The sequence below is a fragment of the Sphingomonas sp. JUb134 genome (assembly GCF_004341505.2).
GTDB lineage: Bacteria > Pseudomonadota > Alphaproteobacteria > Sphingomonadales > Sphingomonadaceae > Sphingomonas.
The window spans coordinates 2,677,590-2,734,377 of the sequence record NZ_SLYP02000001.1; the positions used below are offsets into that span (position 1 = coordinate 2,677,590).

The window sequence follows — 56,788 nt, forward strand, 5'->3', positions numbered from 1 at the left end:
GTGCAGGCACCAGATGCCGGCTCATGGACTACTTCCTCGCGCGGCAAGTGGTCCGGCAGGCTGCGGACCGGTGCCGGTCGCGGCGCTACTTCGGGTGCCGCAGTCTCGACTGCGGAAACATCGCGCTCGGTTTCCAGCTCTTCCAGTGCCAGTTCGAGCTGCTCGACCTCGCGGCCCAGCTTCTCGGATGAGGCGCCGAACTGCATCCGCCGCAGCCAGGCAATCTGCCCGCGCAGGGTGTCGATGAGCAGGTCGCGGGCGACGAGCGCGGCATTGGCCCGGGCGAGCGAAGCCTCCAGCGCGGCGATCCGCGCGATGACATCAGCTGAGGAAACGGGCGCTTCCGACACCAGGATTGCATAGCAGATCGCATGCCGACGGGCGAGCAAAAGCCACGCGAAACCGCCGTTTTCAGCCCGCCAGTGTCGGCACGAACGTGCGCTCGGGCCGGCGCCAGTCGATGCCCTCCAGCAGCATCGACAGCTGCGCCGGCGTCAGCGTCACCGCGCCGGTCGCGGTCACCGGCCAGACGAAGCGGCCCCGGTCCAGCCGCTTCGAGAACAGGCACAGCCCCTGGCCATCGAACCACAGCAGCTTGACCAGATGACCGCGTTTGCCCCGGAACGCGAACAGCGCGCCGGAATGCGGATCCTCGCGCAGCACCTGCTGGACCAGCACCGCCAGCCCATCGAAGCCCTTGCGCATGTCGGTCACGCCGCAGGCCAGGAACACTCGCGTCGGCAACGGCGTCGGACTCACCTCAGCACCGACAGCACCCGCGCCAGCGCGCCGGCGTCCACCGAGCCGTCCACGCTCACCCGCACGCCACCCGCCAATTCGATGCAGATGAGGCCGGGCGTGGATGTCGCCGGCTGTGGTGCAGGAACCTCAGCCACACACACCTCGGCGAATGTTGGCAGCGCGGGCGCTATGCCGCCCAGCTTGCCCAGCCGCGCCTGCTTGCGCCACGTATACACCAGCCCGCTCGATATCTCGCGCCGCTCAAGAACATCGCGAACCCGGACGCCAGGCCGGAACGCCTCGGCCAGGATCTCCAGCTTCTCCTCGTCCGACCAACTCCGCCGGCCCGACACCCGGCCGACCACCTCCACGGACCCGAAAACTTCCCGCACCGCTATCGCCCTCGTCAAAGGCGACAAACATCCCAGCTACGGCAAAACGGGCAAGGCGGCCCGCAGGCCACGCTTACAAGAGACTGGCTAGTATGACCGATGAGCCAAGCACCAGGCTCCTTTCGTCTCCCCGCCACCAACCGTCGCCATCCCAAATGAAGAACTGACCCCCTAAACCGTAGAGCGCTGCCACCACCCAGGCGCTCCCTACAATCCACCATGCCTGCGCCTCTGCGTCTTCCCACGTCTGCTCGGCGATCTGATCAAGCCTAGCTTCGCTCGCCCTCTCGATTTGTGCAATCTCTTCCTGCTTGGCGCGGAGCATACCTTCAGAGATCGCCTTGTCGGCCGCAAGCTGCACGGAGCGCTGCCGCGCCGCTTCCGCTTCGCTTGCAAAGTCGCTTGCCGCTCGGCGAGCAACGTCTATTTCTGCATCAGCCAGGTGCCGCTCTTCCAGTCGGCCGAGTTCCTGCGCGCTCGATGTTACAGCGCGAAGGAGCTCTTCGCTGTTTGCAGCATCAAGCACGTCGGGGCTTCCGCCGGTCGCCACCACCAAGTCGAAGACAGCCTGCTGGGAAGAGAAGATCGCTTCCGATATTTCCTTACCCTGCTGTTCGGCGATACGTCGCTCTGCTTTTTTAAGCAGAAATCCATTGGACGCGAGAATGCGATCACAAGCTGATATCAAATGTGTCTCGGGTGCATTCCTATCAACTGTATCTCCGAATCGCATCCAAGTAATCGCTGCCAGCGTTTTAGTCTCCATCGCTGGACCAAATGCGTAAGATGGCGGTCCTAAGTTAGTTCTTACAAAGAGGTCTGCGTACCGTGTGAATGTAGAGTTTCGCGTTATAAGAGTGAACGGCGCATCAAACGCGTCTGAGCTGTACCTACCCTGCCGACGTCGCATTACAAAGGCAACAGACAAAGCATCTCGGTATTGTTGTTCGACTTTGTCCGGTCCGTGCCAAGTTGATGATAAGCGAAACCTGTCGATCAGTTCGTCAGCAAAAAAGTTTGCGTGAAGCGGACTTTTTCGATCCATAACTAAAACCTCGACATTGAGGCGCTTCGCCTCCTTGTCTGGGCTGCGAGCAATGAACCTTGCCCTATGTGCGAGCGGAGGGTTGGCCCGAAGGGCATCCCCGGTTAAGCCAAATCGCTGATTTACCGGCCGTTTGAGGACAGTATCGATGATCTCGGCAACTTCCTCCAAGCAATGCGTTAAAGTGGCCACTCGTGTCCCATGGCCCCGTAGTGCTCGCAAGCAATTCTCAATGCTGCGTTGCCTCGACGGGCCGCTCAAACCCATCAAGTCAAGTAGAACAGGGGCGTCAAGGACAAGGACGTTCGATAGCTTAGCGTCTTCGATTTGTGTCGGTTGGCGCAACTCCTGAAGAAATTCGAGCGCTAGGCCCATCTCAGTCAGCGCGGCTAAATCTCTCAGCTCTTCATAACCATGACGCCCAAGCCACTTAGCGAAACCGGCAAACTCGACACTTAACGAGCTGTTTGTACCACTGAACTGTTTCGTCTCGTCAAAAATAGCAGCCTTGATCGATGGTCGACCACCCGCCAGAAGACGCCCCGCCTCAGCGCTCAATGCATCTTTGTCGGTACCGTCCAGTGATGTTGACCACCGAAATATCTCCCATTTGAATTCTGCCTCAGACACGGTCAACTTGAGCAATGGCGCATAGCGTTCCAGAAACTCACTGAACCTGCTGTGCAATCGCGATAGCTTCGCCTCGCTGGCCTCCAACGCCTGCGTGTCATTCAGTTCGGGAAGCGTCATCGGCACGCGATGTGAAGGGCGGTGACAAACCAGGCCACAGGACCGCCGGCGCAGTGCCGTCGGGGGCGGAGTAAAATCCGGCCAGTTGGTAAGCTGCTCCCTTTGCGGAGCGGCGGGGATGTTTGTCGTGGAGAGCTACGCAGCGGTCAGACGGTTTGTATTTGTCGAGGGGCATAGTCGCCGGGAAGCGGCGGAGGTGTTCGGGCTGAACCGGGATACGGTACGCAAGATGTGCCTGTATTCGGCGCCTCCTGGATACCGCCGGACGAAACCTCCGACCAAGCCGAAGCTCGGGACGCTGCTACCGGTTATCGACGCAATCCTGGCAGCCGACCGCGAGGCGCCGGGCAAGCAGCAGCACACGGCCAAGCGGATCTTTGAGCGGCTGCGCGACGAGCATGGCTATACGGGCGGCTACACGATGGTGAAGGACCATGTGCGGCTGTGCAGGGCCCGCGGGCGCGAGACCTTCGTGCCGCTGGCGCACCCGCCGGGGCATGCACAGGTCGACTTTGGCGAGGCGGTCGCGGTCGTCGGCGGGGAGCGGATGAAGATCCACTATTTCTGCATGTCGCTGCCGCAGTCGGATGCCTGCTTCTTCAAGGCGTATCCGCGCGAGACGACCGAGGCGTTTCTTGACGGGCACGTGTCGGCATTCGCGTTCTTCGGGGGCGTGCCGCTGTCCATCCTCTACGACAACACAACCATCGCCGTGGCAAAGATCTGCGGCGATGGAACGCGCGAGCGCACACGCGCCTTCACCGAGTTGGTCAGCCACTACCTGTTTCAGGACCGTTTTGCGCGTCCAGCGCGAGGCAACGACAAAGGCAAGGTCGAGGGGCTGGTGAAGTTTGCGCGCAACAACTTCATGGTGCCCGTGCCGGTCGCTGCCAATTTCGATGTCCTGAACGCCAGGTTCGAGGAGTCCTGCCGTACGCGCCAGGGCGAGCATGCCGGTCAGCACGCGCAGACCATTGCCGAGCGGCTGGCGGCAGACGTATCGGCATTGCGCACGCTGCCGTCCGTACCACTGGAGCCATGCGAGAAACGCGCGGCGCGCGTGTCGTCGACCGCGATGGTGCGCTACCGGACCAACGACTATTCGGTGCCGACCGCGTACGGCTACCGCGACGTGATGGTGAAGGGGTTCGTCGACGAGGTCGTCATCATATGCGCGGGCGAAGAGATTGCCCGGCACGCGCGTTGCTACGACGAAGGCGTATTCGTCTCCAACCCACTGCACTATCTCGCGCTCATCGAGACCAAGCCCGGTGCGCTCGACCAGGCGGCAGCCCTTCAGGACTGGAACCTGCCGGACATCTTCCAGCATCTGCGCCACCTGCTCGAGGCCCGGATGGGCAACAAGGGTAAACGCGAGTTCATCCAGGTGCTGCGGCTGCTCGAGGCGATGCCGCTTCCCATCGTCACGGATGCCGTGACCGAGGCAGTCCAGTTGGGCGCACCTGGTTTTGACGCGGTAAAACTCATCGCGCTGGCGCGTATCGAGCGCCGTCCGCCGCGCCTGGATTTAGCGGCGTATCCGCACGTGCCCAAGATGGACGTCAAAACGACGTGCGCGGCCGACTATGCGGTGCTGGCAGCATGACGGACAAGGACGCCATGCCGGTGGGCACGACCGCAGGTACGCCACAGGTGCTGCTCGCCCATCATCTCAAACAACTCAAACTGCCAACCGTTCTGCGCGAGTACGAAAAGGTCGCGCGCGAATGCGCGCAAGGCGGGGTCGACCACACGCGCTACCTGTTGCGGCTTATCGAGTTGGAGCTCATCGACCGCGAGCGCCGGACCATCGAGCGACGGATCCGCGCAGCCCGTTTCCCGGCTGTGAAGAGCTTCGACACCTTCGAGTTCACCGCCATCCCCAGCCTGAACAAGATGATGGTGGTCGAGCTCGCACGGTGCGAATATATCCTGCGCCGCGAGAACGTCATTGCGCTCGGCAACAGCGGGACAGGCAAGACGCATGTAGCCCTCGCGCTCGGCCTGGCGGCTTGCCAGAAGGGCTTCACAGTCGCCTTCACTACCGCGGCCTCGCTGGTGAACCAGTTGATGGAGGCGCGAGACGAGCGACGGCTGCTCAAGCTCCAACGCGAGATGGCGGCCGTGAAGCTGCTCGTCGTCGATGAACTCGGCTACGTCCCGTTGTCCCCGACCGGCGCCGAACTGCTCTTCGAGGTGCTGTCGCAGCGCTACGAGCGCGGCTCGACCATCATCACCTCCAACCTGCCGTTCGAGGACTGGACGCAGGTGCTCGCCTCCGAGCGGCTGACCGGCGCACTGCTCGACCGGCTCACCCACCATGCCACCATCCTGACCATGAACGGCGACAGCTATCGCCTCAAGCAGTCCACCGGACGCAAACGTCGCGGGGCGGAGCAAAACCAGGCCAGTGCCCTGTCCGACCCGGACACCGGTGAGATATTATCTTCCTGACCATCAGGCCGAGGACGGCAACGATATGAAAAGGGCCCCGATCGGGGCCCTTTTCATATCGTCAGCGCGCGCCTCAAGTGGCCTGCTTTTACTCCGCCCCGCTGGCCTGGTTTTGCTCCGCCGTTGACACTGCGGAGGAGCGGAAGCTTGATCGAACGGTGCCGACCGTCGCGCAACTGGCGGAGCGGTACCTCGATTACGTCCGATCGTACAAGCGAAGCGCTGACATCGACGCACGGTATCTCAGGCTGCACCTGCTGCCGAAGTTTGGGAAACGGCGGATCAACCAGCTGGAGCAAACCGAGATCATGGATTGGCTGAACGGCAAGGTTCGCGAAGGCTACGCCCAGGCTACGGTGAACCGATGGCAGGTGATCCTCGGGCACATGCTCCGCATGGGGAAAGTTTGGGGCCTGGCGGGATCGGAGGTGAACCCGCTGGAGGGAGTGAAACAGAAGGACCCGAACAACAAGGTCGAGCGGTTCCTTACCCCAGCTGAGACGAAGCGGCTGCGGCAGGCAGTCGAGGACAGCCCTAACCCGATGCTTGCCCCGATTGTCGCCCTGCTACTTCTGACCGGTTGCCGGAAGCGCGAATTGCTGGATGCGACGTGGGACGAGTTTCGGCTGGATCAGGGGTTCTGGCGCATCCCGACCGAGAAGTCGAAAACAGGCAAGTCTCGACAGGTCCCGCTCAGTGAGAGCGCGATCGCTGTGCTGAAGGCGATTCCCCGGTTGGGTGATTGTCCATACGTTGTGCCCAATCCAGCGACGCTGAAACCGTTCGGGTCGGTTTACAATTCATGGAACAGCGCGCGGAACGCGGCCGGGTTGCCGGACGTCCGGATGCACGACCTGCGCCACTCTATGGCCTCCAACATGGCGAACTCGGGACAATCCTTGCTAGTGATCGGCCAGGTGCTTGGACACAGCCAGCCGCGGACGACGCTCAGGTATGCTCACCTCTCGGAGGGCACGCTTCAGAAGGCCGCTAACGCTGCCTCGGCGGCTAGCGGCTGGAGCGCGGACGCCGCCTAACCTACTCGCCAGCCCTTCGGGTGACACATCGTCGCTCGGAGGGCTGGCACCCTTTTATTTTTGCGGCAACGCCCACGTTGACACCGACGGTGGTGGAGGATCAGGGAGGCATATGGGAGGCCACATTCCACGATCCGATCCAGCCAAAGCACGTTCGGTAGGCAACGTCGCTGCTACAATCTCGCGCCGAACTAGGACGCCGTTGGGAGTGGGAGAAGTGCACCAGTTTTCTAGGCATAAGCGCCTGCAAGGAATAAGCTTTTTCGGATCGTCCCAGAATCTGTTCATGCTGGTATCGGCGCTGATGGGGCTAGGCCGGATGCAGGCGGCCTATGCGCACGCGATCGCCAGCGGCTATCGCTTCTACAGCTATGGCGACGCCTCGCTGCTGCTGCCCGAACGGCCCGCATGAGCGACCTTCGCCCCCGCCGCAGCGCGTTGTTCCTGCCGGCGTCCAACGCACGGGCGATCGAGAAGGCGCGCACCCTTCCCTGTGACGTCGTGATCCTCGACCTCGAGGATGCGGTCGCGCCCGAGCAGAAGCAGGCGGCGCGGGAGGCGGCAGTGGCGGCGGCGCGAGAAGGCGGGTTCGGCGCGCGTGAGCTGGTGCTGCGGGTCAATGGCCTCGATAGTCCCTGGGCAGCCGGCGACCTCGCCGCCGCCGACAGCGCCCCCTTCGACGCCGTGCTGGTCCCCAAGGTGAACGCCGCGGCCGACGTCGACGCGGCCGAGGCGCAGGTGCAGCGCGCTCCGATCTGGGCGATGATCGAGACCTGCCGCGCCATCCCGTCCCTCGGTGCAATCGCCGCGGCAGCCGAGCGCACGCGGCTCCAGGCGTTCGTGATCGGCACCAACGATCTCGCCAAGGAGATGCGCTGCCGCCTCTCCGCCGATCGCGCGGAACTGCTGCCGCTGCTGACCCTCGCGCTCGCCGCCGGGCGCGGCTGGGGGCTCACGGTGCTGGACGGCGTCCACAATGCGATCGACGATGATGCCGGGTTCGAGGCGGTGTGCCGGCAGGGTGCCGCCCTGGGCTTCGACGGCAAGACGCTGATCCACCCGCGCCAGATCGCGGCCTGCAACGCCGCCTTCTCGCCAAGCCCCGAGGATGTGGCGCGGGCCGAGGCGATCGTGGCCGCTTTTGCGACGCCGGACGCGGACGGCCGGGGCGCGATCCGCCTGGACGGCGCGATGGTGGAGCGCCTCCACCTGGAACAGGCGCAACGCGTGCTGGCACTCGCAGCCCAAAGTCGTTCGGCCGCCTGAACCCGGTTGCGCCTGCCGCAGGTTGGACAGGCGCCCCGGCAGGCGATAGCCTCCATCCCGACAAAGCGTACGGCACGGCGATGCCGATCGCGAACGGGGGATGCGATGCGGCCGCACGAACAGCCACGCGACGACGGGCAGCTTCCTGCCCATGTGGATACGGGGCGCATGTCCCCCGCGATCGTGCTCAGTGCGCTGGGCGCGGCATTGGGCGGCCTGTTGTTCGGGTTCGACACGGCAGTCATCTCCGGCGCGACGCAGGCATTGCAGGCGCATTTCGCCCTGTCCGATCCCGCACTCGGGTTCACGGTCGCCTCTGCGCTGATCGGGACGGTGATCGGCTCGCTCGTGGCCGGTGCCCCCGCTGACCGGTTCGGCCGCAGGCGCATGCTGCTGGCGATCGCCATTGCCTATCTGGTCTCGTCGCTCGGCTCCGGGCTGGCGAACAGCTGGCCGGTGCTGCTGCTGTTCCGCACGCTCGGCGGCCTTGCGATCGGCGCGGCCTCGGTGGTCACGCCGGTCTACATCGCGGAGGTTGCGCCGACGCGCTTCCGCGGCCGGCTGGTCGCGCTCAACCAGCTCAACATCGTGCTCGGCATCCTCCTCGCCTTTCTCTCCAACTATCTGATCGCGGGCGGCATGGACGTCGACGTCGCGTGGCGCTGGATGCTCGGGATCGTAGCCGCGCCCTCCGCCCTGTTCCTGCTGGTCACCCTGCTGCTCCCGGAAAGCCCGCGCTGGCTCGTGGTGAAGGGGCGATCCGCGGACGCGCTGGACGTGCTGCAACGGCTGGGCTTCGCCGACCCGGAGCGCGAGATCGCCGCGATGCAGGGCGCGCAGGTGCGCGAGCGCCAGCCCCAGCTGTTCCAGCGCCGCTATGCCGTGCCGGTCGGCTGCGCGATCGCGATCGCGATGTTCAACCAGCTCTCGGGCATCAATGCGCTGCTCTATTATGCACCGCGCATCTTCGCGCTGGGCGGCGCCGGCACCGACAGCGCCATGCTCCAGTCGGTGGCGGTGGGCGGCATCAACCTGGCCTTCACCGTGCTCGCGCTGTTCCTGATCGACCGCTTCGGGCGCAAGCCGCTGCTCTACGTCGGCTCCCTCGTCTGCGCGCTCGCGCTGTTCCTGGTCGGTTTCCAGCTGGAGCAGGCGGTGGCGGACGGAACGCTGATCCTGGTCGGCATGCTCGGCTTCATCGCCGCCTTTGCCGTCAGCCAGGGCGCGGTGATCTGGGTCTTCCTCTCCGAGGTGTTCCCCAGCGAAGTGCGCGGCAAGGGCCAGGCGCTGGGCTCCACCACCCACTGGGTGATGGCCGCGGCGATCACCTGGACCTTTCCGATCGTGGCGGGCCGCGTCGGCGGCTGGGTATTCCTGTTCTTCGGCGCGATGATGCTGCTGCAGCTGGTATGGGTGTGGCGGTTCATGCCGGAGACCAACGGCGTCCCGCTGGAGGAGATGCGGCTGTAGCTCGGCGCCTGCGCTGCGTGGTGTGCCGCCTAAAGCGCTTCAGACGGGTACTAGGAGATGGGACAAGCCCTTCGAAATGCCAGAGCAACCCACAGGATCCGACGGGAGGCAGTGCGGCGAAGAAGTAGATCAAACTGGGCTCGGCCTAGGGGCGCGAACCGGTTCGATCGCTCTAGCTGCCAGCAAGCGGAGTGAGATGATGCAGGCGTTGCCATCGGCTCGTTAGCTTAGGCTACCGAACCTATTCCGCGGATGATCGCTCCCCTCGTCTCCGCTTCTTCCACATTGCCCAGCAGTGGCACTTGAGGCACATGATCGCCACACACGGGGGGAAAGTATGACCACACGGGGGTATCGGCCCGACATCGACGGTTTACGGACCCTTGCGGTTCTTCCCGTCGTTCTGTTTCACGCGGGCTTTTCAAGCTTCAGCGGCGGCTACATCGGTGTCGACGTCTTCTTCGTCATATCCGGTTACCTTATCACCGGCATCCTGGTAGCCGACGCTGAGCGCGGCACAGCCAGCATACTGGGGTTCTACGATCGGCGCATTCGCCGTATCTTTCCGGCGCTCATCACGGTCATCGTAGCCACGCTAATCGGCTGCCTCTTCATCATGCTTCCGAGCGAGCTAATGAAGGCGGCCCAGTCGGCGGTCGGCGCCGTACTATTCTATTCAAACATCTATTTCTGGAGCACCACCGATTACTTCAGTGGAGCTCCTTACGAAAATCCACTTCTGCATACCTGGTCATTAGCGGTCGAAGAACAGTTCTACATCTTTTGGCCGCTTGTAGTTTTCTTTTTAGCAAAAGGACCCAGGCGTAAGCTTCTGCTCCCCTTGACGCTCCTCGCGGCCGTTATTTCGTTCAGCATGGCTGAGTACCTGGTTGAGCGTTCGGCGAAGACGGCCTTCTACATGTTCCCGCCACGCGCTTGGGAGCTTTTCGCGGGTGCGATCCTCGCTTTGCTTCCCCATAAGGAAATTGGCTCGCGCGGCGTCCGTCAGGTGACGAGCTTCATCGGCGCAATGCTGTTGGTCGTCCCAATCTTCGTTTATGAAGAGGGTTCACGCTTCCCTGCTGCGGCCGCTGTTCCGCCGGTTCTCGGCACCGCCCTCCTGATCCTCGCGAATGTTCGGCAAGACACGTGGATGGCACGATTGCTCAGCAACCGAGTAATGGTGGGCATCGGCCTGATCTCCTACTCGCTTTACCTCTGGCATTGGCCTTTAATCTCGCTGTTCCGCCTCGCTGTGGGCCGACCGAGCACTACCATCGAAGCGGCCGCGATCGTCTTGCTGTCAATGGCCCTTGCCTGGATCAGTTGGAAGTACGTTGAGGCTCCCTTCCGTCGTGCGAAGGCGGCACGAACGCGCGGTATCAAAGATCAGAAGCGCGTGCTCGCGTGGGGGCTTGCCTCAATTGCAACAGTGGTAGCGCTGAGCGGCGCGATCTTGATCGCTCGGGGATTTCCCCAGAGGCTTCCAGCGGATGCGGCCTTCGTGGACACGTACGCGACAGAGCCCTTCAAAGTTACCGTCGGATGTTCGCTTGGGGGTCGCATCCGCCCCGGTGCAATAGAGGACTGCATGACGAGCAGTCCTGCCGAACGTGCCGCCAAGATGCTTATCTGGGGAGATTCCCACGCCCGAGCTTATGCCCCCGGGCTGACGGAGCTGGCGCGACAGAATGGCTCCGAGCTTCTAGTCCTGGTTAGATCCTCCTGCGCTCCCCTCCCGGGTGTGACGCCGGTGGCATTTTCAGCGGACAACTCCACGAGGTGTGCTGCGTTCAACGATGCTGTTTTGAAGGCCGCCTTAGACAGCCCGACCGTAGCGACGGTGGTCATCGGAGCCTATTGGAGCAAGTTTACTCAGGCCGATCCCGCACCCGGGGAGGAGCCAAATGTGGCCCGCCTTCTGACCGATGACCGGACGACGATACCTAGCCTCTCCGACAACATGCGAGTTATCGGGGAAAGTTTGAATCGCACCGCCACCGCGCTTGAGGCTCGTGGCAAGCGACTCGTGATAATGAAGCAGCCGCCTAATTTCGCCACGTCGGCGCGAAAGTGCCTCGCGAGAGCGCGCTGGGCAAGGAAGGATGAGCACCAGTGCGATGTGCAGCTAACCAAGCTGTTGAGCGAGCGCAGAACAATGTCCTCAGTGCTGCAAGCTATCGCGACAAACCACCGCAACGTGCGTTTGGTCGATCCAGTCTCTACCCTTTGTCACGAAGGGAAGTGCGCGGTCGCGGAAGGTCGCTTCCCGCTTTACCGGGACGCCCATCACCTTTCAGATGTCGGAAGCAGATTGGCAGCCAAAGCTTTTCCGCGTGAGCTGTTCAACTAGCTGGAATCAAAAAGGCGGTCTCGAACATGACACTTTCCGCTCTGGTTGCAATCCTCGCGTCTATGATCCCGGATTCGAACATGGAGCCCCGTCAGACTGCCCAGGAGCACTACCTGCTGCCTGAGCCCACCCGCGCCAACGTCCAGTACAAGGAAGGCAACAACAGGCGAACCGTCCTCGACTTTTACCAAGCAGCTAAGGCTGGCGCGCGCCCTACCGTCATATTCCTCCATGGAGGAGGCTGGCGCGGCTCGAAAGCCGGTCGAGACAAGATGCTGATGCCATTTCTCGCTCATGGCTGGAACGTGGTTAATGTAGAATATCGGGTTCCGCCACGTGATCGGGCGCCAGCCTCCCTCGTTGACGCTCGCTGCGCGATTCATTGGGTGCGAACGCACGCGAAGGAATTGCGGGTCGATCCTTCGAAGGTGATTGTCAGTGGGTCGTCGGCCGGCGGCCAACTTGCCCTCATGGCCTCACTTCCCAATCTGCCGGCGGCATTCCGTTGCGAGCGCAACGATCACTCGACCCAATCACCTGTTGCGGGCGTCATTGCATGGTGGGGCGTCGTGGACCTGAAGGCCGTAATCACCAAGACACCGCCCCTCAGGTCTGCTCGCACTTGGATCGGGAACCGTCCGGACTTCGATCAGATGGTGACGAGTCTCTCGCCAACAGAGAACATCACAAGAGGCATGCCTCCGGTCGTCCTCGTACAAGGAGAGCGAGATCCGGTCGCGCCATTGAGCCACACAATCGAGTTCGATCGAAAACTAAACGCAACGTCGGTGCCAAGTAAGCTCATCATTGTTCCACGCGGACGACATGGAAGGTTTTCGGTTGAGCGAATGCAGGCCATATTCAAAGATGTCTTCGACTTCTTCAAAGCCCGCGGCATTGGCTGAACGCAACACTCTGCAGGGCATGCGCCGAACGGCTCTCCGACTCACAGCGGGAACGATGCGTCGAGTTCGCGCGACCGAGGATTTCGTGCAGACGTCAAGGACGGAGGTTCGCGGCGGATGTGGCGGGCTTCATTTAGGTAATCGATCTCGGCGCGGCATGCGATCGCAGGCCTGACCAGCGGACCGCAAACGCGCCTAGGCACCGCACTCAGGTTTAAGGAAGTGGAGCGGGTGAAGGGAATCGAACCCTCGTCGTAAGCTTGGGAAGCTGGTGACGTAAGCCGGCCGTCGTCTGCTATCATGCGATAACGTCCTATTTTCAGAAGCTTGCTGGGATTCCCCTCGTGTCACCGTTGTTCATGGTGCGCAATTGTTCTACATGCCGTGCTTAGCGGGTGCTTATCCGGAGGCATGGTGAAGGCGAAGCTGACCAAGCAGTTTGTGGATGCGCTGGAGCCGGACGCGGATCCTCGCAAGCGGCTCACCGTGTGGGATACTGAGCTACCCGGGTTTGGGCTAACTGTCACGCCGCCGGGAGTTCGTGGCGGATGCGTGAAGTCATACATCGTCCAGTATCGCCCAGGCGGGCGCGGGACACCGACGCGTCGCATCACGATCGGTCGCCACGGGGCAGAATGGCAACCAGCGACAGCTCGTGCGGAGGCCGCGGAGTTGATGCGTCAGCGGCGTACGGGTGTTGATCCGTTCGAGGAGCGCAAGCGCCGACGGCAGGCCGAGATCGACGCCCGAGAGCAGACCGAACAGGCGGAGAAGGTGGCGCGGCGCTTCGAGTATGTGGCGTTCCGGGCGGAGTTCGTGGACCGATACGCCAAGCCCAACCAGGCGCGGAGTTGGAAGCAAACAGAGGCAGCGCTTCGGGATCTGGACGGCAAGTTTGCTGGGCAGCGCGTGGACCTGCTGGCCCGGGACGACATCAGTTCGGGGCTGAGCGAGTTGAAGAGGCGGAGCCCGTCGGCCGCAATCGCGGCACACAAGGCGCTTCGGAAGCTTTATAATTGGGCCAACAGCGAGACGCTGTTCAGTTGGCATCCCATGCGCGAGATGAGCGCTCCAGCGAAGACGAAAGTGCGCGCCCGGGTGCTCTCCGGTGCCGAACTAAAGGTCATCTGGGAGGCGGCCGGAGACCTCGGGTACCCATTCGGCCTGATGTATCAGGTGATCCTATGCACCGGGCTGCGGCTTACCGACGTGTCGGAGGCGACTTGGGGCGAATACCACTCCGAGCACGAGGCTCTGATCATCCGGGCGGAGCGAATGAAAAGGCACCCTCACGACGTGCGGGGCGACTTCTTGGTGCCGCTGAACCTATCGGCGGTCGCGATTATCGAGGCAATCCGAGAGGCGCCGGTCCGCTATTCGCCAGCGCTTGCGAAGGGCAACCGTCCGATCTTCACGACCTCGGGCAAAGCGCCCGTGAAGGGGTTCAGCTATTCGAAGGCCGCTCTGGACGCCAAGATCAAGGAGAAGTTGGGAGCTCCGTTGCCGCATTGGACGACCCACGACCTGCGCCGTACGATGGCAACGGCGATGCAGCCGCTCGGAGTGCCTCCCTCGATCATTGATCGTCTACAGGATCACCGGGATAAGGAGCAGTCAAAGACCGCTCTTCACTACCAGCATTGGGACTATGTCGAGGAAAAGCGCGACGCAGCCAAGCTGTACGGGCAGTATCTTGCCGGGGTGATTTTCGGGGCGAAAGAATACGAGCCACTGGTGCGGAAGGTCTCCTTCCGCCTTGAGCGGGAAGATGAATGACGCACGCGTCTTTCCCAGCCCGTCCCTCCGACCAAGCGTGCCGGGATCGCGTCGAGCCGTGAACCTGTGCACGGATGCCCCACGATAGCTATCCACTGCCAAAGATGGCCGCACCTCAAGACGGAGTGCGGCATGAAGGACGAAAGCAAGCTTGCAGAACCCGCGTATTTTTCGGTTCAGGACGTGGCGGAATATACCGGCCTATCCGCCGACTTTTGGAACCGGCTTCGGAGCGCCGGCGGCGGCCCCCAGTACGTAAAGTTGTCTCCGAAGGCTGTGCGTTATCGCCGTGCGGACATCGACGCGTGGATGGCGGATCGACTTTGCCGCAGCACCTTCGATGATGGAAAGGTAGCCGCATGATCGGGCGGCGTGGTGGCGCCCCGGCAACGCCTAGGACGGCCGGGGCGGACCTAGCTGGCGGGCGGGGTCGGCCGGGTTCTATTGGCGTCCACTGCGCTCAGACGCTTCGTGCACAGCCCAACGGAGGCTCGCATGAGTAGCAGTTGTTCTGACAATGTAGTGACCCTAACTACGGGCGCCCCTTTCTTGCGGACCGGGCACGCCTTCGCACGGGTTGAGGTTCTCGACGATGTCGAGCCAAGCCGCTTCTTGGTAGCGGTTCGATTCGCCGACGGAGGCTATCTCTTCACTCCGTGCTCTTACACCTATGCTCAAGCGTTACTGGAAGCGCGCCAGCGTGCTGATGCACTTGGCGTTATCGCTGTCGATGCAACGTCTGCGGACCTAGCAGGCGGTTTCAGGAATGGCTGAGTTTCCCGCTCTTCCGCTGTGGACCGACTCGTATTTGGCCGACACGAGGCATCTTTCGACGCTGGAGCACGGCGCCTACGTGCTGCTGCTCATGGAGGCGTGGCGCCGGCCAACGTGCTCGCTGCCGGACAACGAGGCAGTGCTGGCTCGCCTCGCCGGGCTTAGCGAGGCCGAATGGGAGGGGATCCGTGGCAATGTCATGGCCTTTTGGACGCGCGATGGCCGAAGCAGAACGTGGACCCAGAAGCGACTGACGAAACAGCGGGAATTTACGGCGAAACATAGCAAGTCGCAAAGCGAGAAAGCTGCAAAGCGCTGGGATAAAACAAGAAAAGGCAATGCCGCGGCACTGCCGGACGGATGCCGGGGCGATGCCTCCATATCCATATCCAGTTCCGTATCTAAAGATACGGGCGCCGGGGCGCCGGTTGAGGATCCTGTGAAGGCTCTCATCGACACCGGGATTGCTCTTCTCGGGGCGGCGGGCATCCCTGCCAACAGGGCGCGCAGCATCATCGGGAAGTGGCGCAAGGACCATGGTGACGCGCCGACGCTCGCCGCGATCGTCGCAGCTCGTGACCATGGCGTCACCCAGCCGGTCGAATGGATCAGCGGTCGGTTCCGCTCGGCCACGGCCGAAGAGGACGAAGCCGCGGCGATCCGGCGGGCGACCGTAGAGCGGTACAAGCGCCTGGTGGGGCCTCCCATGCTCGCTGTGAAAGGACGGATGTCATGACGTTGGATACATCCTCGCCCAACGGGGGCACGCCTCGCGCCTGTTCCACTGTCAGAGGCTTGCCTCACACCTCGCGGGAAGCAGGGGCAACTCCTCGGTGCTATGGCAATCCGCGCCAACTGGCGGAAGAGGCCGGCACTCGTATCAGCGTCTGCAAGCTGCTGTTTGCGATCGCTGGATACGACCTGGAAAAGGTGGTGCTAATCCGCAGCTCAACGACGGAGCCAGACGTCATCCGCCTCCGCCGTGCGGTCGTGTGGGCGTCTAAGTTCCACACCAATGCTTCATTTCCAGAGATCGGCCGAGCTCTAAACTGCAGCGCTGCTGCCGTCATTGACGGCCTTGAGGAAACGAAGCGGCTCTGGTTGGTAGACCCCACGTTTCGGTCCCTCTGCGAAACCTCGCCTAGGCCTGCCAAGTGAGCCGCGCCGGGACCAATACGCGCGCGAGGGCGGTGCAGCGGCCCGGCGCCCAACCGCAGGCGGACACGCAGCGCCTTATCTGCGAGCGGTTGATCGAAGGTGAGAGCCTACGCGCGATCTGCCGTGACGCCAGCATGCCGAGCAAGTCCACGGTGGCGCGGTGGTTAGCTGCGGATGAGGCATTTCAGGAGCTATACGCACGTGCTCGCGAGTTGCAGGCGGAAGCTCTCGCTGATGAGATTCTGGAGATTGCGGATAAGGCACATGACCGTGACAGCGCTGCCGCCGCTCGTGTGAAGGTCGATGTTCGGAAGTGGCTCGCATCGAAACTCGCCCCCAAGAAGTACGGTGATGCAACCCTGTTGAAGCACGCCGATGCGGACGGGGCGCCCATGTCAGCCCTCGACAGCCTGGAGCGAGTGGGTCTGCTGGCAGCCGCGCTCCACGCAATCGGAGATAAAGCACCGAAAGGAACGAAGCGATGATTTCAGAACGCGATCTGCTCCAGTCCATCGCCAATTCGACGCCTGACGAATGCCGGCAGATCGGCCAACTGTTTTTGTCCTTCGTTGACGCGCCCCGTGACGCTGTATGGGAGGCCAACTTTCGCCGTCGTCTTGCCGCGCTCCCGGTCCAGGCCAGTGACCTGGCGACGCTCATCGCCGAGCGTCGGCGGTATGTCGCGGAGTATGGTGGGGCCTTAGAAGCGTGGCGGCATGGTTGGCATCCGATCCAGATGCGCCGGCAGCTGGAAGCGATGGGCTATAAGGGCGCACCAGGGGGTGAGCCAGATGCGGCCGACCGCGCAGCGATGGCGAGTTACCGGCTGTAGGCCGGCAGGCCCTGTGCACGGTGGCGCTGATGCGGTGTGCGGCCTCTAAGTCGATGGCTCCACCTTGGCGGGCAGGAGCCACCAGATGAATTTCGAAGCAAAGCGTCTCGAATTAGAAACCGCTCTCAAGCTGGCGCGCGAGGAGCGGGACGTAGCGGCTGCGGCCGTTCTGGAGCCGAAAGCCGAGTAAGCGTGGCCGGTAGGCCGCCTTGTTATTGCGGCCGGCTCTTCTGGTAGGCGAGCTTGCCAGCATGGCGGCGGATGGCGATGGCGGCGACGGCGCGCCGGGTGAAGCGTTCGTCGATGTCGTCAGGGTTGTAAGGGCCGCCATACCAGTTGCGCAGTCGGTCGTGTTCCTCGTGAGTGGGGTCGCCCATGGCGTCGAGGAACATCTCGTATCCGGGCAAGCCACCGACATCCTCGGGTGGACAGCGCCGTTCGCCGGCGACGAAGCGCGGGTATTTGACGTCAGGCTCGCCGGGGCCGACCGTTTCCACGGTGATGGTGTGCCGCCAGTCGTCGCCCATGTCGTAGGTGTAGACGAGTTCTTTCATGCCCCGGTCGAGGAGGGCGGCGAGCTTCACGTTCTTGGCGGCCGCCATGCCGCTTTCCGACCACATCGGGTCCGGCACGCCGTAGCGGTGGTCGCCGGCCTCGAAGTGCCAGAGATGACAGTTCTCCCAGCCCATCGCAGCCTGGACGACATCGTGGAGCATCTTGAGGCTGGCGGTGACCGGCACGTCGACCCGGCGCCAGATGGCGGGTTCGATGTTGTCCAGGACGAGGTGCAGGCGGGCAACGGTTTCGGCGCTCATGCCGCCAGCCTGGCAGGTTCGCGAGCCCAGTTCCACGGCATGAGCTCGTCCCAGCGGCTGGCGGGCCAGTCGTCGGCGACCCTGGCGATGACGTCGGCGATGTACGCCTGCGGGTCAACGCTGTTGGCCTTGCAGGTCTGGATGACGGTGTAGATCGCGGCGGCACGCTCGCCGCCCGCCCTGGAGCCGGCGAACAGCCAGTTGCGGCGACCAACGGCGACGCCGCGCAGGGCACGCTCGGCGATGTTGTTGTCGATCTCCAGGCGGCCGTCGTCGAGGAAGCGGCACAGTGCCGGCCAGCGTTTGGTGCCATAGGCGATGGCCTTGGCCATATCGGACTTGGGCGACAGGCGACGAAGGGCAGCGTCGAGCACCTCGCGCAAGGCGCCGACCAACGGCTTGGTTCGGTCCTGTCGCACTCGGTGCCGGACATCCGGTGGCTGGTCGCGCACCTCGGCTTCGACGGCATAGAGCGCGCCGAAGCGCTGGAGGATGTCGGTGGTCAGCGGCGTGGGGATGCGCTCGTGCAGGTCGAACACCTTGCGCCGGTAATGCGCCCAGCACGCTACCTCGGTGACACCGCTGCGGTACAGCCCGTCATAACCGGCATAGGCATCGGCCTGGAGGAAGCCGCGGAAGCCGGCGAGATGCGTCTGCGGGTGCGCGGCGGTCCGGTCGGGTGTGAAGCGATACCAGGTCGCGGGCGGCGCCGTGCTGCCGGACGCGCGGTCATCGGCCGCGTATACCCACAGCCGCCCGGTCGCGGTCTTGCCTCGGCCCGGGTCGAGCACCGGCACCGGCGTGTCGTCCGCATGGATCTTGTCTGCGGTCAAGACAGCATCACGGATACGGCTGACGACCGGGTCGAGCAGGACTGCGGCCTGCCCGGTCCAGCCGGCAAGGGTGGAGCGGTCGATGTCGAGGCCCTGCGCCGCCATCATCTCGGCCTGACGATAGAGCGGCAGATGGTGGTCGAACTTGGAAACGACGACATGCGCCAGCGTGGCGAAGGTCGCCTTGCCCCGCGCCACGGCGCTGACCGGCGCGGGTGCCTGCACGATTTTCTCGCAAGCCCGGCAGCTATATTTGGGGCGAACGTTGCGCACGACCCGCCAGTGGACCGGCATGACGTCGAGCATCTCGTGCGTATCCACGCCCAAGCGACGCAACATGCCGCCACAGTCCGGGCAGGTGCAGGCACCAGATGCCGGCTCATGGACTACTTCCTCGCGCGGCAAGTGGTCCGGCAGGCTGCGGACCGGTGCCGGTCGCGGCGCTACTTCGGGTGCCGCAGTCTCGACTGCGGAAACATCGCGCTCGGTTTCCAGCTCTTCCAGTGCCAGTTCGAGCTGCTCGACCTCGCGGCCCAGCTTCTCGGATGAGGCGCCGAACTGCATCCGCCGCAGCCAGGCAATCTGCCCGCGCAGGGTGTCGATGAGCAGGTCGCGGGCGACGAGCGCGGCATTGGCCCGGGCGAGCGAAGCCTCCAGCGCGGCGATCCGCGCGATGACATCAGCTGAGGAAACGGGCGCTTCCGACACCAGGATTGCATAGCAGATCGCATGCCGACGGGCGAGCAAAAGCCACGCGAAACCGCCGTTTTCAGCCCGCCAGTGTCGGCACGAACGTGCGCTCGGGCCGGCGCCAGTCGATGCCCTCCAGCAGCATCGACAGCTGCGCCGGCGTCAGCGTCACCGCGCCGGTCGCGGTCACCGGCCAGACGAAGCGGCCCCGGTCCAGCCGCTTCGAGAACAGGCACAGCCCCTGGCCATCGAACCACAGCAGCTTGACCAGATGACCGCGTTTGCCCCGGAACGCGAACAGCGCGCCGGAATGCGGATCCTCGCGCAGCACCTGCTGGACCAGCACCGCCAGCCCATCGAAGCCCTTGCGCATGTCGGTCACGCCGCAGGCCAGGAACACTCGCGTCGGCAACGGCGTCGGACTCACCTCAGCACCGACAGCACCCGCGCCAGCGCGCCGGCGTCCACCGAGCCGTCCACGCTCACCCGCACGCCACCCGCCAATTCGATGCAGATGAGGCCGGGCGTGGATGTCGCCGGCTGTGGTGCAGGAACCTCAGCCACACACACCTCGGCGAATGTTGGCAGCGCGGGCGCTATGCCGCCCAGCTTGCCCAGCCGCGCCTGCTTGCGCCACGTATACACCAGCCCGCTCGATATCTCGCGCCGCTCAAGAACATCGCGAACCCGGACGCCAGGCCGGAACGCCTCGGCCAGGATCTCCAGCTTCTCCTCGTCCGACCAACTCCGCCGGCCCGACACCCGGCCGACCACCTCCACGGACCCGAAAACTTCCCGCACCGCTATCGCCCTCGTCAAAGGCGACAAACATCCCAGCTACGGCAAAACGGGCAAGGCGGCCCGCAGGCCACGCTTACAAAGCCGACGACGAAAGCGCGCAGCTCCGCCTCTCGCAGACGATCAACGCCGTGCAGGCCATCGAAGCGAAGATCGCCGGCTTGGACCATGCGGAGAACGAGCACCGGGATGCACTGCTCGCGCAGCAGGAGCAGGACCGGCTCGAGCAGCGTTCGCGCGACGCGATCGCGATCCAGGCCACGCTACAGCGTCGTGAGGAGGCCGCGGCCAGGGTTGACGAGTTGCTGCCGCTGCTGGCCGATGCGGTATCCACGCTGACTGTCACGCTTAATGAGGTGCGGGAGCTATACAAGCCGCATACCGCGCACCTGAACGACATCCGGCGCGGCGACGCCATGAACATGTTTCATGTCCTGCCGGGATCGACGGTGCTCACGAATCGAATTGGCTACCGGCTGACGCTCGCCGCTGGAACGGCAGACACCCGCAGGCACGGCGGAGCCAACGAGGGCACGATCACGGCTTCCGCCGCGGCCGGCAATGCCCGTCTGCTCGCCGCCATGGTGCAGCACATCCCGGAGTTGGCTCAGGTCGAGGAGACGGAGAGTGTGTGAGCCTGTGACCCTTGCCGCGATCGGGGCCGGTATGGCAGCCCTCAGCACCGCCACTGCCACGGTGACCGCAGTCCAGCAGAACAAGTATCAGGCGAAGGTCGCAACCCGAAACGCTGACCTGGAAAGCGCAGCTGGCCGTGATGCGGTCGAGCGCGGCAAGATCGAGAGCCAGAACTACCAGCGCCAGGCAAGCCAGATGCAGGGCGCCCAGCGCGCGGCGCTCGCAGCGAACGGGATCGACATCAACTTCGGGTCTGCGGCCGGCGTGCGGGCGGACACTGCCATGATGCAGGCAGAGGATGCCCAGACGATCCGCGAGAACAGCATGCGTGAGGTTCGAGGAATTGAGATCAACGCCGCGAACTACCGGGCGCAGGTCCAGGCAAGCCGGCAGGCGGCGACCGGTGCAGCGATCAAGGGAGTGTTCGACTTCGGGTCGACCGTCCTGGGCGGGGCCTCTCAGTACCGGACCGCTAAGCTGCGGCGAGCGGGCTGATGGCACGGGTTCCAATCGCTACCGGAACGCAGGTTGCACTCGCTCCGCTGGCACGCGAACGTCTCCGTCCGGCCGACAATGGCGGTGGGGTGCTCGGCGGTCTTTCATCCGGCCTCCACCGAACTGGTGCGGCTTTCCAGAGTTTGGCCGAGCAGGAGGAGCGGAACGCCGAGTTGCTCGACAACGCGGCCGCCAAAGCGTTGGACAATGAGGCCACCCAGCGCATCAATGCGATACTGCGGACGGGTGAGAGTGCATTCTTCACCAAGAAGGGCTTCGACGCCGTCAACGCGCGCAAGCCCGTCGAGCAGGCGCTCACTGATCTGCACAGCGAGCTGGCGTCCCGCGCAACGACCGAGCGCCAGCGCCGCATGTTTACCGCTGCTTGGACACAGCGGACAGCTTCCGATCTGAGTGACATAGCTCGGTACTCTGGCGAGCAATTGGCCGAGGAGAATAAGCGGCAATCGGTCGGTCGCATGGAGCTAAGCCAGCAGAACGCGGTGATGTTTGCCGACGACGATGCGCGCTTCTCCGAGCACCTCGAAACAGGTCTTGGTGAATTGCGAGCGATCGCGAATGACGGCGGCTGGTTACCGGAAAGCCTCACTGCTGCGGAGGCTCGCTACAAGTCGGAGACCTATGCCGCAGTAGTGCGTGCCAAGTTGGCGACGGACGATGTCGACGGTGCGAAGAGCTACCTCGACGCGCACCGGGGGGCGATCGACTGGAAGGATGAGGCCACCTTAGATGCTGCGCTGACGCCGGTACTGCAGAAGCGCCAAGCCTATGCTGACGTCGACCGGCACATGGGGCTCCCAGCCACTTCGAAGGGCGAAGATGCGCCTGCTACGACGCCGGGCACGATGTTTGATGCGATCGTCGGCATCGAGAGTCGGGGCCGTCAATTCGCGGCCAACGGCCAGCCGCTCACCTCTCCGAAAGGGGCCGTGGGTATCGCGCAGATTATGCCGGAGACAGGTCCTGAAGCGGCTCGCTTGGCTAAGCTGCCGTGGGACGAGAGCCGGTTCCGGTCGGACGCGCAGTATAACCAGGCACTAGGGCGAGCTTACTTTGAGGCGCAGCTTCGAAAGTACGGCGACCCCCGCCTGGCGGCCGCCGCTTACAACGCTGGTCCCGGTCGCGTTGACCAAGCGCTGCGCAAGGGTGGCCGCGTAAGTTGGCTTGAGCACGTCCCGCCCGAGACCCGCGCCTACGTCGCCAAATTCGGCACCAGCGTCGGCGCGGAAGTTGTCCGCCGGGGTCCGCAGCGGGTCGACCTCGCCGGAACACTGGAGCGTATCGAGGTGACCGCCGCGGCAGAGGGCTGGTCCTTTGAACGTCGTCAGCGCGCGCAAGAGGAAGCTGAGCGACGGACGACCATTGCTGACCGATTGAAGAGCCGTGATGAGGCAGAGGCGCTCGATGATGTCCTCACGCGTGCCGATCAGCTTGGAGATGGCTTCACGGACGTGACGCAGCTCGGACCAGCCTTCGAACGTCTGCCGCCGGCGCAGAGAACTAGCTTGCGGGACCAGGCCCGAGCGAATGCGCGGCCATTGCCGATTGCTGCGAACAGTGAGAAGGCCATCGAGCTGAAGATTATGGCTGCCCGTGACCCGGAGGCCTTCAAAGCTATCGGTCTTCGCGAGTACCGGCACCTCATCACGCCCGGCGAACTCGCGTCCCTTGCGGTCGACCAGGCGCAGCTTCGCGCAAAGCCAGCGGACGCGCCGCCGACCGCGAACCTGCGGAGCGAGATTGACACGGCAATCCGGTTCCATGGAAAGAACATCGGCCTGGATGTCGGAAAGCGATCCACCGGCACGCAGCGCAAGCAGTATGGCCACATCACCGATGTCATGCGCGTCTATGTCGAACGGGTGACCGGAGGGAAGCGCGCGCCCACTGACGACGAACTGAAGGCAGCCTTCGACAGCGCGACGATGAAGGTCATCGTCCGCGGTGATGGCTGGTTCAGCGAGGACAAAGCCGTGCGCAGATTCGAGGTTCAGTCCGGCGACGGACGCATCGGTATCCCGATACCACCAGCTATCCACGAGCGCATCGTCAACATCTTTTATCGCGAGGCTGGCCGCAAGCCCACGGACGAAGAAATCGCGCAGGCCTACCTTCGCAACAAAGGCCGGCCGAAGTTCTGGGATTGAAAAAAGCTTAGGGTTGGCAGTCAGGCGTGGAAGCGTAGGGGTGTGGCAGCACCAGCTGTAGCCTTCGCCTTCAGCATGCAAAAGCTGCTGTTCCGACTATCGACACGCCCACTGAAAAGCGCTTCCATGGAGGGCGCAGATTCAAGGGGGCATCATGCGGCAGTTTTTCGCGGGCATCATCGTAGGCTCGGTATTCGCTTCGGCTCCAATAGCAGCCTCGACGCTGCTCGGCCCAAAGGGCTCGTTCTCGACGTTTCTCACGAGGCTTGAGTATGATCCGTCGCGGGCATGCGACAAGCCGCGTCGGCCGTACCTCTCCTCTTCGGAAGATCGCGTAGCGTATCTACGGCGGCGCTCCACCTATCTTGATTGCATTAAGAGCGCGGCATCGGACGACATCAGCTATGCTTCGGAGGTGGTCGTCGAGGGATACGAAAAGGCGCTGGAAGAGCGGTTCTGAAGTTCAGTGTCCTGTTGCGCGGGCCGGCGCTACGCTGCACCTCCGCTGGGCAGCCGGACCGGCGTGGTGCGTGTCTCCCACCGCGAGTGACGTCTCCTGTGCGATGGTCGAGAGCGGCACCGCCTTGCGGTGGTCGCAATACTGAAGACGCATTGGCGTTGAGGAACTTTCCCGCATCCCCCCTATACTTTGTCGGGAGTCATGGAGGCGATATGCAGCTAACAGACGACGACTACTACGAACTTGAGGCATTTGTGCGGGCGGTCATGCACCGGGTCCAGAGCGGCGCGTGCGGTGTTGATGAAGGGGTCCGTTCGCTTATGCATCCGCTCACGGCTTGGGACCGCGCCAATTGGGCAGAGTTCGCTCCTTGGATGCGGCTCCAAAGAGACGAATGGAGGCAGCGCGACACCTGAGATTCCTCGGATAGAAAACCTCTTTTGACGAGACGGCGCCGAATCGCTGACCCTCGAGCATCGCCGAAGAACGAGCCGGGGACCGCAGTCAACATACGCGGCCCTTCCTTACTCAGGGCTGGTGGCGCCGCCACGTCGCTTGAGGCGGCTACTTCTTCTTCGGCGGAGGCGGCGGAGGTGGAGGAGGTGGAGGAGGTGGAGGAGGTCCTCTGTAATCCTTTCGGCTCAGATTCGTGATGTAGCTGGTCCGCGTCTGCTTTTCAGGTGTTTTGGCCATAGAGCATAGCTAAGCTCGCGACATGGCGCAGGGCAATCTGGATTCTCTTAGAACCTTTGATGAAGATGTTCTGAGGGAGATCGTTCGTGAGGGCGAGCGCCGCCTCGACGCCCAACTCGCGACTGCAAACGCCGCGGATCAGCGAGCTATGGCTTGGGCCGCACTTCTGGTGACGGTAGCCGCAGCTGTCCTGGGAGGGTCGGCTGCCCTCCTAGTCGGCGGGACAAATCTGCTGCTAGCCCTCATCGGAGTCGGGGTGGCCTTAATGCTGGGCGTCGCGATCATGAAAGCCGTCGACGTCGTTCGGCCAAAGGGGTTCGACTTCCCTGGAAACCAGCCTCGGAACTGGCTTCCTGAGAACTGGCAGTGTCATGGGAGCGGAGAGAAGTGCGACGCGCGCCAGGCGCTGCTTGAGCAGGCCGCTACCCTAGACCAACAGATTGAGGAAAACGCCACCCTTGCAGCGAATGCGGGGGCGCAACTCAGGATGTCGATGGATTTGGCGCTATACTCGGTCGTGATGGGCGCCGTGCTGGTCGGCCTGCTTGTGCTGGCAGCTGCAGCCGGGGTGCCGGGGGCGAAGTAGGTTCAGACCACGGGCTACTCAGCGGGGTTCGTCCACGAGGGCTCCCCGCAGTCCCTGCCCCAGCCGGTGCGCGATCGGATCGCGCGGTACTTCGCGATCGACGTGCGGCTGCTGGAGCCACGGTAAAGGTCCGGCCTCCAAGGACGCCCCCCATGCATGGGGGCGTCCTTCCCCGGGACGGGCCCCGGGCTTAAGCCTGATGCCCACGAGGCAGCGCAGGAACCTCGTGCCGGTCTTCCCCGACTGCCAGGCGTGGCTACAGTTCGGGCTGGCGGTCTGCATCACCCGCGCGGCCGAAGGCTCACCACTTTCGTCTGCCCAAGCCCAACCGGATGCACGACGGCCAGGCTATCCGGACGCTGGAATCTACCCTTGGCCTCGGCAGCGCCACTGTACCTCGGGGCTGCGTACATCTCGCGGACCGCAGCCCTTCGGCTATACCTGAAGTCAAAGCAGTTGTGAATCGGCCGAGGCTCAGCCTATCTCTTTGCTATGGATCTGAAGCCCCCGTCCCTACCGAAGTTCCAGCCCGCTACTGTGGAGGCCTTCACAGCCTTGAAGAAGGAGGTAACTCGTTTCGAGAAGTCCCTCCCAGAAAATCAAGAGATCGGGATTTCGGTCAATGGGGCGGATAACGTGATCCACGTCTCGTCCATAAGGGCGAGCAACCAGATGGTGGTGTTCGAAGGGGTCGACGATCTCGGCCGCCGAGCTCAACTAATCCAGCACTTCACGCAGGTGAATGTGCAGCTGGTGGCGGTCGACGCGCTCTCGGAAACGGCTACCCGCATCGGGTTCTGAGACCGTGCCAGTTATGTGAATGCCCGAACAGACGGAGGAAAGTGTGACTGTCGCGGATCAGGTGGAGGAGGCGATGCGGCGCCACCCCGGCAGCACAGCGCGTGAACTATCGGCCGCGATCTTCGGGTTTCAGGACGGCTATCAGCAGCGCGTCAATCCTATCTGCCGGAAGCTCTGCGCTGAGGGACGCGCATACAGGGAGGGAAGCGGCACTATCCGGGAGCCCTACCGCTACACCTACGGCAAACCGCGGGGCGTGTAGCTCAACGCCGCACCGCCGCAGCCACGACAATAGGCGCGATCTTCTTAACGACGCCGCGGGCGCGACCATGCGGCCACCGGCATCGCGAGATTTCCGGTGGCGCTTGTCCGGGCTTGGAACAGAGCCGGGGGGCCGGAAAGCGGCCCCGCAGGCGTGAGAACAGCCTGACTGTAGAAAACGAGCTTCGCTGGCGCTGAACCGAAGTCGGACCCCGCACCCGAAGGTGCCACGTCCTCCTCACCCGCTCCAATTGCGGCAGAGGGGCCAGCGAAGCCAACACCAACGTACGACCGTTAACGATCCCGATCAAGCACACGACGTCGCATCTCGACGCGAGACTGCCGACCTGAACTTTCGCGGATACCACCAGTCTAGCGGCTGCCACAGCACGAGAACGGCATGATCTTACTGGCAAAGCGGCGCGCGCCGCTTAGGAGCCGAGCTGATCGCAGGCGGCTCGCTCGTCCAGACTAGCAAAGCGCGCCGCGTCCGCGAACACGCTAGCCACGTCTTCCGCCGACCAGGGGAAGGTGGTGCCGTCCGGAGCTGCCCCCAGGTACCAGGTCAACTTCCAGTGGAGTGCCCGAAGGTGGGGCGCCGGGCTGTCCAGAAGCTCGTCCCGAGCAGCGGCGCACTGCCCCTCGGCAGAGAGCGCTTCCAGCCGTGCTTGATCGTACGCGGTTCTAGCCCGCTCTAGGGCCTCCTTGGCCTTCCGTTCCACGCCCTGGATCTGCTCATAGCGAGCGAGCGCAGCATCCCACTGGGCAGGAGTGAGGAGTGTGGCAAGCGCCGGGATATTCGTGGTAGCCGTTTCCATAGTCGTTGCCCTCTCAGACAGGTTTGCGATCAGGCCGGGCCGGGGAGGTAGGATGCCCCGGTTCGGCCGCCTTAGTAGAACCGAGATAGATTCTCTATCAGTATGGGGTAGTTGCCGCAAGCTGCCGTCTGCGATAATCTCTCTCACCATGACACCGACACAATGCCGCATGGCAAGAGCCGCGCTTCACTGGTCCGCGGCCGATCTCGCCCGGGCTTCTGCTGTCGGCTACGCAACGGTAGCGCGCTTCGAACTTGGCCAAACCGTCCAGCCGGACAAAGTAGCTGCTATGCGCCAGGCGCTTGAGGATCAGCGGGTGCGCTTCGTTGAAGATGGGCCGTTCGCAGGAGTTTTGGCGCGGACGCCAGCAGCATGATGCTCCAGCTTCGGTCTAGGACTGTACCTAATTATACGTGCGCGGTCGGTGTTCGGTGCTGGGCTGATTGCGCTTAACGTTCTGCGATGTACCTTCGCCCAGTTTTTGGGGGACGATTCGCTGGATGGGGTACCGATACAAGTTCGACCATCCGCCACTCCTTCCGCCTGGCAGGCATCCAATGTCTTTGTCCGATTTGAGGAATCTGACGGTCAGCCCTTTTGATGCGGACTCCTCGCGTCATGCCATTTTTGCGAAGTTCGAGGCACTGGTGCTTGACCTTCAACAACGCGGCTTCCGCTGCGAGGTTCTGTGCAACGGCAGCTTCGTCACCAGCGCCCCCAAACCTGAAGACATCGACGTCGTAGTGCGGATCGATCATGATTTTGCCGCGCAGCTTAGCGACGAGCAGCTCGCATTCTTCGACGGCCTGAACGACGATTTAGCGGATCACGTGGTGGATACGTTCGGCGAGGTGGCGTATCCTTACGGCCACGCCGACTATGGCGCGGAGGAAGGCCCGAGCTGGGAAGCGCACTACGGCATGGAGCACGGGCAAGTCTGGCTTAAGGGAGTGGCAGTCGTGAAGGTGGGGGAGACCGATGTCGGACTACGCCTCCGCCGCTGACCATGCGCGCCGGGTAGGCGCTTCCATTGCCCGGCTAGAGCGTCGCGCAGGCGAGGCGCCGGATGATCGCGCCCTTCAGATCAACTTGGCCGCCAAGCGCAAGCTCTTGCGCCGCGCGCGTCAGGAGCTGGAAGGGATCGCCGAGTCTCATGGCGTCGAGCTATGTGATTACCGGTTGATCCCGCGGCAAGAAGCACGCCTCTTGCTGCCAAATATCTCCAGTTCCCTACTGCAATACCAATATGTGTTTAGCCAAGTATATGACAGCCTTCTCAATGGCCCTAAACGCAACGCACGAATTGCGGACAAGCCTTGGAAAGAAAGCTGCTTAGAAATAGGTTTCACCTACAGCGGCTCATTTGGCACGGTGTTAATGGCGCCTTCGAAACGAGACTTTTTCGAAGGATCATTCGACAGGACAGTAGAGGCTGTCGATCAGCTGCTCAACATCAGTGATGATCATGACGTCCGAGACGTTGCAAAGACGCTTGGTGAAGCCGTTATCAAACGGCTACATGATTGGTCTTTCGCGAACGTAAAGGGCAACTTCGACGCTGATGTTCGGTGGCGCCGGTCAGACGGCCGCCAATTTGGCAGGCTCGTTAAGTTCGACGACATGGCTCGGATGGTGACGCTCATCTCCGCCACGTCGGACGAGGATCGGCAACCAGTGGAGGCTTCGGGGGTGCTCATAGGCGCCGACCTCCAGTCGAGGTCCTTCCACTTCGTGGTGCCCAATGGAGACACGTACCGTGGATCATTGGGGGAACGGTTCCCAACGGGCGCCGTACTCAAGCTCCCTGGCTCCTATCGAGCATCGATAACCCGGATCGTGACGATCAACTACGCGAGCGGACGTGAGACGGAGAGGTTTGAGCTAGAACAGCTTAGCACCGAATAGCCGTGCCGATCGACCGCGGGCAGAGCCCCCTGGCTGCTTGCTAGGGGCTGCGCGCGCTTCTGCCAGTCGAGATCCCGGCGCGCTCTCGAGTATGTCGGACATGCCGCGCCGGCATCTGCTCGGACCTGTAGGGCACGTTTCTGGAACGGTGTCGGCCTCGGAGCAAGAACTACCCGCCAGATCGCGCTTATCCCGTGCTTATCCGGACTTCATCAAACGCCGTCGATTTCAGCTAAGTGCTGGAGCGGGTGAAGGGAATCGAACCCTCGTCGTAAGCTTGGGAAGCTTCTGCTCTACCATTGAGCTACACCCGCGAGGCCGTGGTCCCGCCCGGTCGTACGCGCCGGGGCGCTTGCGACGATCGGCAACTGCCATGCTTCTCATCGCCTCGTCAATGGCGATGATGGTTACCCGCACGTCCGCCCCGGGCGAGCGACGTCAGCCCGCAGCCTCCCACCCAGCGCGAGGTCCGCCCGTCCGCGATCGGAGGCGCGCGCCGGGGATCCCGGGAGCGGCCCCGTCGAGGCAGGGCCGGATCGCGCCGGACCCGCCGCCGTTTCGGAGAGGATCGCCCAGCCGCCTCGCGGCCGGGCCGGGTGCCTATTCGTCGAGCCAGCACTCGTGGCATTTGGTTCGGCCGATCTCGGCCTCCGCGCCGCAGCCGCACTGGCCCGGCTCGGGCGCGCGGAGCGCCTGTTCGAAGTAGCGGCGAGGCGCGACGAATACCGCACGCGCGACACGAAGGATCGTATCCATCCCCTATCTCCTTATTTTCTGCACGCAACTTGCCGCGCAACAAGTTGCTTGTCGAGTGGGTACTTCACACCTCCTTCGCACGACTGCGGCCAGGGGCGACCTGGCGGTCGAGGGACGGGCCGAACCCTGCTTTGCTACTGGATGGAGGAAGATCCGGACTCTCTCGGTCGCCGCAGAGCCGCGAGGACTCGAGGCAAGCGGCCGCATCGCGCCCCCCGTTAGGCACGACGCGCGCCCGTCGCAGCGTCAGAAGTGGCGCACGCGAGCCGAAGCGCGTGCCGGCGGTTCAGATGCCGCCGGCCGCCACCGGATACCCGGCCGCGACGAGCTGCGCTTCCAGATCGCCCGTGCAGGTGTCGAGAAGCTTCCGGTCGGTCGCTCGGATGACGAAGTTGGCGCCTACCCGCCCCTCTCGGAAAAAAGGATAGCTGCCGATCGAGACGCCGGCGTGGGTGCGCTCCGCCTCGCGCAGCAGGTCGGCGACCTCGCTCTCCCCGACCCAGCAGCCGATGGTGGTGGACAGCACCGGCAGCCCGCCCTCCAGCGTACCGGTGAGCGCATCGAGCATCGCCGCGGCGATGTGCGGCACCCCGGCCAGGATGAAGAGGTTGCCGACGCGGATACCCGGCGCCCCCGACTGGCTGTTGGCGATGAGCGTCGCGCCCTCCGGCACGCGCGCCATGCGCAGCCGCGCTTCGTTGACCCCGCCGCGCCCGGCGTAATGCGCCTCCAGCATCGCCTGCGCCTCGGGATGGATCACCACCGGAACGCCGAGTGCCGCCGCGACCGCGTCCACGGTGATGTCGTCATGCGTCGGCCCGATGCCGCCGGTCGTGAAGCAATAGTCGTTGCGCGCCCGCAGCGCGTCGAGCGCCTCCACGATCGCCTCCTGCCGGTCCGCCACGATCCGCACCTCGGCCAGGCGGATGCCCTGGACGTTCAGCCAGGACGCGAGCTGGGCCACGTTGCGGTCCTGCGTCCGTCCGGAAAGGATCTCGTCTCCGATGACGAGCAGGGCGGCGGTCCAGGTGCGCACGGTCATGTCCCTTGCATAGCGCCCGACCCCGCCCTCGCAAAGCGGCACCCGAGCCGTTATATCGCGGGGCATGACCGAATATGTAACCGTCTCCGCCGACACTCCCCTGGCGCGCACCGGCGCGATCAAGCTGCATGGCCCCGAAGCGTTCGAGGGCATGCGCAAGGCGGGGCGCCTGGCGGCCGAGGTGCTCGACGCCGTCACGCCGCACGTGGTGCCGGGCGTTTCCACCGCCGAGATCGACGCGATGATCTTTCGCATGATCGACGATGCCGGGGCGGTGCCGGCGACGCTGGGCTATCGCGGCTACACCCATTCGACCTGCATCTCGATCAACCATGTCGTGTGCCACGGCATCCCGTCCGAGCGCGTGTTCAAGGACGGCGACATCGCCAACATCGACGTGACGCCGCTGCTCGACGGCTGGCACGGCGACACCAGCCGCACCTATCTGGTCGGCAACGTGCCGATCAAGGCGCGGCGGCTGGTCGAGGTGACCTATGACTGCATGATGCTCGGCATCGAGCAGGCGCGCCCGGGCAACCGGCTGGGCGACGTCGCCCATGCGATCCAGCAGCATGCCGAGGCGCACCGCTATGGCGTCGTCCGCGACTTCTGCGGGCATGGCGTCGGCCGGCTGTTCCACGATGCGCCGGAGGTGGTGCACGCGGGGCGGCCCGGTACCGGCCCGGAGCTCAAGCCCGGCATGATCCTGACGATCGAGCCGATGATCAACATCGGCAAGCCCGACGTGAAGGTGCTGGACGACGGCTGGACGGCGGTGACCCGCGACCGCTCGCTCTCCGCGCAGTTCGAGCATTCGATCGGCATCACCGAGGACGGCTGCGAGATCTTTACGCTGAGCCCCGCGGGCTACACCAAGCCGCCGTATTTCTGATCGCCGAACGTCGCCGCTTCGGCACGCGACGTTCCTTGCGCCAGGACAAGGGCAGCCGCGGCGAAGCCGTCCATCGCAGGCTGGCCGCGGGCCGCCGCATCCCCTAGCCTGGGCTTGTCGGCACGGGCCGAGGCTTGGGGCATGCTGGCGCACACGCCCCGGCAAGGCGCGCCGCAACGAGGGAGATGCCAGAATGAGCGATCACAACAGCGAAGAGATGGCGCGGGTCGGCACCGGGCAGCCGGTGGCGAACGCCGATCGGTGGACGGGATCGCTGACGACGCGCAGCGGCTTCACCTTCCACGTCCGTCCGGCCCGTCCCGGCGACGAGGAGCGGCTTGCCGAATTCTTCCGCCATGTTTCCGAAGACGACATCCGCTTCCGCTTCCTGATCGCCCTCGACAAGGTGGGCCACGACCGCCTCGTCGCGATGACCGCGGTCGATCATGACCGGACCGAGAACTTCCTGGCGCTCGATGACGAGGGCCGCATCCTCGCGACGGGCATGCTCGCGGCCGATCCGCAGCTGGAGCGCGGCGAGGTCGCGATCTCGATCCGCACCGATCACAAGCGCCGCGGCATCAGCTGGACGCTGCTCGAGCACATCGCCGCCTATGCCGAGGCGCGCGGCATCAAGACGCTCGAATCGATCGAGGCGCGCGAGAACCGTGCCGCCATCGAGCTGGAGCAGGAAATGGGCTTCACCGCCCATCCGCTGGAGGACGATCCGACGCTGGTGCTGGTCCGCCGCACCCTCGGCTGACCCGGCCACGCCGGTGCCCGCGCGTCAGGCGGCGCCGGGCACTGGCAGGCGGATTTCGGCGCACAGGCCGCCGCTGGGACGGTTCGACAGCTGGAATTGGCCGCCCTCCGCCTCCACCGCGCGGACCACGATCGACAGGCCCAGGCCGAAGCCGATCGTGTCGCGCTTGCGGGCGGCATCCAGGCGGACGAACGGCTCGAGCACCAGCGGCAGCGAGTCCTCGGGAATGCCGGGACCGTCGTCCTCTACGGAAAGCACCACCGCATCGGCATGCGCGGCCAAGCGGATGCACACGGTGTCGGCGTGATGAACCGCATTCTCGACGAGGTTCACCAGCGCGCGCTTCATGCCCGAGGGGCGCAGGCGGCACTCCAGATGGTCCGGCCCATCATAGGTCACGTTCTGCCCGAGGTCGGCCGCCTCGTCCGCCACGGTCGCGCTCAGCACCGCCAGGTCGATCAGCACCGGCTGCTCGGGCTCGCCCTCCCCTCCAAGGAACGCGAGCAACGAGGCGATCATCGACTCCATCTCCGCAAGGTCGGAGTCGAGCGTCTCGCGAAGCTCGTCGTCCGCCACCCGCTCGGCGCGCAGCCGCAAGCGCGCGAGGGGGGTGCGCAGGTCATGGCCGACCGCTGCCAGCGCGCGGGTGCGATCGTCGATCAGCCTGTGGATGCGGGCCTGCATGCGGTTGAAGGCGGCGACCACGCGGCGCACTTCGCCGGGCCCCGCCTCCGACACGCGGATCGGCGCGCCTTCGGGACCGCTGCGGCCCACCCGATCGGCGGCGGTCGCCAGCTGGCGCATCGGCAGCAGCGTACGCCGCACTAGCAGGCCGCCGATCACGATCAGGGCGATGGCCGGGATCAGCGCCAGCAGCACCCGCTCCCATGCGAGGTTGAGCGTGCGCAGCGATTCGAGGGTGCGGAAATGGAGCCAGCTGCCGTCCGACAGGCGTATGCCCCCCGTCACGACCGAGCTGCGCCCGGGCGACGTCAGCCGCAACCGCAGGTCCGAGGTCGCCAGCGACGGCTCCCAGTCCACCACCTGCTCACGCATCCCGTCCAGCGACGGCGAAATGCGCGCCGGTGGCGGCAGCTCCGGGCTCCAGCGCAGCTCGTAGCGATCGGTCGTGAGTTCGGCCGCCATCGCCTCGCGGCGCTCGGGCGGGCTTTCGGTAATCAACCGACGCGCGATCACGAGATGCTCGGCGAGCCGTCGTGCCTCGTCGTCGCGGACGGCGAACTGGCTCGCGCGCTCGTACAAGAGCGTACTGACGCCGAATTCGAGCGCGGTGGTGAGCAGCAGGATCGCGACGATACGGCCGAGCAACCCGAAGGACGGGTGCACGAAGCGCGCAAATCGGGTCAAGCGCGCTCCACCGGCACGTTGAGCATATAGCCGACGCCGCGCACGGTGATGATCGGCGCGCTGCCGCCGGCGCCCGAAAGCTTGCGGCGAAGGCGGCTCACCAGCACGTCGATGCTGCGGTCGGAGCTGTCGCCCAGGCGGGTGCGGGACAGCTCGATCAGCCGCTCGCGCGCGATCACGCGCTGGGCGTGGTCGAGCAGCACGGCGAGCAGGTCGAACTCCGCGCCCGTCAGGTCGACGACCGCGCCGGTAGGCGAAAGGGTCTCGCGGCGCCGCAGGTCGATCGTCCAGCCGTCGAAGCGGCGAAGCCCCTCCTCCCGCGCACCGGGGGGTACCTCACGGCCGCCGCGGCGCAGCACTGCGCGGACGCGCGCCAGCAGCTCGCGGGTGCTGAACGGCTTGGGCAGATAGTCGTCGGCGCCCAGTTCCAGGCCTGCGACCCGGTCGGACTCGCTACCTTTCGCGCTGATGAAGATGATCGCCACGTTGCTGCGCTCGCGCAGCTGCCGGCAGAGCTCGATCCCGCTGGTGCCCGGAAGCATGATGTCCAGCAGCACCAGGTCGGCAGGATGCGCGTCCAGCGCCTCCCACATCTCGTCCGCGGCGGACGCGGTGCGGACAAGATAGCCGTTCTCCTGGAGCGCGCGGGCGGTCAGCGTGCGGAGTGCGGCATCGTCCTCGACGAGCACGATCGAAGGAGCGCTCATGCGGCTGGTCGATCAGGAGCGGGGCGGTTCATGGTTTTTGAGGTAGGCAGCGGCCAAGCGTTGGTCAACGCGCCGCGGCGGGAGCGAGGACGAGGCGGCCATCGCGACCGCCCCACCCTGCCTCCCGCTGCGGATCAGGAGTCGATGTCGCGGCGGAACGTCTCCGGCAGGAAGAGCAGCGCCACCACCAGCGTGATCGCGGCGATCACGATCGGGTACCACAGGCCGTAGTAGATGTTGCCGGTCGCCGCGACCATCGCGAACGCCGTGGTCGGCAGAAAGCCGCCGAACCAGCCGTTGCCGATGTGATAGGGCAGCGACATGGCGGTGTAGCGGATCCGGGTCGGGAACAGCTCGACCAGCAGCGCCGCGATCGGTCCATAGGCCATGGTCACCAGCAGCACGAGGACGATCAGGATGCCGACCAGCATCGGCCTGTCGATCCGCGCCGGATCGGCCGCCCCAGCCGGGTAGCCGGCGGCGGTGAGCGCCTGCTGTACCTGGGCGCCATAGGCCTTGATCGCATCGGCACGGGCGGGGCCGGTCACCCTCGCCGGGTCCACGGCCGGCAGCACCTGCCCGCCGACATGGATGCTCGCGATCGTCCCTGCCGGCGCGGCGACGTTGCCGTAGGAGATGCCGGCCTTCGCCAGATAGGCCTTGGCGATGTCGCAGGAGCTGCTGTCGAACTTGTTCTTGCCCACCGGGTCGAACTGCACCGAGCATTCGTTCGGGTCCGCCACCACCGACACCGGCGTGGTCTGCTGCGCCTCGTACAGCGCCGGGTTGGCGGCGTGCGACATCGCCTGGAACAGCGGATAGTAGAGCAGCGCCGAGAGCGCGAAGCCCGTCAGCAGCACCGGCTTGCGGCCGATCTTGTCGGACACCCAGCCGAAGAAGACGAACGCGGGCGTCGCGATCAGCAGCGCGACCGCCACCAGGATGTTGGTGGTGGCGCCGTCGACGCGCAGCATCTTTTCCAGGAAGAACAGCGCGTAGAACTGGCTGGTGTAGAAGATCACCCCCTGCCCCATCGCCGCGCCGAGCAGCGCCACCAGCACCACCTTCAGGTTGCGCCAGGTGCCGAACGCCTCGGTGAGCGGCGCCTTGGAGGTCTTTCCCTCGGCCTTCATCTTCTGGAACACCGGGCTTTCGCTCATCTGCAGGCGGATCCACATCGACACCGCCAGGAGCACGATCGAGATCAGGAACGGCACCCGCCATCCCCAGCTCGCAAAGGCTTCCTCGCCCACCGCAAAGCGGGTCCCGATCACGATCAGCAGCGCCGCGAACAGGCCAAAGGTCGCCGTCGTCTGGATGAAGCTGGTGTAGAGGCCGCGCTTGTTGTTGGGCGCGTGCTCGGCGACATAGGTGGCGGCGCCGCCATATTCGCCGCCCAGCGCCAGCCCCTGGAGCAGCCGCAGCACCACCAGGGCGATCGGTGCCGCGACCCCTGCGGTGGCATAGCTCGGCAGCAATCCGACGACAAAGGTCGACAGGCCCATGATGCCCATGGTGACGAGGAAGGTGTTCTTGCGCCCGACCATGTCGCCGATCCGCCCGAACACCAGCGCGCCGAACGGCCGCACCGCAAAGCCTGCCGCAAACGCCGCCAGCGCAAAGATGAAGCCGGTGGTCTCGTTCACGCCGGAGAAGAACTGGGCCGTGATGATCGTCGCCAGCAGACCGTAGAGGTAGAAATCATACCACTCGAACACCGTGCCCAGCGAGGAGGCCGCGATGACGAGCTTCTCGCTCTGGGTGGCGGGGTGGTGTTTGGGAATGTCCCCCGGTGCGGTCGCCATGTGCTGCCCCTCTCCTTCGATTCGCAAAGCGCGGCGCGGCCCTTCGTGCGGGGCCGTCGCCGGGCCGGCTCCAGGCGCCGCTCGCGCCGGGGGTCCGATTGCGACCATGGTGGCGGCATTCGAATTGCGGGTCGAGCCACTTGATCGGCCGGACCGGGGAAAATCGCAGGCCCGCGCGCTCCGGTCGCGGATCGCTGATCCCTCCATCCGCTCCCTTCGTCCCATTTTGGTCTTGCGCACGGGGGCGCGGGCGCGGGAGAATGGTGGCGACACCGGTCGCGCGCCGGCTCCATCGGCTCGTGGCGACATGCCCGATGGCGGCGCGTTCGAACCGTAGAGAATGGAGAGGATGATGACCCAGTCCTGCTACCCCGTGCCGGCCGAATGGGCCGAAAAGGCGCTGATCGACCAGGACCGCTACGCCGCCATGTACGAAGAGGCCGCGACCGATCCGGACACGTTCTGGGCGCGCGAGGCCGAGCGGCTCGACTGGGTGCGGTTCCCCAAGCGGATCAAGGACACCTCGTTCGAGGAAGCGGACTTCCACATCCGCTGGTATGAGGATGGTATCCTCAACGTGGCCGAGAATTGCGTCGACCGGCACGCCGCGAAGGACCCGGACCGCATCGCCATCCTGTGGGAAGGCGACACGCCGGGCGAGGAGCGCAAGATCAGCTATGCGGAGCTGAAGGACGAGGTCAGCCGCCTCGCCAACGCCTTCAAGACCGCCGGCGTCAAGAAGGGCGATCGCGTCACCATCTACCTGCCGATGATCCCCGAGGCCGCATTCGCGATGCTCGCCTGCGCGCGGATCGGCGCGGTGCACTCGATCGTGTTCGCAGGCTTCTCGCCCGACAGCCTCGCCAACCGTATCCAGGATTGCGGATCGAAGCTGGTCATCACCGCCGACGAAGGCTTGCGCGGCGGCAAGCGGGTGCCGCTCAAGGCCAATGTCGACGAGGCGCTGGAGGAAGACGCCGGCAAGGTGGTCGAGACGGTGATCGTCGTCCGCCGCACCGGCGCCGCCGTGCCGATGCAGGCGGGCCGCGACGTCTGGTACGAGGACGCGGTGCAGGCGGAGTCGACCGACTGCCCGCCCGAGCCGATGGGCGCGGAAAAGCCGCTGTTCATCCTCTATACCTCGGGCTCCACCGGCAAGCCTAAGGGCGTGCTCCACACCACCGGCGGCTATCTGGTCTGGGCGTCGATGACGCACCAATATGTGTTCGACTATCGCCCGGGCGAGGTGTTCTGGTGCGCGGCCGACGTGGGCTGGGTCACCGGGCACAGCTACATCGTCTATGGCGCGCTGGCGAACGGCGCGACCACCCTGATGTTCGAGGGCGTACCCAACTACCCGGACTTCTCGCGCTTCTGGCAGATCGTCGACAAATACCAGGTGACGAGCTTCTACGCGGCGCCCACCGCCCTGCGCGCGCTGATGCGCGAGGGCGACGAATGGGTGAAGAAGACCAGCCGCACCTCTCTGCGGGTGCTCGGATCGGTCGGCGAGCCGATCAACCCGGAGGCGTGGGAATGGTATTACCACGTCGTCGGCGAGAGCCGCTGCCCGATCGTCGACACCTGGTGGCAGACCGAGACCGGCGGCCACATGATCACCCCCCTGCCGGGCGCAACGCCGCTAAAGCCAGGGTCGGCGAGCAAGCCGCTGTTCGGCGTCCTCCCGCAGCTGGTCGATTCCGAAGGCGTGGTGCTGGAGGGCGCGACCGAGGGTAATCTGGTGATCGCCGACAGCTGGCCGGGGCAGATGCGCACCGTCTGGAACGACGCCGACCGCTTCTTCCAGACCTATTTCACCACCTATCCCGGCAAGTATTTCACCGGTGACGGCTGTCGCCGCGATCCCGACGGCTATTACTGGATCACCGGCCGCGTGGACGACGTCATCAACGTGTCGGGCCATCGCATGGGCACGGCAGAGGTCGAGAGCGCGCTGGTGGCGCATGCCAAGGTCGCGGAAGCCGCCGTGGTCGGCATGCCGCACGACGTGAAGGGCCAGGGCATCTATGCCTATGTGACGCTCAACGCCGGCGAGGAAGGCGACGTGGCGCTCCGCAAGGAGCTGATCCAGTGGGTCCGCCGCGAGATCGGGCCGATCGCGACGCCCGACGCGCTCCAGTTCACCCCGTCGCTGCCCAAGACGCGCTCTGGCAAGATCATGCGCCGCATCCTGCGCAAGATCGCCGAGAACGACTTCGGCAGCCTGGGCGACACCTCGACGCTCGCCGATCCGGGCGTGGTGGACGCGCTGATCGCCGGCCGGGAGGACGCCACCAAGCTGGCGGCGTGACGAACGGCGCCGCCCGTTCGGGCCGGGACTGAACCTCACCGTGGCCGCATGGCCGCGGTGGGCGCTCAGGGTACCGAGACGGGATCGCGCCGCGGGAACTGTCGCATCAGCGCGGAAGCGAGCTTCGTCGCGACCGCCGCGGGGGCATCGGCCGCGCTTCCCTCCACCTGCACGGTGGAGGCGCGGCCGCTCCAGACGGGCGTGTCCCCGCCACGCAGCAGGATGTCGACCGAAAGGTCGGTCGAGACCAGGCCGCGGATCTGGCTCTTGCCCGAGGGCAGCGGCACAAACACTTGGCCCAGCGCCGCCATCGCCGGCGGCTCCTTTGCCTTTGCCGTCACCGCACCGCTCTCGGTGCGCGTGACCGTCACGCGCGCGATGTAGCGGCTGTGGCTCTCGAGCGGCAGCGGAACGAAGCGAGCGTCCGAAAGCGCGCGGGTGACCGCGTCCGTGAACAGCCGATCAAAGGCGGAGGCGTCCTCGGCCACCTCGACGGCGATCGTGCCGGGCGCGACAGCGGGTGCAGGCGCCGCCGCCTGGGATTGCAGCGCGAGTGCAAGGAACGCTGTGGTCGGGATGCTCATCGTCTCTTCACCAGGGCCGGAAGGGCTGCCCCGCTGGTCGCACGAACCGGACGCGAAGAACAGAGACGCCGCGACTGCCCCCGCCCTCAGCCCGGATCTTTTCCGAGCGGCAATCCGCCATAGCCTATCTTGAAGATCACCCGGTCGACACAGCCCGAGCGCCCGGTCGCGGACGCAGGCTTGCGCGCCGAACGCAGGACATGGATCGCCTGCTCGCCGAAATTCGCCGTCGGTTCGCTTGCCAGCACCCGCAGGTTGCCGAGCTCGCCCCAGGGCGCCACGTCGAACGCGACGACCGCCCACCCTTCGATGGCGCGGCGCGGATAGCCGTTCGGATAGGTCAGCGTCGGCGGCGTGGCCCAATCGCCGGAATGCGGGCAGTTGCTGTCGGCGGGCCGGAGGCTGTCCTCGGAGGGAGGCGTGGGCGCCGCAAGGGGCGCCGGTGCTCGCGAAAAGGGAAACAGGCAGCCGGCGCGCGCGCCGCCCGTGAAGCGGGACTTGCGCACCGCCCGTAAGGCTGCGCGGTCCAGCGCCGCACTCCCCGTGCCCTCCACCGTGCGCACATGGATCGGCCGCCCGCGCGCATCCTGATCATAGGCGACCATCGTCCAGTGCTTGACGCCCGGCGTGCCCGGCAGCTTGTCGAAATCGGGATACACGGCGACCAGCGGCCGCGGACGCGGTTCCGTGAGGCACGATGCCTGGGGCGACTGGATCCGGGCCCAGCCATCGGGCGGCAGTTCGCCCGACTGGGGTTCGAGGGAATAGGAGATCAGGTCCCCGACCGGCGCTTCCTCGGGCGACATCGCGCGCAGCGTATAGCGGATGGTGCAGTCCGCCTGCGGGGCGCCCGCTTCGAACCGGCTGGCGGCAAGCGACGGCGCGACATCGTCGCTCCACGGCGCTCCACCCTCTTCCCTGCGGATCGACAGCGTCCGGCCGTTGGCATCGATGCGGAAGCGATAGGTGAGTGCGTCCGTCGCATCATATCGGTTGCCCCGGCGGATGCTCGTGATCGGACGTCGCAGCGCCAGCGGCGCCACGCTGGTGCCGCCGCAGCGCACCTCGCCCGGCATCCAGGCGAGCAGTTGCCAAGGCACCACCGGGCGTGGCGAAGCAAGCGACTGCGAAGATGCCGTATTTACGGGCAGCACCAGGCTGGCGAGCAGCAGCATTCTCTTCATGCAGCCAGTCTGCGCAGGAAAGATTGCGCCCCGCAAGTAACGCGCTTGCCGGCATATGATCGGTTTCCGGCGAATACTTCGGCGCTTCATTTCGGCGCCTCCGGCTGCTGCCGAGCTTCACCGGACCGACAAAGCTTCGCCCTGCTCAAAAAGCGGGCATTTTCCACGGCCGTGCCGAAAAGGCGGGCAGGATCGACAGGCGCAGCCGGATCGGGGATGCTCACCCCCGCGATTCGTGCTCTGGCACGGTTCTTGATTGTCGGCACCTGTGGGCGTGGCCGTGTTCGGCCGGGGGGAATACGCGAGGCATGAAGAAGATCGAGGCCATCATCAAGCCGTTCAAGCTGGATGAGGTGAAGGAGGCGCTGCACGAGGTCGGCGTGAGTGGCATCACCGTCACCGAGGCAAAGGGCTTCGGCCGCCAGAAGGGCCATACCGAGCTCTATCGCGGCGCCGAATATGTCGTCGACTTCCTGCCGAAGGTGAAGCTGGAGGTGGTCGTCGAGGACAGCCTCGCCGATCGCGTCGTGGAGGCGATCGCGGGCGCTGCCCAGACCGGCCGCATCGGCGACGGCAAGATCTTCGTCATCCCCGTGGAGACGGCGCTTCGCATCCGCACCGGAGAGCGCAACGAAGACGCCATCTGACCGGACATTTCTTTCGACGCATTGCACGAAATCCGCCGCGGGGGGGCGCCTCGCGGGGTAATGGTTTTATCCAGAAAGGGCTTAGTTCCATGGCCAATACCGCCAGCACGATCCTCAAGATGATCAAGGACCAGGAGATCGAGTGGATCGATCTTCGCTTCACCGACCCCAAGGGCAAGTGGCAGCACCTGTCGATGGTCGCCTCGATCCTGACCGAGGACGAGCTGACCGACGGCCTGATGTTCGACGGCTCCTCGATCGAAGGCTGGAAGGCGATCAACGAGTCCGACATGGTGCTCAAGCCCGACCTGGACGCCGTCTATGTCGATCCGTTCTCGGCCACCCCGATGCTGATCCTGTTCTGCGACGTGGTCGAGCCGTCGACCGGCGAGCTCTATGCGCGTGACCCGCGCTCGACCGCCAAGCGCGCGGAGGCCTACCTCAAGACCACCGGCATCGGCGACACCGTCTACGTCGGCCCCGAGGCCGAGTTCTTCATGTTCGACGACGTGCGGTTCGAGAACACCTACTCGAGCAGCTACTACAAGCTGGACGACATCGAGCTGCCGACCAACAGCGGCCGCGAATATGAGTCGGGCAACATGGCCCACCGTCCGCGCGCCAAGGGCGGCTATTTTCCGGTCGCGCCGGTCGACAGCGCCGTCGACATCCGCGGCGAGATGGTCTCCACCATGCTCGAAATGGGCCTGCCGTGCGACAAGCACCACCATGAGGTGGCCGCCGCGCAGCACGAGCTGGGCCTGACCTACGGCACGCTGACCACCACCGCCGATCGCATGCAGATCTACAAGTATGTCGTGCACCAGGTGGCACATGCGTACGGCAAGACCGCGACCTTCATGCCCAAGCCGATCAAGGAAGATAACGGCTCGGGCATGCACACCCACTTCTCGATCTGGAACGAGGGCAACCCCCTGTTCGCGGGCGAGGGCTATGCGGGTCTGTCGGACACCTGCCTCTACTTCATCGGCGGCATCATCAAGCATGCCAAGGCGCTGAACGCCTTCACCAACCCGTCGACCAACAGCTACAAGCGGCTGGTGCCGGGCTATGAGGCGCCGGTGCTGCTCGCCTATTCGGCGCGCAACCGCTCGGCATCGTGCCGCATCCCGTACGGCACCGGCCCCAAGTCCAAGCGCGTCGAGATCCGCTTCCCGGACGCGATGGCCAACCCCTATCTCGCCTATGCGGCGCTGATGATGGCCGGCCTCGACGGCATCCAGAACAAGATCCATCCGGGCGAGGCGATGGACAAGAACCTGTACGACCTGCCGCCGGCAGAGCTCGCCCAGGTCCCGACCGTCTGCGGTTCGCTGCGCGAGGCGCTCGACAGCCTGGAAGCCGATCACGACTTCCTGCTGAAGGGCGACGTGTTCTCGGCCGACCAGATCGAGGCCTATGTCGAGGTCAAGCGTGGCGAGGTCGCCCGCTGGGAAATGACCCCGAGCCCGGTCGAATTCGACATGTACTACTCGGCCTGATCGTCCTCACGATCGCCAAGCAGGAGGGGCGTCCGGAGCGATCCGGGCGCCCCTTTTGCGTGCCGGCGGCGGCGCGCCGCGGCTTGCCCCTGGGCCATCACGGGGCCAGGAAGACGGCATGCCAAGCACTCCCCACTTCATCGACGGCCATTGGGTCGAAAGCCGCGGCGGACGGCCTGCCCAGGTACGCGATCCCGCGACGGGCGAGGTCTGCGTCCAGCTGACGCTTGGCAGTGCCGCCGACGTCGACCGTGCGGTGGCGGCCGCGCGGCGGGCGTTCGACGGCTTTTCGCGCACCAGCGTCGCCGAACGCGCGGCGCTGCTGGAGGCGATCGTCGCCGCCTACGAGGCGCGGCTGGACGCCTTTGCCACCGCCATGACGCGCGAGGTCGGTTGTCCCGCGAGCATGGCGCGCGATGCGCAGGCCATGTCCGGCGTCGACCACCTGCGGGCGACGCTGCGCGCCCTGGGCGAAGTGCAATGGGAGGAGCGCCGCGGTCGCCACGCGATCCTGCGCGAGCCGATCGGGGTGGCGGCGCTGATCACCCCCTGGAACTGGCCGATGAACCAGATCGTGGCCAAGGTCGCGCCCGCGCTCGCCGCCGGCTGCACCATGGTGCTCAAGCCCTCGGAAGAAGCGCCGAGCTGCGCCGCGCTGTTCGCCGAGGTGATGGCCGAGGCGGGGGTACCCGCAGGCGTGTTCAACCTGGTCCAGGGAGACGGCGTGACCGGCCAGGCGCTCGCCGCGCACCGGCATGTCGACGTGGTGAGCTTCACCGGCTCCACCCGCGCGGGCATCGCCGTGGCGCAGGCGGCGGCGCCCACCGTCAACCGGGTCCACCAGGAACTCGGCGGCAAGGCACCGGCGCTGGTCCTGCCGAGCGCCGACCTGGAGGCCGCGGTGCGCGCGACCGTTGGCAGCGTCACCTTCAATTCCGGCCAGAGCTGCCTCGCCCCCACCCGGCTGCTGGTCCCGGCCGCGCAACAAGAAGCGGCGATCGCGCTCGCGCGGGAGGCGATGGCGGCGGTTCGCGTCGGCGATCCGCGCGACGCGGGCGATCACATCGGCCCGCTGGTGAACCTGGCCCAGTGGCAGCGTGTCCAGCAGCTGATCGCAAGCGCCCTGGCAGAGGGCGCGACGCTGGAGGTGGGCGGCCTCGGACACCCGGAAGGCTTCGAGCGCGGCTTCTACGTGCGCCCGACGCTTTTCTCTGGCGTCACCCCGGACATGACCATCGCGCGTGAGGAGATCTTCGGACCCGTCGTGACGGTGATCGCCTATGCGGACGAGGAAGACGCCGTCCGCATCGCCAACGACACCGACTATGGCCTCTCCGCAGTCGTGTTCGGCGCGCCCGAGGATACCCGGCGACTGGTCCCCAGGCTACGCGCGGGTATGGTCTATGTGAACGGCGGTGTGCCGGACGCCGACATGCCGTTCGGCGGCTACAAGCGCTCCGGCAACGGCCGCGAATATGGCGCGCACGGCATTGCCGAATATCTGGAGGTGAAGTCCGTGCTGGGCGGCGGCTGAGCCGGCGCCGCCCCCTCTACTCCACCAGCGGCAGGGTGAGGACGAAGCGCGCGCCTTCCCCAAGCGCACTGTCGACGACGATGTCGCCGCCCATGGCGCGGGCGAGCCGCCGGGCGATGTAGAGGCCAAGGCCGCTTCCCCCCTGCTCGCTCGGGTCGACCCGCTCGAACTTCTCGAAGATGCGGGCCTGGTCCTCGGGCGCGATGCCCTTGCCCTGGTCGGCCACGATGACGCAGGCGATCTGCCCTTCGCGCTCCAGCCGCACCCACACGGTGGCCCCCGGCGGGGAGTAGCGCACCGCATTGCCGATCAGGTTGACCAGGATCTGGAGCGCGCGACGAAATTCGCCGCGTGCCGCCAGCGTCTCGTGCGCGCCCGGCCGGTCGATCGTCACCCCGGCCCGCTCCGCCCGCACCGCCAGCAGCCCGGCCGCGCGGCGGGTCACGTCGGCCAGGTCCAGCGACTCGACGGCAATCGCGAAGTCCGGGTCCTCGACCGCCTGCACGTCCTCCAGGTCGTTGACGAGGCCCATCAGGTGGCGGCCGGCACTCGCGATGTCGCCGGCATAATCGGCATAGTCCTGAAGCAGCGCCCCGTCCGCCTGCGCGCTGATGCTGTCGGCATGCGCCACGATCCGGTCGAGCGGCTGGCGCAGCGCCGCGCGCAGCCGCTTGCCGAAGTTCTGCGGCAGGCCCTGCGGTTCCGGCTGCGTCTCGGGCACGTCCGGCTCGACGGCATGGGCGGCGCCGATGAAGCCTGCGAAGCGGCCGCCGGCGTCTGTGCGCGGCACGCCGGACAGCAGCACCGTGCGCCCGGTATCGCGCAGCGTCGCATATTGCCCCTCGAACGGCTGCTGCGACGCCATCGCGCCCAGCATCGGAAAGCCTCCCTCGCCGTCGTCGGTCAGCTGGAACAGCCAGGTGAGCGGGCGGCCGAGCACGTCCGTCGCATCGAAGCCGAAGCGGCTACCGGCGGCGGGCGAGACATAGGTCAGGTGGAGCCCGCTATCGGCCTCCCACCGCCAGTCGGCGTCGAGCGCCAGCAACTCGGCGGCGTCGGCATCGTCGTGCGTCCCCTCGCCGTCGCCCGGAAGCCCCCAGGCGCCGACCGTCAGCCGCAGGCCGTCGCCCTCCGGCTCCACCTGCACCCACAACTCGATGTCGTCCTCGCCATCGGCGACCAGGATCTTGCGCGCGACGTCGATGCCCAGGCGGCGGCTGATGCGCACCAGCTCCGCCATGGCGGGTACCGCGATCGGCTGGCCGGGTTCGCCGCCGGCACGGGCGTTCAGTCCCGCCAGCCGCGGTTCGGCATGGCGCAGCCGCCCGTCGGCATCGAGCATCGCGGATGCCGGCTGGTGATAGCGATCGAAGCCGCTCATGCGCCCGCTCCGTCGCCCAGCGCGAGCAGTGCCGTGCGATAGCCGGCAGGAAGCGCCATCGCCGCCACCGCTCGCCATGCCGCCTGCAGCGGCACCGCGGCGACCTCGTCGATCAGGTCGGCGAACGTGTCCAGGTCCCGCGCCGGATCCGCCTCGCACAGCGCAAAGCCGATGCGCGCCAGCGTCTCCCGCGGCAGGTCGAGCGCGCGCAGCAGCATGCAGAGCGGTGCCGGATCGCGCTCCAACACCAGATCCCGCACCGCCCGGGTGCCAAGACCGCCCGCGTCCGCGATCAGCGCCACGACCAGTTCGAGCCGACGATCGGCAAGCGCCTGTTCGATCAGCTCCGGCAGCGTCGCCACATCCCGGCGCAGCGCGCGTGCGAGCCGGGCCGCGGCCGGCGCCTCATTGTCCTGGCCGCGGAGTTGCTCCACCGCCGAGATCAGCGCGCGGTCGAGCAGCGCGATCTCCTCCGGATCGGTCGCATTCTGGCGCAGCGCCGCCGCGATCGGCCAGCACAGCTGCTGGAGCGTCGCATACTCGGCAACGCTGCCGTGGAGCAGCAGCAGCTTGGCCGCCTCGGCAACCAGGCCGTCGTCCGAATTGGCGAGCCGTGCGAGCAGACTCGGCTGGTCGGGGTTGAAGGGGGCGCGCACCGGAAGCGCGGCCGCAAGCAGCGCCAGCCGCGTCTCGGCCAGCAGTTCGGCAAGCAGCGTCGCGTCCCACAGCGTCGGCACCGCAGCCAGCCGGTTCCAGACCTGTTCGGCCTCCTGTCGGATGCGTGCCGCGAGTGCCGGCTCGACCGCGGCGTCCAGCCGCGCGGCCGCCTCTTCGGCCAGCCGATCGGCGGAGGTGCGGACCAGCCGCTCCAGCCGCTCCGACAGCGCGGCGCGGGTGCGATCGTCGAGAGGGTCGGTCGGCGGCGCGAACAACGCGGCCACCGGCGGCGCGGCCCGCACCTGCGCACGCATGCCGCGCGCTGCCGCATGGGAGAGCAGCGCTGCGGGATCGGGATCAATCTGGGTCGAACGGGCGGCCATGCACCCTCGCCTAACGTGCGGTCGTTAAGACCGGCCTAAGCCTTATGACGGCTGGCTTCAACCGCCGCGGCAAGGCTGACGACCGCGTGCAGCGTCGCCAGGGCCAGGCCCAGCGTCGCCAGGCCCAGCAGCGCGAACGGCGTCAGCAGCAGCACCTGCGAGGCGGCGCTCGCATACCAGGGGCGCGGGCGCACCGGCACGCGATCGGCCACGGTGTTGCTCGCCACGCCCCACAGCGCCAGCACGAACGGCGTCGCATGCCCCGCGGCGAGCGAGGCGATGATGCCGAGCAGCAGCGCCGACAGCACCGCCAGAAGCAGGATGCCCTGTTCCTGCTGGCTCGCGCGGACATTGTCCCCCCGCAACCAGCTGAGCAGCGACCCGGCCGAAAGCAGGATCACCGACAGGAGCGCGAGCAGCATGCCGGGCGCCGGATGCCCCAGCCCCAGCGTCAACAGCGCGAGCAGCCCCGCGCCGCCGCCTGCGACCGCGGTTGCCCAGGCGGGCACCTCGCGCCGGACGAGCTGGGGCAAAAGGAAGCGCGTGATCGGGGTGAAGAACCAGCGGTCCGCCCAGCCGGTGCGCTGGTTCGCAAGCGCGCCGAGCACGTCATTGCTGCGCCCGGCCAGCACCTGCGCATCGCGCTCCACGCCATGGCCCGATCGGCGAGCGGAGGCAGGCAGCGCCACGTGGCGGGCACCCGCCTCCACCGCGATCCGCAACACGGTGGACTGGAAATCATATTCGCGGGGCAGCGCCGCCACTTCGGCGAGCCGCTGCGCCGAAAGCGTCGCAACGCCCGCCCAGCACTGGCCCCGGTCGAGCCGCTCGACCGCGCCGCTCGCCTCCGCCTCCGGCGTCACCAGGATCGCGTCCGGCGCCTCGCCGGCCATCGCGTGCAGCATCGTGTCGGTGGTCACCAGCCCGTCCGCGATCACGACGACGGTCGCCAGAGGATGGATCTTGGCAGACGCTTCCTCGGCGGAGCGGACGATGTCCACCGTCACCTCGCGCTTGGCGATACGGCTGACGGCGCCCAGCAGCGCCGGCGTCACCCGTCCCACCGCCACCACCATCTGCCCCACGCCGGCTGCGGCGAGCAGCCGCGCCTGATATTCGATCAGCGTCATGCCCCCGAAGGGCAGCGTCGCGGCGAGCGTGCCGGCGCGCCCCTCGGCGTCCTCGGTCGCGAAAATAAGCCCTGCAAGCATGGGCATCGGGTTAGGCGGGCGCAGCGGCGCTGCCAAGAGGCGCAGGGCGGGCAAATGCGCCGGAAATCGCATCTTCTCGACTTCGCGGGCGCCGAGCGGCTAGGGAGGCCGCGCAAACAGCAGAATGATCGAGCGATGACCCAGTACAACTCCGACCTCCTCCGCCTGCTCGACGGGCGCGGCTACATCCACCAGGTGACCGACGCGGCGGCGCTCGACGCGCTTGCGGCCAGCCAAGTGGTGCCGGGGTATATCGGCTTCGATCCGACGGCGTCGTCGCTCCACGTCGGCCATCTCGTGTCGATCATGATGCTGCGCCAGCTCCAGCGCGCCGGCCACAAGCCGATCGTCTTGATGGGCGGCGGCACCGGCAAGATCGGCGACCCGAGCTTCAAGGACGAAGCGCGTAAGCTGATGACGGAGGAGACGATCCAGGCGAACGTCGCCTCGATCAAGCGCGTGTTCGAGCGCTTCCTGACGTTCGGCGACGGGCCGAGCGACGCGATCATGCTCGACAATGCCGAGTGGCTCGACAAGCTCGAGTACATCCCTTTCCTGCGCGACATCGGCCAGCATTTCTCGGTCAACCGGATGCTGAGCTTCGATTCGGTGAAGCTGCGCCTGGATCGCGAGCAGTCGCTGAGCTTCCTCGAATTCAACTACATGATCCTCCAGGCCTACGACTTCCTGGAGCTGTCGCGCCGCGCGGGCTGCCGCCTGCAGATGGGCGGATCGGACCAGTGGGGCAACATCGTCAACGGCGTCGACCTCTCACGCCGGGTTGATGGCACGCCGGTGTTCGGCCTCACCACGCCGCTTCTCACCAACGCGGATGGCACGAAGATGGGCAAGTCCGTGGGCGGCGCGGTGTGGCTGAACGAGGACCTGCTGTCGCACTTCGACTATTGGCAGTTCTGGCGGAACACCGACGACCGCGACGTCGGCACCCGCCTGCGCCTCTTCACCGACCTGCCGCTGGACGAGATCGCCCGGCTGGAGGCGTTGCAGGGCGCCGAGATCAACGAGGCGAAGAAGATCCTGGCCGACGCCGCGACCGCGCTCTGCCGCGGTGAGGAGGCGGCAGTCCAGGCGGCCGAAACCGCGCGCCGGACCTTTGAAGAGGGTGCCGCAGGCGACGCGCTGCCCACGCACCAGCTGGCGGAGGGAAGCATCACCGCGGTCGACGCACTGGTGGCGCTGGGTCTCGCCGCGTCCAAGGGCGAGGCACGCCGGCTGATCAAGGGCGGCGGCGCCCGTGTCGATGGCGAGAAGATCACCGACGAAGCCATGCAGATCGCGGTATCTGCGCCGGTGCGCCTGTCCTCGGGCAAGAAGCACCACGGCATCCTGCTGCCGGCCGCCTGAAGAAGCGGGCGCCAGCAGTCGAAAGCTGCTGGCGTAGCCCCGCTGTGCGACCTTGGCGGGATGCGGGACCTTCCACCGCCCCCACCGTATCCCTGCGCAGGCAGGGATACGGGCCCAGCAGAGCAACGACCGGTTGCGCCCGTGACCCTGGGCTCCTGCCTTCGCAGGAGCACGAAGGCCGCATCCTCCCTTCTTCGTACCCCGGCGAAGGCCGGGGCCCAGGTGGGGGCGGCTGCGAGGGTGCGGGCCTTCACTACGGCCTTCCCAACTGGACCCCGGCCTCCGCCGGGGTACTGAGAGAAACCTGCACCTCCCCGAGACGGTGCCAAGTACCGCCCGAGCATCCGTCCTTCCCCATCCCCGCCAATGCTGATATCCATTCGCCGCAAGGGGGCGCCATGGACGAGAAGTTCAGGCAGACGGCGGCGGGGGCGGTCGAACCGTCGCACGTGCGCGACGAAGTGCAGTTCGAGGCGCGGGGCTTCGGTCCTGCGGCCGAGGCGCTGCAACTGCGCGTCCTCAACATCTCCTCGCACGGCCTTTCTGCGACCACCGACCTGGCGTTCCAGCCCGGCGACCGGCTGCGGCTGATCCTGCCGGTGGTGGGCGTGATGGGTGCGGACGTGCGTTGGGCCAAGGGCAAGCGCTTCGGCTGCGTGTTCGACATGCCGATCGATCGCGCGAGCTACTACGAACTGCTCGCCGCGGTGCTGGAGCCGCTGCCGCCCTTCGACCCTCAGCCCGAGCGCAGCAGCCCCACCGCGGCATCCCGCTCGAACAAGTAGAGCGCCAGCCGCGCCGCCTCACCGCGCGGACCATGGAGGCCGCCGTCGCGGTCCACCAGCAGCCGCGCGTCGCCGTTGGCGGCCGGCATCAGGTCGTCGAGCATCTCTGGCGTCGCCAGGCGGAACTGCATCTCGCCCGACTGGCGGGTACCCAGGATCTCGCCCGCGCCGCGCAGTCGCAGGTCTTCCTCGGCGATGCGGAAGCCGTCATTGCTCTCGCGCATCAAGGCGAGCCGCGAGCGCGAGGTTTCGCTGAGCGCATTGCCGCGCAGCAGCAGGCACCGCGAGGTCCCCCCGCCCCGTCCCACGCGCCCGCGCAGCTGGTGGAGCTGGGCGAGGCCGAAGCGGTCCGCCGCCTCGATCACGATCAGCGTGGCGTTGGGCACGTCCACGCCGACCTCGATCACCGTGGTCGCGACCAGCACGCCGGTGCGCGCTGCCTGGAAATCGGCCATGGCGGCGTCCTTCTCCGGCGCCTTCATCCGCCCGTGAACCAGCCCGACCCGCTCGCCGAACCGCTGGCGCAGGCCCTCCGCGCGCGCCTCGGCAGCGGCGAGGTCACTCTTCTCGCTCTCCTCGACCAGCGGACATACCCAGTACGCCTGCCCGCCGTTCGACAGGTGCCGGGCGAGCGCGTCGACCACTTCGTCCAGCCGATCCTCCGACACGACGCGCGTCTCGATCAGCTCGCGGCCGGGCGGCATCTCGTCCAGGCGGCTGACGTCCATCTCGCCATATTGCGCGAGCGTCAGCGTGCGCGGGATTGGCGTCGCGGTCATCACCAGGAGGTGCGGCGGGCGCTGCGCCTTGGCCTGGAGCATCATCCGCTGGGCGACGCCGAAGCGATGCTGCTCGTCCACCACCACCAGCCCCAGGTCGCGATAGCCCACGCCCTCCTGGAAGATCGCGTGGGTGCCGACCAAAATGTCGATCGACCCATCGGCGAGCCCCATCAGCGTCGCTTCGCGCGCGCGTCCCTTGTCGCGGCCGGTGAGCACCGCGACGTTGACGCCGATGGGTGCGAGCAGCCGGGTCAGCGTCTCGCCATGCTGGCGCGCCAGGATCTCGGTCGGCGCGAGCAATGCCCCCTGCGCGCCCGCCTCCACCGCGATCAGCAGCGCCATGATCGCCACCAGCGTCTTGCCCGAACCCACGTCGCCCTGGAGCAGCCGCAGCATCGGCTGCACCTGCGCCAGGTCGCCCTCGATCTCCGCAATGGTCCGCGCCTGCGCGCCGGTGGGCGCATAGGGCAGCTTGAGCCGCGCGCGCACGCTGCCGTCGCCGGTCAGCGGCCGGCCGCGCTTGGCGCGTGCCTCGCCCCTGACCAGCAGCAGCGCGAGCTGGTTGGCGAACACCTCGTCATAGGCGAGCCGCTGGCGCGCCTTGGCATCGGCCGGATCGGCGTGGATGCGCGCCAGCGCCTCGCGCCAGCTCGGCCAGCCACGGGTGGAACGCAGGCTCGGCTCGATCCATTCGGGCAATTCAGGCGCCCGCTCGATCGCCTGCTCCACCAGCCCGGCGACCCGCCGCGAGGTAAGCCCTTCCGACAGCGGATACACCGCCTCGCGCTCCGGCAGGCCGCTCGCTTCTTCCAGCGGCAGCACCTGGTCCGGGTGCACGATCTGGAGCGACTGGCCATAGGTCTCGAGCTTGCCGGACACCCGCCGCGGCTCGCCCAGTGGCAGCAGCTTCTTCACCCAGCCGGCGTTGCCGCCGAAATAGACGAGGCTCACGACATTGCCGGCCGCATCCTGCGCCTGCACCCGCGTCGGGCCCCGCCCGGCGCTCAGCCGATAGTCGGTCGGCGTCAGCGTGATCGCGATGATCCGGCCCGCGTCCGCCATGTCGAGCGTGTCGCGCGGCAGCCGGTCGACCCAGCCGCTCGGCAGGTGAAAGGCGACGTCGACCACGCGCGACAGGCCCAGCCGGTCGAGCGGCTTGGCCATGGCGGCGCCGACACCCTTCAGGGCGGTGACCTCGGCGAACAGCGGATTGAGAAGTTGGGGACGCATGACTATCTGCTGCCCCTACCGCGTTTCGGCCCGTGTCGGGAAGCGGCGTCGCACTGACTCGCCGACGGCCGTTCGCGCCCGCCGGCTCCTTGCCGTTGGAGATCCCATGGACCGCGAAACCCGTCTCAAGCGCCTGCGCTTCCGCGCCTGGCACCGCGGCACCAAGGAAGCCGACCTGATGATCGGCGGCTTCTTCGACGCGCACGGGCAAGGCTGGAACGACGAAGAGATCGCGTGGTTCGAAACCTTCCTGGAGGAGCAGGACGTCGACATCATGGCCTGGGCGATGGGAACCCAGCCGGTGCCGCCGCAGTTCGAGGGCACCGTGATGGCGGCGCTCAAGACCCTGAACTACGTGCCGATCGCGCGCTGATCCCTTTCTGAACGGACCGCCCCGCCGCCTATGCCCGATCTCCAGACCATCCTGTCCGCCAGCCGCCCGCTCACGCTTTCGGGCGTGCCGGCGGGGTTCCTGCCCAGCCTGCTCGCCGATCTGGCGCGGGGAAGCGCCGGCGGGGTGGTCTATGTGGCCCCGGACGAGGCGGCGATGCGGGCGGTGGCGGCGACTGCGCCCTTCTTCGCGCCCGAGCTGGAGGTACTGAGCTTCCCGGCGTGGGACTGCCTCCCCTACGACCGCGCCTCCCCGACGCTGCGCGCCATGTCCGAGCGGCTGGCCACGCTCCACGCGCTTCAGACCCCGGCCAAGGCGCCGCGCCTGCTGGTGACCACCGTCAACGCCGTCACCCAGCGGGTGCTGACCCCGTTCCGCATCCGCCAGCTGGTGGCGCGGCTGGCGCCGGGCGAGCGCATCTCCCTCGATCGCCTGGCCGAGCTGCTCCAGGGCAACGGCTATGTCCGGGTCGAGACCGTCCACGACGCCGGCGAGTTCGCGGTACGCGGCGGGCTGGTCGACCTCTTTCCCTCGGGCTCCGAACAGGGGCTGCGGCTCGACTTCTTCGGCGACGAGATCGAAAGCGTCCGCACCTTCGATCCCGCCGACCAGCGCACCAGCGGCCGCATCGACGGCTTCACCCTGCTCCCCGCGTCCGAAGCGCTGCTCGACGAGGAAAGCGTCAAGCGCTTCCGCGCGCGGTATCGCGAGACGTTCGGCGCGACCGCGACCGGCGACCCGCTCTACCAGGCGATCTCCGACGGGCGCCGCCTTTCGGGCATGGAGCATTGGCTGCCGCTGTTCGAGGAGCGGCTGGAGACGCTGTTCGAGCACCTGCCCGTTGACGCGGTGATCGTGCGCGACGCAGGTACACCCGGCGCCGCCGAGGCACGGTTCGAGGGCATCACCGACTATCACGCCAACCGCGCCCGCGCGCAGTCGGCCGATCCCGGCAGCTACCGCCCGCTGCTCCCCAACCAGCTCTACCTGAATGCCGAGGAATGGACGCGGCGGCTGGACGAGGCGGCGGCGCATCAAGTCACGCCGTTCCACGAGCCGGAGAGCGCGACCGTGCTCGACTTCGGCGTCGACGGCCCGCGCGACTTCGCGCCCGAACGCACCGCCGGCAACAACGTCTATGAGGCGGTGGTCGCGCACCTCGCCAAGCTCAAGCGCGAGGGCCGCAAGGCGATCCTCGCCAGCTATTCGCCGGGTGCGCGCGAGCGGCTGACCGGGCTGCTCGCGGACCATGGCCTCAAGGGTGCGATCGCCGCCGACGGCTGGCAGGAGGCGCTGGGGGCGGCCGAGCGCGGACCGACGCTGATCGTCCTCCCCCTCGACCACGGCTTCACGGCGCCCAACGTGGCGGTGCTGACCGAGCAGGACATGCTCGGCGACCGGCTGGTCCGGCGGGCCAAGCGCCGCAAGAACACCGACGCGTTCCTGCAGGAGCTGGCGACGCTCTCGCCCGGCGACCTGGTGGTGCATACCGAGCACGGCATCGGCCGCTACGAAGGGCTGACCCAGATCCCGGTCTCGCGCGCGCCGCACGACTGCGTGGCGCTGAGCTACGCCGGCGGCGACAAGCTCTACGTGCCGGTCGAGAACCTGGAGGTCCTCTCCCGCTACGGATCGGGCGAGGAAGGCGCGACGCTCGACAAGCTGGGCGGCGAGGCGTGGCAGCGGCGCAAGAGCCGCATGAAGGAGCGCATCCAGGCGATCGCGGGCGAGCTGATCGCCACCGCCGCCAAACGTGCGCTGCGCCCGGCCGAAGTCGCCGAGCCCGACCACAGCGGCTATCCCGCCTTCGTCGACCGTTTCCCGTACCAGGAGACCGAGGACCAGGATCGCGCGATCGGCGACGTGCTGGACGATCTCGCCGCCGGCACGCCGATGGACCGGCTGGTCGTCGGCGACGTCGGCTTCGGCAAGACCGAGGTGGCGTTGCGCGCCGCCTTCGTGGCGGCGATGGCCGGCATGCAGGTGGCCGTGGTCTGTCCCACCACGCTGCTCGCGCGCCAGCACCACATGAACTTCACCCAGCGGTTCGAGGGCTTCCCGATCAACGTCGGCCGCCTCTCCCGCTTGGTGCCCGCGGCCGAGGCAAAGCGGGTCAAGGAAGGGCTCGCCGACGGCACGATCGACGTGATCGTCGGGACGCATGCGGTGCTCGCCAAGACCATCGACTTTAAACGGCTCGGCCTCGTCATCGTCGACGAGGAGCAGCGCTTCGGCGTGACGCACAAGGAACGGCTGAAGGCGCTCAAGGCCGACGTCCACATGCTGACGCTGACCGCCACGCCGATCCCGCGCACGCTGCAGATGGCGATGTCGGGCCTGCGCGAGCTGTCGGTGATCCAGACCCCGCCGGTCGATCGCCTGGCGGTGCGCACCTATGTGATGCCCTGGGATCCGGTGGTGATCCGCGAGGCGTTGCTGCGCGAGCATTATCGCGGCGGCCAGGCCTATTTCGTGACGCCGCGCATCGCCGACCTGCCGGACATCGAGAAGTTCCTGGCGCAGGATGTGCCGGAGATCCGCTACGTCGTCGCCCACGGCCAGATGAGCCCGAGCGAGGTCGAGGAGCGCATGTCCGCCTTCTACGACAAGCGCTACGACGTGCTGGTGTCGACCACCATCGTCGAAAGCGGGCTCGACATTCCGTCCGCCAACACGCTCGTCATCAACCGCGCCGACAAGTTCGGCCTGGCCCAGCTCTACCAGCTGCGCGGGCGCGTCGGCCGGGCCAAGACGCGCGCGTACGCCTATATGAACACCGCGCCCGAGCGGCAGATGACCGAGGCCGCGACCAAGCGGCTGAAGGTGCTGTCCGACCTGGAGTCGCTGGGTGCCGGCTTCCAGCTCGCGAGCCACGACCTCGACATTCGCGGCGCCGGCAATTTGCTGGGCGACGAGCAGTCGGGCCACATCAAGGAAGTGGGCTACGAACTCTACCAGTCGATGCTGGAGGAGGCGATCCTCGATGCCAAGGCCGGCGGCCTGCGCGAGGACAAGCCCAAGGAGTTCTCGCCCTCGATCACCGTCGACGCGCCGATCCTGATCCCGGAGGACTATGTCCCCGACCTCGACCTGCGCATGGGCCTCTACCGCCGCCTCAACGACGTGGACGACCGCACCGGCATCGACGCCTTCGCCGCCGAGCTCATCGACCGGTTCGGCAAGCTGCCCGAGGCGACCGAGAACCTGTTGAAGCTGATCGAGACCAAGCTCAACGCCAAGCGCGCCTGCATCGCCAAGATCGACGTCGGCGCCCGCGGCGCGATCGTGACGTTCCACGAGGACAATTTCCCCAACGTCCCCAACCTCCTCGCCTATGTCGACCGCCTGGGCGGCGCGGCGAAGCTGCGGCCGGACATGAAGCTCGCCATCTCCCGCGCCTGGCCCGACCCGCGCAGCCGGCTCCACGGGGCGCTGCAACTGTCGCGGGGGCTGGCGAAGGCAGCGGGGTAAAGGTGCCGCCGCTGCAAATCGCTTGCGCACCGATTTGACTGGCTCCTATCCTCGCCAGACGAGACATTCTCGGGGGGGATAATGGAAGTCTGGAAGACGAGCGCGATGCGCTCTTGGCTGCTCGCGGGCGGTGCCGTCGCGGGTGCGCTGATGCTGAGTGCTTGCGGCAATGATGATTCCGCGCCGCCGGCACCACCACCCGCCAACAAGGCGCCTGCGTTCACCTCGGCGGCAACCGCGAACGTCGTCGAAAACAGCTCCGACTTCACCTACACGGCGGCAGCGACGGATCCGGAAGGAAGCGCACTCACCTTCACGATCTCGGGCGGGGCCGATGCCGCCGCGTTCGTCCTGTCGGGAGCCACGCTGAAGTTCGTCGCCGTGCCGAACTACGACCTGCCGGCCGATGCGAACGCCGACCATGTCTATGAAGTGCAGCTCCAGGTCAGCGACGGGCAGGCCCGCACGACCCTCGACCTGCGGGTCAGCGTCACGAACAGCAAGGAAGGCATCGCACTCACACGCGTGGCTACAGGCTTCGTGGATCCCGTCGCCATCGTTCCAGTTCCCGGTAGTACATCGCTATTCGTCGCTGAACGCGGCGGCGCTATCTACACGCTGGATCCGGCGACTGGCCAGAAGACGCTTTTCCTGACGCTCTCCGTTGACACCGAAGGCGAGCGCGGTCTCCAGGCGATTGCAGTCTCGCCAAATTACGCGAGCGATGGACGCTTTTACGCCGTGTTCAGCGGGTGGGAGGGACGTGTCTTGATCACCGCCTGTCGCCGTCAAGGGACGTTCCTCTCACCGTCCTGCGGCGAGGCCGTCCTTTCGGTAGCAGCCGAGGTACACGAGCCGACCAACAACTATGCCGCTTCCACGGCGTTTGGGCCGGACGGAAAGCTCTATGTCGTCACCTCCGACGGAGGCGGCAGGCGCGATCCCGCTGGAACTGCACAAAGCGACACCTCCATTCTCGGGAAGCTTCTTCGGGTCGATAACAACCCCGACCCATACGCTGGGGCCTCGCCCAAGTACTACGTTGCCACCAGGATCGCGAAGGGCTTCCGCAATCCTCGTGGCGCCAGCTTCACCAGCGGCCTGCTCCTCGTGGCGGATCGGGGC

General features: G+C 66.2%; 52 protein-coding genes, 1 tRNA gene and 1 pseudogene (2 of these 54 only partly in view). 32 read left to right on the top strand and 22 right to left on the bottom strand.

Annotated features, from left to right (window positions below; translation table 11 throughout):
- The 4 genes from tnpC (EDF69_RS12385) to EDF69_RS12400 all read right to left on the bottom strand — a co-directional run.
- Positions 1-368: the beginning of an IS66 family transposase gene (tnpC, locus tag EDF69_RS12385; protein WP_425336666.1), read on the bottom strand. The gene continues 1,195 nt to the left of window position 1, outside the view; only the first 368 of its 1,563 coding nucleotides appear in the window; its start codon is at positions 366-368; the stop codon falls past the left edge of the window.
- Positions 369-411: 43 nt separating this feature from the next.
- On the bottom strand, positions 412-759 hold the full coding sequence (gene tnpB / locus EDF69_RS12390; protein WP_304537245.1) for an IS66 family insertion sequence element accessory protein TnpB: 348 nt from the start codon (positions 757-759) through the stop codon (positions 412-414).
- Complete coding sequence (gene tnpA / locus EDF69_RS12395) at positions 756-1,133, bottom strand: IS66-like element accessory protein TnpA (RefSeq protein WP_339537905.1); 378 nt, start codon at positions 1,131-1,133, stop codon at positions 756-758. The genes tnpB (EDF69_RS12390) and tnpA (EDF69_RS12395) overlap by 4 nt, the downstream gene beginning before the upstream one ends.
- A gap of 73 nt (positions 1,134-1,206) precedes the next feature.
- Positions 1,207-2,928: a hypothetical protein gene (locus EDF69_RS12400; protein WP_132884631.1), complete on the bottom strand. Its 1,722-nt coding sequence runs from the start codon at positions 2,926-2,928 to the stop codon at positions 1,207-1,209.
- Positions 2,929-3,046: 118 nt separating this feature from the next.
- On the opposite strand from EDF69_RS12400, the gene istA reads away from it, so the two are divergent.
- From istA to EDF69_RS12465, 13 genes and pseudogenes are all read left to right on the top strand, one after another.
- The gene (gene istA / locus EDF69_RS12405; RefSeq protein WP_132884630.1) at positions 3,047-4,534 is read left to right on the top strand and encodes an IS21 family transposase; all 1,488 of its coding nucleotides are present in this window, start codon (positions 3,047-3,049) and stop codon (positions 4,532-4,534) included.
- A 14-nt stretch (positions 4,535-4,548) separates the two neighbouring features.
- Positions 4,549-5,382 carry an IS21-like element helper ATPase IstB gene (istB, locus tag EDF69_RS12410; RefSeq protein WP_204991410.1) on the top strand — a complete coding sequence of 278 codons (834 nt, stop codon included), beginning with the start codon at positions 4,549-4,551 and terminating at the stop codon, positions 5,380-5,382.
- Positions 5,383-5,540: 158 nt separating this feature from the next.
- The gene (locus tag EDF69_RS19660; protein WP_132884590.1) at positions 5,541-6,419 is read left to right on the top strand and encodes a tyrosine-type recombinase/integrase; all 879 of its coding nucleotides are present in this window, start codon (positions 5,541-5,543) and stop codon (positions 6,417-6,419) included.
- Positions 6,420-6,696: 277 nt separating this feature from the next.
- Positions 6,697-6,831, top strand: a pseudogene (locus EDF69_RS12420) (S-adenosylmethionine:tRNA ribosyltransferase-isomerase); the annotation flags it as partial.
- Positions 6,828-7,685 carry an HpcH/HpaI aldolase/citrate lyase family protein gene (locus tag EDF69_RS12425; protein WP_132884589.1) on the top strand — a complete coding sequence of 286 codons (858 nt, stop codon included), beginning with the start codon at positions 6,828-6,830 and terminating at the stop codon, positions 7,683-7,685. The pseudogene EDF69_RS12420 and the gene EDF69_RS12425, both read left to right, overlap by 4 nt.
- A gap of 105 nt (positions 7,686-7,790) precedes the next feature.
- The gene (locus EDF69_RS12430) at positions 7,791-9,155 is read left to right on the top strand and encodes a sugar porter family MFS transporter (RefSeq protein WP_239555459.1); all 1,365 of its coding nucleotides are present in this window, start codon (positions 7,791-7,793) and stop codon (positions 9,153-9,155) included.
- Positions 9,156-9,492: 337 nt separating this feature from the next.
- Positions 9,493-11,508: an acyltransferase family protein gene (locus tag EDF69_RS12435; protein ID WP_132884588.1), complete on the top strand. Its 2,016-nt coding sequence runs from the start codon at positions 9,493-9,495 to the stop codon at positions 11,506-11,508.
- A gap of 26 nt (positions 11,509-11,534) precedes the next feature.
- Positions 11,535-12,413: an alpha/beta hydrolase gene (locus EDF69_RS12440; RefSeq protein WP_132884587.1), complete on the top strand. Its 879-nt coding sequence runs from the start codon at positions 11,535-11,537 to the stop codon at positions 12,411-12,413.
- Between the two features lie 411 nt (positions 12,414-12,824).
- Entirely contained in the window at positions 12,825-14,189 is a 1,365-nt protein-coding gene (locus EDF69_RS12445) for a tyrosine-type recombinase/integrase (protein WP_132884586.1), read from the top strand.
- A 132-nt stretch (positions 14,190-14,321) separates the two neighbouring features.
- The gene (locus tag EDF69_RS12450) at positions 14,322-14,552 is read left to right on the top strand and encodes a helix-turn-helix transcriptional regulator (RefSeq protein ID WP_132884585.1); all 231 of its coding nucleotides are present in this window, start codon (positions 14,322-14,324) and stop codon (positions 14,550-14,552) included.
- Between the two features lie 403 nt (positions 14,553-14,955).
- Positions 14,956-15,699: a DUF1376 domain-containing protein gene (locus EDF69_RS12455; protein ID WP_132884584.1), complete on the top strand. Its 744-nt coding sequence runs from the start codon at positions 14,956-14,958 to the stop codon at positions 15,697-15,699.
- 418 nt (positions 15,700-16,117) lie between these two features.
- Positions 16,118-16,606, top strand: a complete 489-nt coding sequence (locus tag EDF69_RS12460; RefSeq protein ID WP_204991376.1) for a terminase small subunit-like protein — start codon at positions 16,118-16,120, stop codon at positions 16,604-16,606.
- Entirely contained in the window at positions 16,603-16,953 is a 351-nt protein-coding gene (locus tag EDF69_RS12465) for a hypothetical protein (protein ID WP_132884583.1), read from the top strand. The genes EDF69_RS12460 and EDF69_RS12465 overlap by 4 nt, the downstream gene beginning before the upstream one ends.
- A 212-nt stretch (positions 16,954-17,165) precedes the next feature.
- Here the strand turns inward: EDF69_RS12465 and EDF69_RS12470 are convergent, their stop codons facing one another.
- The 4 genes from EDF69_RS12470 to tnpA (EDF69_RS12485) are packed head-to-tail and all read right to left on the bottom strand — an operon-like array spanning position 17,166 to position 20,092.
- On the bottom strand, positions 17,166-17,768 hold the full coding sequence (locus EDF69_RS12470; RefSeq protein WP_132884633.1) for a plasmid pRiA4b ORF-3 family protein: 603 nt from the start codon (positions 17,766-17,768) through the stop codon (positions 17,166-17,168).
- Positions 17,765-19,327, bottom strand: a complete 1,563-nt coding sequence (gene tnpC, locus EDF69_RS12475) for an IS66 family transposase (RefSeq protein ID WP_425336666.1) — start codon at positions 19,325-19,327, stop codon at positions 17,765-17,767. The genes EDF69_RS12470 and tnpC (EDF69_RS12475) overlap by 4 nt, the downstream gene beginning before the upstream one ends.
- Before the next feature lie 43 nt (positions 19,328-19,370).
- On the bottom strand, positions 19,371-19,718 hold the full coding sequence (gene tnpB, locus EDF69_RS12480; RefSeq protein ID WP_304537245.1) for an IS66 family insertion sequence element accessory protein TnpB: 348 nt from the start codon (positions 19,716-19,718) through the stop codon (positions 19,371-19,373).
- Positions 19,715-20,092: an IS66-like element accessory protein TnpA gene (tnpA, locus tag EDF69_RS12485; protein WP_339537905.1), complete on the bottom strand. Its 378-nt coding sequence runs from the start codon at positions 20,090-20,092 to the stop codon at positions 19,715-19,717. The genes tnpB (EDF69_RS12480) and tnpA (EDF69_RS12485) overlap by 4 nt, the downstream gene beginning before the upstream one ends.
- A 128-nt stretch (positions 20,093-20,220) precedes the next feature.
- On the opposite strand from tnpA (EDF69_RS12485), the gene EDF69_RS12490 reads away from it, so the two are divergent.
- The 6 genes from EDF69_RS12490 (at position 20,221) to EDF69_RS12515 (ending at position 25,928) form a co-directional block, all read left to right on the top strand.
- A complete protein-coding gene (locus EDF69_RS12490) occupies positions 20,221-20,724 on the top strand; it encodes a hypothetical protein (RefSeq protein ID WP_132884079.1) in 504 nt (167 codons plus the stop codon).
- Positions 20,717-21,220: a virion core protein, T7 gp14 family gene (locus EDF69_RS12495; RefSeq protein ID WP_132884080.1), complete on the top strand. Its 504-nt coding sequence runs from the start codon at positions 20,717-20,719 to the stop codon at positions 21,218-21,220. The genes EDF69_RS12490 and EDF69_RS12495 overlap by 8 nt, the downstream gene beginning before the upstream one ends.
- A 143-nt stretch (positions 21,221-21,363) precedes the next feature.
- On the top strand, positions 21,364-23,388 hold the full coding sequence (locus EDF69_RS12500; protein ID WP_204991377.1) for a transglycosylase SLT domain-containing protein: 2,025 nt from the start codon (positions 21,364-21,366) through the stop codon (positions 23,386-23,388).
- Positions 23,389-23,542: 154 nt separating this feature from the next.
- Positions 23,543-23,848 carry a hypothetical protein gene (locus EDF69_RS12505; RefSeq protein ID WP_132884081.1) on the top strand — a complete coding sequence of 102 codons (306 nt, stop codon included), beginning with the start codon at positions 23,543-23,545 and terminating at the stop codon, positions 23,846-23,848.
- A gap of 715 nt (positions 23,849-24,563) precedes the next feature.
- Positions 24,564-25,127: a hypothetical protein gene (locus EDF69_RS12510; protein ID WP_132884082.1), complete on the top strand. Its 564-nt coding sequence runs from the start codon at positions 24,564-24,566 to the stop codon at positions 25,125-25,127.
- A 492-nt stretch (positions 25,128-25,619) separates the two neighbouring features.
- Positions 25,620-25,928: a hypothetical protein gene (locus tag EDF69_RS12515; RefSeq protein WP_132884083.1), complete on the top strand. Its 309-nt coding sequence runs from the start codon at positions 25,620-25,622 to the stop codon at positions 25,926-25,928.
- A gap of 692 nt (positions 25,929-26,620) precedes the next feature.
- Here EDF69_RS12515 and EDF69_RS12520 read toward each other — a convergent pair.
- Entirely contained in the window at positions 26,621-27,007 is a 387-nt protein-coding gene (locus EDF69_RS12520) for a hypothetical protein (protein ID WP_132884085.1), read from the bottom strand.
- A gap of 500 nt (positions 27,008-27,507) precedes the next feature.
- On the opposite strand from EDF69_RS12520, the gene EDF69_RS12525 reads away from it, so the two are divergent.
- Together EDF69_RS12525 and EDF69_RS12530 are read left to right on the top strand one after the other, a co-directional pair.
- The gene (locus tag EDF69_RS12525; protein ID WP_425336637.1) at positions 27,508-28,011 is read left to right on the top strand and encodes a DUF6932 family protein; all 504 of its coding nucleotides are present in this window, start codon (positions 27,508-27,510) and stop codon (positions 28,009-28,011) included.
- Complete coding sequence (locus EDF69_RS12530) at positions 27,986-28,912, top strand: hypothetical protein (protein WP_132884089.1); 927 nt, start codon at positions 27,986-27,988, stop codon at positions 28,910-28,912. The genes EDF69_RS12525 and EDF69_RS12530 overlap by 26 nt, the downstream gene beginning before the upstream one ends.
- Before the next feature lie 240 nt (positions 28,913-29,152).
- Here EDF69_RS12530 and EDF69_RS12535 read toward each other — a convergent pair.
- The 3 genes from EDF69_RS12535 to EDF69_RS12545 all read right to left on the bottom strand — a co-directional run bounded on the left by EDF69_RS12535 (position 29,153) and on the right by EDF69_RS12545 (position 30,710).
- A tRNA-Gly gene (locus EDF69_RS12535) sits at positions 29,153-29,226 on the bottom strand.
- A gap of 286 nt (positions 29,227-29,512) precedes the next feature.
- Positions 29,513-29,668 carry a hypothetical protein gene (locus EDF69_RS12540; RefSeq protein ID WP_165890056.1) on the bottom strand — a complete coding sequence of 52 codons (156 nt, stop codon included), beginning with the start codon at positions 29,666-29,668 and terminating at the stop codon, positions 29,513-29,515.
- Between the two features lie 286 nt (positions 29,669-29,954).
- On the bottom strand, positions 29,955-30,710 hold the full coding sequence (locus EDF69_RS12545) for a competence/damage-inducible protein A (RefSeq protein ID WP_132884090.1): 756 nt from the start codon (positions 30,708-30,710) through the stop codon (positions 29,955-29,957).
- A 64-nt stretch (positions 30,711-30,774) separates the two neighbouring features.
- Between EDF69_RS12545 and map the strand changes: the two genes are divergently transcribed.
- Complete coding sequence (map, locus tag EDF69_RS12550; protein ID WP_125960428.1) at positions 30,775-31,602, top strand: type I methionyl aminopeptidase; 828 nt, start codon at positions 30,775-30,777, stop codon at positions 31,600-31,602.
- Here map and EDF69_RS12555 read toward each other — a convergent pair.
- Positions 31,578-31,745 (bottom strand): hypothetical protein, encoded by a 168-nt coding sequence (locus EDF69_RS12555; RefSeq protein WP_165890057.1) that lies wholly within the window; start codon positions 31,743-31,745, stop codon positions 31,578-31,580. The two genes, map and EDF69_RS12555, sit on opposite strands and share 25 nt — an antisense overlap.
- 50 nt (positions 31,746-31,795) lie before the next feature.
- On the opposite strand from EDF69_RS12555, the gene EDF69_RS12560 reads away from it, so the two are divergent.
- Positions 31,796-32,365, top strand: coding sequence for a GNAT family N-acetyltransferase (locus EDF69_RS12560; RefSeq protein WP_239555462.1), 570 nt, complete (start codon positions 31,796-31,798; stop codon positions 32,363-32,365).
- Between the two features lie 24 nt (positions 32,366-32,389).
- On the opposite strand, the gene EDF69_RS12565 is transcribed toward EDF69_RS12560, so the two are convergent.
- The 3 genes from EDF69_RS12565 to EDF69_RS12575 all read right to left on the bottom strand — a co-directional run bounded on the left by EDF69_RS12565 (position 32,390) and on the right by EDF69_RS12575 (position 36,245).
- Positions 32,390-33,733, bottom strand: coding sequence for an ATP-binding protein (locus EDF69_RS12565; protein WP_239555465.1), 1,344 nt, complete (start codon positions 33,731-33,733; stop codon positions 32,390-32,392).
- Entirely contained in the window at positions 33,730-34,440 is a 711-nt protein-coding gene (locus EDF69_RS12570) for a response regulator (protein WP_125960429.1), read from the bottom strand. Before EDF69_RS12570 ends, EDF69_RS12565 begins: the two co-directional genes overlap by 4 nt.
- Positions 34,441-34,574: 134 nt before the next feature.
- Positions 34,575-36,245, bottom strand: a complete 1,671-nt coding sequence (locus EDF69_RS12575) for an MFS transporter (RefSeq protein WP_132884092.1) — start codon at positions 36,243-36,245, stop codon at positions 34,575-34,577.
- Between the two features lie 352 nt (positions 36,246-36,597).
- Here EDF69_RS12575 and acs point away from each other — a divergent pair, with 352 nt between their 5' ends.
- Entirely contained in the window at positions 36,598-38,556 is a 1,959-nt protein-coding gene (gene acs, locus EDF69_RS12580) for an acetate--CoA ligase (RefSeq protein WP_132884148.1), read from the top strand.
- 65 nt (positions 38,557-38,621) lie between these two features.
- On the opposite strand, the gene EDF69_RS12585 is transcribed toward acs, so the two are convergent.
- Complete coding sequence (locus EDF69_RS12585) at positions 38,622-39,140, bottom strand: hypothetical protein (protein WP_132884093.1); 519 nt, start codon at positions 39,138-39,140, stop codon at positions 38,622-38,624.
- 86 nt (positions 39,141-39,226) lie between these two features.
- Positions 39,227-40,324, bottom strand: coding sequence for an energy transducer TonB (locus tag EDF69_RS12590; RefSeq protein WP_165890058.1), 1,098 nt, complete (start codon positions 40,322-40,324; stop codon positions 39,227-39,229).
- A 308-nt stretch (positions 40,325-40,632) separates the two neighbouring features.
- Between EDF69_RS12590 and EDF69_RS12595 the strand changes: the two genes are divergently transcribed.
- The 3 genes from EDF69_RS12595 to EDF69_RS12605 all read left to right on the top strand — a co-directional run bounded on the left by EDF69_RS12595 (position 40,633) and on the right by EDF69_RS12605 (position 44,007).
- On the top strand, positions 40,633-40,971 hold the full coding sequence (locus EDF69_RS12595) for a P-II family nitrogen regulator (protein ID WP_125960434.1): 339 nt from the start codon (positions 40,633-40,635) through the stop codon (positions 40,969-40,971).
- Positions 40,972-41,060: 89 nt separating this feature from the next.
- Entirely contained in the window at positions 41,061-42,473 is a 1,413-nt protein-coding gene (gene glnA / locus EDF69_RS12600; protein ID WP_132884097.1) for a type I glutamate--ammonia ligase, read from the top strand.
- Positions 42,474-42,591: 118 nt separating this feature from the next.
- Positions 42,592-44,007, top strand: a complete 1,416-nt coding sequence (locus tag EDF69_RS12605; RefSeq protein ID WP_132884099.1) for an aldehyde dehydrogenase family protein — start codon at positions 42,592-42,594, stop codon at positions 44,005-44,007.
- A 16-nt stretch (positions 44,008-44,023) separates the two neighbouring features.
- On the opposite strand, the gene EDF69_RS12610 is transcribed toward EDF69_RS12605, so the two are convergent.
- The 3 genes from EDF69_RS12610 to EDF69_RS12620 are packed head-to-tail and all read right to left on the bottom strand — an operon-like array spanning position 44,024 to position 47,645.
- On the bottom strand, positions 44,024-45,388 hold the full coding sequence (locus EDF69_RS12610; RefSeq protein ID WP_239555467.1) for a PAS domain-containing sensor histidine kinase: 1,365 nt from the start codon (positions 45,386-45,388) through the stop codon (positions 44,024-44,026).
- Complete coding sequence (locus EDF69_RS12615; RefSeq protein WP_132884101.1) at positions 45,385-46,428, bottom strand: DUF2336 domain-containing protein; 1,044 nt, start codon at positions 46,426-46,428, stop codon at positions 45,385-45,387. The genes EDF69_RS12610 and EDF69_RS12615 overlap by 4 nt, the downstream gene beginning before the upstream one ends.
- A 35-nt stretch (positions 46,429-46,463) precedes the next feature.
- Complete coding sequence (locus tag EDF69_RS12620; RefSeq protein WP_204991379.1) at positions 46,464-47,645, bottom strand: hypothetical protein; 1,182 nt, start codon at positions 47,643-47,645, stop codon at positions 46,464-46,466.
- Between the two features lie 129 nt (positions 47,646-47,774).
- Here EDF69_RS12620 and tyrS point away from each other — a divergent pair, with 129 nt between their 5' ends.
- The gene (gene tyrS, locus EDF69_RS12625) at positions 47,775-49,004 is read left to right on the top strand and encodes a tyrosine--tRNA ligase (protein ID WP_132884105.1); all 1,230 of its coding nucleotides are present in this window, start codon (positions 47,775-47,777) and stop codon (positions 49,002-49,004) included.
- 398 nt (positions 49,005-49,402) lie between these two features.
- Positions 49,403-49,789, top strand: a complete 387-nt coding sequence (locus EDF69_RS12630; RefSeq protein WP_132884106.1) for a PilZ domain-containing protein — start codon at positions 49,403-49,405, stop codon at positions 49,787-49,789.
- Here EDF69_RS12630 and recG read toward each other — a convergent pair.
- The gene (gene recG, locus EDF69_RS12635) at positions 49,741-51,801 is read right to left on the bottom strand and encodes an ATP-dependent DNA helicase RecG (RefSeq protein WP_132884108.1); all 2,061 of its coding nucleotides are present in this window, start codon (positions 51,799-51,801) and stop codon (positions 49,741-49,743) included. The two genes, EDF69_RS12630 and recG, sit on opposite strands and share 49 nt — an antisense overlap.
- A gap of 106 nt (positions 51,802-51,907) precedes the next feature.
- Between recG and EDF69_RS12640 the strand changes: the two genes are divergently transcribed.
- The 3 genes from EDF69_RS12640 to EDF69_RS12650 all read left to right on the top strand — a co-directional run.
- Complete coding sequence (locus EDF69_RS12640) at positions 51,908-52,174, top strand: FAD assembly factor SdhE (protein ID WP_132884110.1); 267 nt, start codon at positions 51,908-51,910, stop codon at positions 52,172-52,174.
- Positions 52,175-52,204: 30 nt separating this feature from the next.
- Positions 52,205-55,663: a transcription-repair coupling factor gene (gene mfd / locus EDF69_RS12645; protein ID WP_132884112.1), complete on the top strand. Its 3,459-nt coding sequence runs from the start codon at positions 52,205-52,207 to the stop codon at positions 55,661-55,663.
- An 81-nt stretch (positions 55,664-55,744) separates the two neighbouring features.
- Positions 55,745-56,788: the 5' portion of a PQQ-dependent sugar dehydrogenase gene (locus EDF69_RS12650; protein ID WP_132884114.1), read on the top strand. 426 nt of this gene lie beyond the right edge of the window; the window shows 1,044 of its 1,470 coding nt (coding positions 1-1,044); the start codon lies at positions 55,745-55,747; its stop codon lies off the right edge, out of view.

Bases quoted from the DNA above. Each gene is read 5' to 3' on its own strand.
- EDF69_RS12630 (WP_132884106.1), top strand. From the start codon at position 49,403: ATGGACGAGAAGTTCAGGCAGACGGCGGCGGGGGCGGTCGAACCGTCG.
- EDF69_RS12575 (WP_132884092.1), bottom strand. From the start codon at position 36,245: ATGGCGACCGCACCGGGGGACATTCCCAAACACCACCCCGCCACCCAG.
- EDF69_RS12615 (WP_132884101.1), bottom strand. From the start codon at position 46,428: ATGGCCGCCCGTTCGACCCAGATTGATCCCGATCCCGCAGCGCTGCTC.
- istA (WP_132884630.1), top strand. From the start codon at position 3,047: ATGTTTGTCGTGGAGAGCTACGCAGCGGTCAGACGGTTTGTATTTGTC.
- EDF69_RS12525 (WP_425336637.1), top strand. From the start codon at position 27,508: ATGGGGTACCGATACAAGTTCGACCATCCGCCACTCCTTCCGCCTGGC.
- EDF69_RS12515 (WP_132884083.1), top strand. From the start codon at position 25,620: ATGGATCTGAAGCCCCCGTCCCTACCGAAGTTCCAGCCCGCTACTGTG.
- EDF69_RS12545 (WP_132884090.1), bottom strand. From the start codon at position 30,710: ATGACCGTGCGCACCTGGACCGCCGCCCTGCTCGTCATCGGAGACGAG.
- istB (WP_204991410.1), top strand. From the start codon at position 4,549: ATGCCGGTGGGCACGACCGCAGGTACGCCACAGGTGCTGCTCGCCCAT.
- EDF69_RS12440 (WP_132884587.1), top strand. From the start codon at position 11,535: ATGACACTTTCCGCTCTGGTTGCAATCCTCGCGTCTATGATCCCGGAT.
- EDF69_RS12595 (WP_125960434.1), top strand. From the start codon at position 40,633: ATGAAGAAGATCGAGGCCATCATCAAGCCGTTCAAGCTGGATGAGGTG.
- EDF69_RS12455 (WP_132884584.1), top strand. From the start codon at position 14,956: ATGGCTGAGTTTCCCGCTCTTCCGCTGTGGACCGACTCGTATTTGGCC.
- EDF69_RS12585 (WP_132884093.1), bottom strand. From the start codon at position 39,140: ATGAGCATCCCGACCACAGCGTTCCTTGCACTCGCGCTGCAATCCCAG.
- EDF69_RS12610 (WP_239555467.1), bottom strand. From the start codon at position 45,388: ATGAGCGGCTTCGATCGCTATCACCAGCCGGCATCCGCGATGCTCGAT.
- EDF69_RS12620 (WP_204991379.1), bottom strand. From the start codon at position 47,645: ATGCCCATGCTTGCAGGGCTTATTTTCGCGACCGAGGACGCCGAGGGG.
- EDF69_RS12400 (WP_132884631.1), bottom strand. From the start codon at position 2,928: ATGACGCTTCCCGAACTGAATGACACGCAGGCGTTGGAGGCCAGCGAG.
- EDF69_RS12510 (WP_132884082.1), top strand. From the start codon at position 24,564: ATGGCGCAGGGCAATCTGGATTCTCTTAGAACCTTTGATGAAGATGTT.
- EDF69_RS12555 (WP_165890057.1), bottom strand. From the start codon at position 31,745: ATGCCCCAAGCCTCGGCCCGTGCCGACAAGCCCAGGCTAGGGGATGCG.
- EDF69_RS12570 (WP_125960429.1), bottom strand. From the start codon at position 34,440: ATGAGCGCTCCTTCGATCGTGCTCGTCGAGGACGATGCCGCACTCCGC.
- EDF69_RS12445 (WP_132884586.1), top strand. From the start codon at position 12,825: ATGGTGAAGGCGAAGCTGACCAAGCAGTTTGTGGATGCGCTGGAGCCG.
- recG (WP_132884108.1), bottom strand. From the start codon at position 51,801: ATGCGTCCCCAACTTCTCAATCCGCTGTTCGCCGAGGTCACCGCCCTG.
- acs (WP_132884148.1), top strand. From the start codon at position 36,598: ATGACCCAGTCCTGCTACCCCGTGCCGGCCGAATGGGCCGAAAAGGCG.
- EDF69_RS12425 (WP_132884589.1), top strand. From the start codon at position 6,828: ATGAGCGACCTTCGCCCCCGCCGCAGCGCGTTGTTCCTGCCGGCGTCC.
- tyrS (WP_132884105.1), top strand. From the start codon at position 47,775: ATGACCCAGTACAACTCCGACCTCCTCCGCCTGCTCGACGGGCGCGGC.
- EDF69_RS12530 (WP_132884089.1), top strand. From the start codon at position 27,986: ATGTCGGACTACGCCTCCGCCGCTGACCATGCGCGCCGGGTAGGCGCT.
- mfd (WP_132884112.1), top strand. From the start codon at position 52,205: ATGCCCGATCTCCAGACCATCCTGTCCGCCAGCCGCCCGCTCACGCTT.
- EDF69_RS12560 (WP_239555462.1), top strand. From the start codon at position 31,796: ATGAGCGATCACAACAGCGAAGAGATGGCGCGGGTCGGCACCGGGCAG.
- EDF69_RS12465 (WP_132884583.1), top strand. From the start codon at position 16,603: ATGATTTCAGAACGCGATCTGCTCCAGTCCATCGCCAATTCGACGCCT.
- EDF69_RS12505 (WP_132884081.1), top strand. From the start codon at position 23,543: ATGCGGCAGTTTTTCGCGGGCATCATCGTAGGCTCGGTATTCGCTTCG.
- EDF69_RS12590 (WP_165890058.1), bottom strand. From the start codon at position 40,324: ATGAAGAGAATGCTGCTGCTCGCCAGCCTGGTGCTGCCCGTAAATACG.
- EDF69_RS12450 (WP_132884585.1), top strand. From the start codon at position 14,322: ATGAAGGACGAAAGCAAGCTTGCAGAACCCGCGTATTTTTCGGTTCAG.
- EDF69_RS12470 (WP_132884633.1), bottom strand. From the start codon at position 17,768: ATGAGCGCCGAAACCGTTGCCCGCCTGCACCTCGTCCTGGACAACATC.
- EDF69_RS12540 (WP_165890056.1), bottom strand. From the start codon at position 29,668: ATGGATACGATCCTTCGTGTCGCGCGTGCGGTATTCGTCGCGCCTCGC.
- EDF69_RS12605 (WP_132884099.1), top strand. From the start codon at position 42,592: ATGCCAAGCACTCCCCACTTCATCGACGGCCATTGGGTCGAAAGCCGC.
- map (WP_125960428.1), top strand. From the start codon at position 30,775: ATGACCGAATATGTAACCGTCTCCGCCGACACTCCCCTGGCGCGCACC.
- EDF69_RS12430 (WP_239555459.1), top strand. From the start codon at position 7,791: ATGCGGCCGCACGAACAGCCACGCGACGACGGGCAGCTTCCTGCCCAT.
- EDF69_RS12520 (WP_132884085.1), bottom strand. From the start codon at position 27,007: ATGGAAACGGCTACCACGAATATCCCGGCGCTTGCCACACTCCTCACT.
- EDF69_RS12640 (WP_132884110.1), top strand. From the start codon at position 51,908: ATGGACCGCGAAACCCGTCTCAAGCGCCTGCGCTTCCGCGCCTGGCAC.
- glnA (WP_132884097.1), top strand. From the start codon at position 41,061: ATGGCCAATACCGCCAGCACGATCCTCAAGATGATCAAGGACCAGGAG.
- EDF69_RS12435 (WP_132884588.1), top strand. From the start codon at position 9,493: ATGACCACACGGGGGTATCGGCCCGACATCGACGGTTTACGGACCCTT.